Here is a 56,739-nt window from a genome sequence, read left to right as displayed (position 1 = left end):
ACCGACCTCGCTGCCGACGCCTCGCCCGCCACCGACACCGCGCCTCCTGCCCCCGTGCTCGTGGTGATCGACCGGGCCCGCGCCGGGGCCGTCGGCGAGGGCCCCGGCTGGCACGTCACCGACGCGTCCGAGCCCGTCGTCACGGCGGTCGACCTCGGCGTGACGCGCGGCGACGGCATCTTCGAGGCGTTCGGCGTGGTCGACGGTGCCGTGCAGGCGCTCGAGCCGCACCTGCGCCGCCTGGCCCGCTCGGCGGCCCTGCTCGACCTGCCCGCCCTCGACCTCGACGTGATCCGCGAGGCCGTGCTCGCCTCGGCCGCGGCCCACGCACCCGTGCCGTTCGCCCTGACCAAGCTGATCGTCACCCGCGGCCTCGAGGGCGTGCCCGACAGCGAGCCGACCGCCTGGGCGCGCACCGAGGCGTTCGAGGACCACGCGGCCGAACGTCGCGACGGCATCCGCGTGGTGTCGCTCGACCGTGGCTACCGGCACGACGTCGCGCAGACCTCGCCGTGGCTGCTGCAGGGGGCCAAGACCCTGTCGTACGCCGTGAACAAGAGCGTCCTGCGCGAGGCCGCCCGCCGCGGTGCCGACGACGTGCTCTTCGTCAGCAGCGACGGCTACGCCCTCGAAGGTCCGTCGGCCTCGCTCGTCGCCCGCTTCGGCGACCGGTTCGTCACGCCACGCACCGACCAGGGCATCCTCGAGGGCACGACGCAGCAGGCCCTGTTCGACGCCCTTGCCGCCCTCGGCCACGAGACCGCCTACGAACTCGTGCCGCTCGAGCGCGTCCGCGAGGCCGACGCCCTGTGGCTCGTGTCGAGCGGGCGGCAGATCGCCCCCGTGTCGACGCTCGACGGGCAGGCCGTCGCGATCGACCACGAGCTGACCCGGTCGCTGGTCGAGGCGCTCTGGGCCCGGCGCGACTGAGGCCGCGCCCGTGGGCCAGCCGGAGCCCGACACGCGTTCGAACAGATGTCCACCTTGCGAACGATGTCCCGGCCGATGGTGGCGATGCCTCGGCGACCTGCGAGAGTTCGGAATGCGTCGATTCACGGCGACGCGACCCGCACCACCCCGTTCCGCACGCGGTCGCAGGGCCGCAGAGATGAGCAGAACAAGATGAACATCGTCCACGCCTCCGGGCACCACCCCTTCGCGCACGACCTGGCTCCGACCGAGCCGATCGACATCAGCGCACTCCTCCTCGCCGAGGCCTCGGCATGAACGCCGCCGGCCTCGCCCGTCTCAGCCACGACCAGCTCGTGGCGCACGTCCGTCGCTCCGTCGACGTGACGAGCGGTCACCACTACGTGGCCGACCAGCGGGTGCCCGCCGCCCGCATCGAGGTCTACCCCAAGCGCCGACGCGACGGCCGGGCTCCCCGGTCGCACGCCGACCGTGGGCCCGTCGTCTGCGGCACCGTCGTCGACATCACGCCGGGCCCGTGCTACGCGGACTTCTTCGCCCCGGCGGCGCAGCAGCTCGCCACGGCCTGACCCCAGCTCGGCCTCGGCCGACGCGATCCGAGACCGCCGTCCCCTCGGGGCGGCGGTCTTTCGCGTGCCCGACGGACGCAGGAGGCGCGGTGCCGGTCCCGAGGACCCGCACCGCGCCTCCTGCGCTCGCGTCGTCGACGCCTAGGAGGCGCGGCTCCGCAGCAGCGTGAAGCTCGCGTCCCGCACGAGCAGCGTCGTCACGGCGCCCTCGACCTGCTGGCCGGGGTCACTCGACGCGGCGAGCTCCCACTCGCCGTGCGGCGCGTCGGGCACGTTGAACTCGACGACGCTGTCAGACCCGTTGACCAGGTAGGCGAACGCGTCGGCGTCCTTGTGGGTCAGCACGAAGGTGATCGCCTTGTTCTCGCCCTGCTGCCAGTCGCCGCTCGAGAACGAGTGGTCGTCGGCACGGCGCACCTGCACGTGGTCGTCGCTCTCGACCTCGGGCGCGTAACGGAACCAGTCGGGGCGCAGGGCCGGGTTCTCGCGGCGCAGCGTGATCAGTTCGGTCGTGAAGGCGAGCAGGTCGCGGTCGGCGCGCTCCCAGTCGAACCACGAGATCTCGCTGTCCTGGCAGTAGGCGTTGTTGTTGCCGCCCTGGCTGCGGGCGATCTCGTCACCACCGAGGATCATCGGCACGCCCGCGCTGATCAGCAGCGTGCCCAGGAAGTTGCGGCGCTGGCGGTCGCGGTACTCGTTGACCGCCGGGTCGTCGGTCGGGCCCTCGGCGCCACCGTTGAACGACTTGTTGTCGCTCTCGCCGTCCTGGCTGTCCTCGCCGTTCTCCTCGTTGTGCTTCTCGGCGTAGCTGGTGAGGTCGGCGAGGGTGAAGCCGTCGTGGGCGGTGACGAAGTTGACGCTCGACAGGGGCGAGCGACGGTCGGCCTCGTACACGTCGGGGCTGCCGAGCACGCGGTCGGAGAAGGTCGACAGCACGCCGGGCTCGCCGTTCCAGAACTCGCGGACGTCGTCGCGGAACTTGCCGTTCCACTCGGACCAGTCGGCGGGGAACCCACCCACCTGGTAGCCGGCGGTGTCCCAGGGCTCGGCGATCATCTTGACGCTCTGCAGCACGGGGTCCTGGTGGATCAGCGTGAGGAACGCGCTGTGCTCGCTGGCCTCGCCGCCCTGGCGGGTGAGGGTGGTGGCGAGGTCGAAGCGGAACCCGTCGACGTGCATCTCGGTGACCCAGTAGCGCAGGCTGTCCATGATCAGGCCGAGGGCCGCCGGGTGGCTGACGTTCAGGCTGTTGCCGGTGCCGGTGGTGTCGAAGTAGTTGCCCTCGTCGCCCTCGACCAGGCGGTAGTAGGCCGCGTTGTCGATGCCCTTGAACGAGATGGTCGGGCCCATGTGGTTGCCCTCGGCCGTGTGGTTGTAGACGACGTCCATCCACACCTCGAGGCCGGCGGCGTGGAGGTCCTTCACCATCTGCTTGAACTCGGCGACCTGGCCGCCGCGGGTGCCCGCGGCCTTCGAGGCGTACTCGTCGTGCGGGGCGAAGAAGCCGATCGAGTTGTAGCCCCAGTAGTTGCGCAGGCCCTTCTCCTCGAGGTGGCTGTCCTGCACGAACTGGTGCGTCGGCAGCAGCTCGACGGCGGTGACGCCCAGGTCGGTGAAGTGCTTGATCGCGGCGGGGTGGCCCATGCCGGCGTAGGTGCCCCGGATGTCCTCGGGCACGTCGGGGTGCGTCTGCGTGAAGCCCTTGACGTGCACCTCGTAGACGACGGTGTCCTCCATCGCCGTCAGCGGGCGCTCGTCGTCGCCCCAGTCGAAGTCGCGGTCGGCGATGACGTTGCGGGGCATGGCGTCGGCCGAGTCGGACTCGTCCATCGTCTCGGGCTCGTCCATGTCGTGGCCGAAGACGGCCTGACCCCAGTCGAAGCCACCGTCGAGGGCGGTCGCGTACGGGTCGAGCAGCAGCTTGTGCTCGTTGTGACGGAGGCCGGCGGCAGGGTCCCAGGGGCCCGCGACCCGCAGGCCGTAGCGGGAGCCGACCCGCGCCTCCTCGACCACGTCGTGGAACACGTGGCCGGTGCGGTTGGTCAGCTCGAAGCGGTGCTCGGCGCCGCCGTCGGCCTCGTCGTCGAACAGGCAGAACCAGACGTGGTCGGCGGTCTCGGAGTACACGGCGACGTGGGCGCCACCGTCGGGCAGGGGCGTCACGCCGAGGGGGTAGGGCAGGGAGCGGGAGTCGGTCATGCTCCCAGCAGTACAGGAGGCGCGGTGTCGGCGGCCAAGCTGAGCGCCGTACCCCGCCGAGCCGCACCGCTCGCCCGTGAACCCCGTTCACGAAGATGAACCACGTTTTCTCGTGGTTCATCTTCGTGAACGGGGTTCATCGCGCGGGGGCGGCAGGGCCTACGCCTCCTCCACACGCCGGCCGAGAGGACGCTCGCTCCACAGACGTGAGGGCACGGCACCGGTCACGGAGGCCATCGCGCCAGGCTCGCGTCATGTCCCTCCTCGAACCGCTCCCCTGCCCTCTGCTCTTCACCTCGACCCACGGGGCGACGACCCGTGAGGCGCGGCAGCTGCAACTCCGAGCCCGTCGGGGGGCGTTGGTCCGAGTGCATCAAGGGGTCTACGCGGATGCCCGGCGCTGGCGCGAACTCGACGCGCGAGAACGTCACGTCGTCCTGACCAGAGCGGTCGTCGCCGGTCTCGACCCGCAGTGCACGGTCTCGCATGCCTCCGCCGCGGCGTGCTGGGGGCTGCCTCGGGTCCACGACGACTACGGCGACGTCGTCACCGTCGTCGATCCGCGACGCACGACCGCCAGGCGCTCGACCCACCTCCTCCGACGACCCGGGTTCGTCCCGTCCGACGACAGGGCGGAACTCCACGGCCTCCGGCTGACCTCGCTGGAACGGACTGCTGTCGACGTGTCTCGAACGGCCTCGTTCGCGGACGCCGTGATGTGCCTGGATGCCGTCCTGCGTCGCCTCGTACTGCCCGACGGACACCGCACAGGCACCGCCGTCCAAGCCGAGTTCCGACGGGCCCGTGCTCGCATCGCCTCTCAGCTGGGTCCGGCTTCGAGTCCGGGCGGACGAACCGCTCGGCGCGTTCTCGAGTTCTCGTCCGCCTGGGCGGAGAACGGGGGTGAGAGTCTCTTGAGGGTCGTGCTCTTCGAACTGGGCCTGTCATCCGTCGAGTTGCAGAAGGCCTTCGAACTCGACGGACTGTTCGTCGGGCGCTGTGACGTCTTCCTGCGGGCCTTCGGCTTGGCCCTCGAGTTCGACGGTCACGTCAAGCTGACCGATCCGGAGATGCTGGCGGGGCGGACGCCGGCCGAGGTCGTCAGACAGCGGGGGCGGCGCGACCGACGCCTCCTGCGCCACCCCGACATCCGTCACGTCGTGCACTGTGAATACGCCGACCTGGTGTTCCCCGAGAGACTGGCCGAGTTGCTCCGGACGGCCGGTGTCGCGATCGATCCGCGTCGTGTGTCGGCTGCCGCCCGCATCGCGGGACGTCGCTTCTCGGGAGCGTCCGCATGAACCCCGTTCACGAAGATGAACCCCGATTCATCAGGGTTCATCTTCGTGAACGGGGTTCATGGCTGGGCGTGGGCAGGGCAGGCGGGGCAGGGCGGGCAGGGCGGGGCCCGGCCACCGGCTAGCTGACGTGCACGTCGGGGCGGCGGCCGCGCGCGGGCTCGGCCCGGCGCAGCACCTCGCGGGTCACCGGCGCGACCTCGCCCACCCCGGTCAAGAAGAAGCGCCCCATGTTCGACAGCGGGTTGCCCTCGGTCCACTCGAAGTAGATGTCGGGCACGATGCCGGTCTCGTCACGGATCGCCAGCAGCACGCTCGCCAGGGCGTTCGGCACGGCGCCGCTCGTGGTGCGCAGCACGCGGTAGCCGTGGACGGCGTGCCCGGTGACGACGAGGTCCTCCTCGAAGTTCGACGAGTCGCCCTTGTGCACCTCGACGAAGATCACCGGCGATCGTTGCGGGATGCCGCTGTACTTCCGCTCGGCCATCAACTTCTTCTTGTAGATCTCGGCGACCTCGCGCCCCGGTTCGTGGGCGATGACGCGGATCGTGCCGTACTCGTCGGCGTCCTCGCGCACGTACGACAGCGCGGCGTCGTCGAGCGTGACCGACGTCGCCCGCAGCTGGAACGACCGTTGCACGCGCGAGACGAGCGACACCGCGAGGATGCCGATGATGAAGATCGCGGCGATGCGCACGCCGTCCGGGCGCTCGACGACGTTGGTGATCGTCGTGTAGACGAACACCAGGGCGACGACGCCGAATCCGATCGTCCGCTTGCGCTGGCGGGCGCGTCGCGCCGACAGCGTCACGGCCACGGAGGCGCTGGTGATCAAGACGAGCACCCCCGTCGCGTAGGCACCGCCCTGGGCGTCCACGTCCGCCTCGAAGACGATGGTGATGACGAACGCGATGACCGTGAAGACGATCACGAGCGGACGGACCGCCCGGGCCCACTGCGGGGCCATGCCGTAGCGCGGCAGGTAGCGCGGCACGAGGTTGAGCAGCCCGGCCATGGCCGAGGCCCCGGCGAACCAGAGGATGCAGATCGTGCTGACGTCGTAGAGCGTGCCGAAGCCGTCGCCCAGGTACTGGTGCGCGAGGAAGGCCAGGGCGCGGCCGTTGGCCGACCCGCCGGCCTGGAACTCCTGCTGCGGGATCAGCAGGGTCGTGACGAAGCTCGACAGGATCAAGAACGAGCTCATGATGATCGCCGCCGTGGCGAGCAGCCGGCGGGCCCCACGGATGCGCCCGACGGGCTGGGCCGGGGTGTCGCTCGGGTCGCCGGTGATCTGCGGCATGACCGCCACGCCGGTCTCGAAGCCCGACAGGCCGAGCGCCAGCTTCGGGAAGACGATCAGCGCGATGCCGACCATGACGAACGGATTGCCGTGCTGCACGGTCAGGGCGTCCCACCAGTTGCCGATGACGACCGGGTTCTCGCCGATGTGGAACAGCGAGACGGCGATGACGACGAGGTTGAGCGTCAGGAAGATCGCGACGAGCACGACGGCGATGCCGATCGCCTCGCGGAACCCGCGGAGGAACACGGCGGCGAGCAGCGCGACGAGCACGAGCGTCAGCGGCACCTCGGCACCGTGGAACCACGCCGGGGCGAACGGGTTCTCGACCGCGTGCGCCGTGGCGTCCGCCGCCGACAGGGTGATGGTGATCATGAAGTCGGTGGCCGCGAAGCCCAGCAGCACGAGCACGAACAGCTTGCCGCCCCACCACGGCAGCAGGCGTTCGAGCATGGCGATCGAACCCTCGCCGCGTGGGCTCTCGCGGGCGACGCGGCGGTACACCGGCAGCGCCCCGAACAGCGTGAGCAGCACGAGCACGATGGTCGCGAGGGGCGAGAGCAGGCCGGCCGCGACGGCGGCGATGGCCGGCTGGTAGCCGAGCGTCGAGAAGTAGTCGACGCCGGTCAGGCACATCACCCGCCACCACGAGTGGGTCTTCTCGGGCACCTCGGCGTGCGGCCCCTGGTGCGTGCCCGCGGTCTCGGTGAGGCCGTGCAGCAGCCAGCTGCGCATGCGCCGCCTGGTCGCGTTCGGGGTCGAGGGTTCGACCCTGGCGGGTGACTCGGGGTGCGCGGTCACGGGTTCCTCTCGGAGGTGCGGAGGGCGCACCGGCGGGAGGCAGGCACGCGCCCTCTCACGTTAGGCCTCGCGCGCCTCCCGATGGCGACCCCGACCGTAGGGATTCCGTCAGGATTCTTGTCGACCGCCGCACGGGTCCGCGCAGAACGCGCCCAAGACGTCTCAGCCTCAGATGATTCGTCCTCTGGACGCATGAAGTCTGGGCCTCTAGGTTATTTGTGTATCAGTTACCAATGAGAAAGTCGAATATCAATGAAGATATCTCGAAGAACGACTGCAGCCCTGGCCACGCTCGGACTTGTCCTCTCCAGTGTCATCATGGCGTCGTCGCCCGCTCTTGCCGACCAGGAAAAGGACGCGCGCCGACCCTGCAACTTCATCTACCAAGGCCGGTGCGTCCAGTGGGCGACGACCGAGGCATCGTGCCGAGACATCTTCAACACGGGTGCTTCAGACACGAAGAAGAAGGCTTGCTCGATCTGGCGTGCGACGGGCACGGTCTTGGTGATCCACTGAGGCGACCGGCCGGACGGGGACGACGCGCGACGACGCTGACGGTGGTCGTGTCGGTGCCGCTCGTCCTCGTCACGGCCTGTGTCGATCCGGCACCGCGCATCGACCCCGTCCAGTGCCGGGGGATCGAACGCAGCTGGAACGAGTACGTCTCAGCCCGGGCCGACAGCGAGCTCGACCGAGCGGCAGCTCGTGCCGCACGCCTGACGCTGACGGACACCTGGGACGCCCTGTCGACCGCGCATCCGGGCTCGGTCGAGTTCGACGAGGTCGTCCGTACGGCAGAACGCAGCCTCCTGGACGCCTGGAACGGCCCGACTGAGGCCGACCACGCCACGGGACGGACGTCCTTCGTCAACGGGCTGGCAGCCATCGAGCTGTACTGCACCCGAGGCGGGCAGCCCATCACCCTGACCGTCGACGGGGTCCCACTCGAGGCTTCTCCGGCGGGACCCGCCGCACAGGGCGGGAACGGAACGGCAGGACTCGACTGACGTGTGCGTCACCACGACCAGGCACCGTGGCGGGGACGGCACGCCCACGTCGTTCGAGCATCGGGCGTCGACCGGTGCCGAAGTCGGTGCTAGGCCGGGGACTCCAGCCCCGACCCGCTCGCCGGGCCGCCGTCGGGCACGAAGCGGTAGCCCATGCCGAGCACGGTGACGAGGTGGCGGGGCGCGGCCGGCACGGGCTCGAGCTTCTTGCGCAGCTGGGCGAAGTAGAGCCGGAGGTAGCCGGTGTCCTTCGCGTGGAACGGGCCCCAGACCTCGGTCAGGATGGCCTCGCGGGTGATCAGCTTGTCGGGGCTGTGCAGCAGCAGTTCGAGGATCTTCCACTCGGTCGGCGTCAGCCGGACCGACTCGCCGCCGCCACCGGCACCCGCCCCGGCACCCGCATCGCCACGCGGCCGCCGCAGCACGGTCTTCGCCGACAGGTCGACCTGGACGTCGCCGAACGACACCACGGGTTGCTCGTCGTCGGCGCCCGACGGCAGGCGGCGGGTCTGGGCCCGGATGCGGGCGAGCAGCTCGTCCATCGAGAACGGCTTCGTGACGTAGTCGTCGGCCCCCGCGTCGAGCGCCTCGACCTTGTCGGCGGCGTCGGTGCGACCCGACACGACCAGGATCGGCACCGTCGACCAGCCCCGCAACCCCTGGATCACCTCGACGCCGTCGAGGTGCGGCATGCCGAGGTCGAGCATGACGAGGTCGGGGTGCCGCGACGCCGCCAGGTCGAGCGCCTCGCGCCCGTCGGCGGCCGTGACCACGTCGTAGCCGCGGGCGCCGAGCGTCACCTTGAGCGCCCGCAGGATCTGCGGGTCGTCGTCGGCGATCAGGATCTTCACGGCACTCACGAGGCCGACCGTACCCGATCGTCACCGACCGCCCCTCCGCCGGCAGCCCCGCCGCCGGTCGTCGCACCGCCGGTCGCCATGCTCGCGCCCACGGCCGTCAGCCCGACCACCATCGTCAGCCCGCCGCCAGGGGTGTCGTCGAGCGCCAGGCTGCCGCCCATCGCCTCGACGAAGCCCTTGCTGAGGGCCAGGCCGAGCCCGAGGCCCGTGCCGTTGTCGGTGTCGCCCAGCCGCTGGAACGCCACCATGATCTCGTCGCGCCGTTCGACCGGCACCCCGGGTCCACGGTCCACGACGCGCAGTTCGACGCGGTCGCCGAACGCGCTGGTCGAGATGCGCACCCCCGTGTCGGGCGGCGAGTGTCGCAGGGCGTTGTCGAGCAGGTTGACCACGACGCGTTGCAGCAGCACCGGGTCTGCCCGGACGGCCGGCACCGTGGCCCGCAGCGCCAGCTCGACGTCGGCGGGCCCGAGGCCGAGCTCGTCGAGGGCGCCGAGCACGACCTCGTCGAGGTCGACGTCGGCCGGGCTCACCGCGAGCGCCCCGGCCTGCACGCGGCTGACGTCGAGCAGGTCGGTGACGAGGGTCGAGAGCGAGTCGAGGCTCTCGTGCGCGGTCGAGAGCAGCTCGTCGCGGTCGGCGTCGCTCCAGGTGACGTCGGTCTGACGCAGCCCGCTGACGGCGGCCGTCGCGGCGGCCAGCGGACGACGCAGGTCGTGGCCGACGGCGGCCAGCAGGGCGCTGCGCATGCGGTCCACCTCGGCGAGCGGGGCGACCTGCCCCGCGGCACGGCTCAGTTCGGAGTGCTCGAGGGCCGCCTCGACCTGCGCCGCGACGACGTCCAGGAGGCGCCGGTCGGCCGCCTGCAGCTCGGGCCCGGTGAGTTCGAGGGTCGCGTCGGCGCCCGCGGCGATCGCGGTGGTGGTCTCGCCGGGGGCCCCGGGTGCCGCGCGTCCCTCGCCGGCGAGCCGCGCCTCCCCGATCTCGACGCCGCCCTGGACGACGCGGACGCGGGTCATGCCGAGCGCCTCGCGGGTGCGGCCGATCAGGGCCTGCAGGGCGTCCTGCCCGCGCAGCACGCTGCCCGCGACCGTGGCGAGCAGCTCGGTCTCGGCGAGCGCGCGCGCGGCGGCGCGACTGCGGCGGGCCGCCTGGTCGACGACGTAGCTGACGATCGCGGCGTTCAGCACGTAGAGCACGAGGGCCGCCAGATGCAGCGGTTCGGCGATGGTCAGCTGGTAGATCGGCGCGATGAAGAACAGGTCGAGCGTCACGCCCGACAGCAGCGCGGCGAACAGCGCCGGCCACAGGCCGCCGGTGACGGCCACGACCACGACGAGCAACTGGAAGACCAGCACGGTGCCGGCGATGCCGTCCTCCGACCGGTGCCCGGCCAGCAGCGCGGTGAGCGACGGCCCGGCCACGAGGGCGAGGACGAAGCCGGCCACCACGCGTCCCCGCGACAACGCCCCGCCGAGCCGCGGCAGCACCCGCTCGCGGCCGGCCGAGGCGTGGGTGACGATGTGCACGTCGATGCTGCCCGACTCGCGGATCACCGTCGCGCCGATGCCGGGCCCGGTCAACGCGGCGGCGAGGCGCCCCCGACGGCTCACGCCGATGACCAGTTGCGAGGCGTTGACCCCGCGGGCGAAGTCGACGAGCGCACGCGGAACGTCCTGGCCCACGACCTGGTGGTACGTGCCGCCGAGCTTCTCGACGAGGGCCCGCTGCGCGGCGAGGGCGCCCGGCGCCCCCTGGCGGAGGCCGTCCTGGCCGCTGACGTGCACCGCGACCAGCTCGCCGCCCGACGACCGGGCCGCGATGCGCGCCCCGCGACGGATGAGCGTCTCGCCCTCCGGCCCACCGGTGAGGGCGACCACGACGCGTTCCCGGGCTTCCCACGTGCTGTCGATGCCGTGCTCGTCGCGGTAGGCCTTGAGGGCGCTGTCGACCTCGTCGGCGAGCCAGAGCAGGGCGAGCTCGCGCAGGGCCGTGAGGTTGCCCAGGCGGAAGTAGTTCGACAGCGCCGCGTCGACCCGGTCGGCCGGGTACACCACGCCCTCGGCCAGCCGGTCGCGCAGGGCCTGGGGGGCGAGGTCGACGAGCTCGACCTGGTCGGCGGCGCGCAGCACGGCATCGGGCACCGTCTCGCGTTGGGCGGCGCCGGTGATGCGCTCGACGACGTCGGTGAGCGACTCCACGTGCTGCACGTTGACGGTCGAGACGACGTCGATGCCGGCGTCCAGCAGCGCCTCGACGTCCTGCCACCGCTTCTCGTGCGTCGAGCCCGGGGCGTTCGTGTGGGCGAGCTCGTCGACGAGCGCGAGTCGGGGTGCCCGTGCGAGCACGGCCTCGAGGTCGAGCTCGTCGAGGGTGACCCCGCGGTGGACGACCGTCCGCCGGGGCACCGTCTCGAGGTCGCCGACCCGCGCCGAGGTCGCCCGCCTGCCGTGCGTCTCGACGACGGCCACGACGACGTCGAGCCCCTCGTCGCGCAGCCGCGCGCCCTCTTCGAGCATCGTGTACGTCTTGCCCACGCCGGGCGCCGCCCCCAGCAACACCCGCAACCGACCTCGCCTCATGCGCTCAGCCTGTCACCCCCGAGGCGGATCGACGTGCACACCGGCATCGGCGACCGCACGGGAACGCCCCGTGACCGCGGGGGCCACGAGGCGTGTGTCTCGAGAGGACCAGGACCCCGCTCGTGGTTCAGCAGGAGGGTCGCACCCGACGCGACCCTTCGCGATCTCACGGAGGTCTTGTGCCCGGTGTCTCTCGAGGCCGTCCGACCCGAATCGGACACCCTCAGGGTACGCGATCCTGGCGCGCCGTTGCCCATTGGGCATGGAAATTCTCAGGAACTCGCGGCACCATGGTCGGATGCAGCAGACCTCGGCACGCGGCGGCCCGCCCCGATTCGCGACCGAGGCCGTCGGCGGGCGTGACGAGAAGCGTCGCGCGACCAGTCGCGGCCTGGCGGACGCAGCCTTCCGACTGGCGACCGAGAAGGGCTTCGACGGCTTCGTCGTCGAAGACGTGACCGCCCTCGCCGGTTACTCGAGGCGGACGTTCGCCAACCACTACTCGTGCAAAGAAGACGCCGTCGCCTCGGTGCTGCTCAACAAGGCGGGCGCCGCCGTCGACGCGTCCGACCTCTCGGCCCTGGCGTCGTTCGAGGGCACCGACATCGACCTGCTCGAACTGCTGCTTCTCTCGGCGGTCGACACGCAGTTGTGCGAGTACATGATCAGCCTGCGCCACCTGCTGCGGACGCACGAACCCCTGCTGCCCTACGTGCTCGCGGTCGGCGTCCCCATGACCGAGCGGGTCGGCGACGTCATCGCCCTCGCCGTCGGGCCGTCGCGCGACCCCCTGACGACCTCGCTGCTCATCCACTCCACCTGGGGCGCGGTGATCGCCGTGCTCCGCGGCGTGTACGACCCGTGGGCCGACGCCACCACCGACGACGAACGCGTCGAGGCGCTGCGGGCCTACTGGGTGACGACCTTCGACCGGTTCCGCACGGGCTTCGGCCCGGTCGCCTGAGCCGTGGTCGCCGCGTCCGACGGCCGCCGGGCGGGTGACCTGCCCGCGGGCGACCTGCCTGCGGGCGACCTGCCTGCCGACGACCTGCCTCCGGGCGAGGTCCTGGCCGGGGGGAACATGAACGCCGTCGTCCGCCAGGGCGACACCGTCCTGCGCGTGGCCGGCCCCTGGACGCCCACCGTCCACCGCCACCTCGCGTACCTGGCGCGTGCGGGCGTCAGGGGCATCCCCCGACCGCTCGGCATCGAGGGCGGCCGCGAACGCCTGAGCTTCGTCGACGCCGAAGTGCCGGTCTACCCACTGCCCGACCACGTCTTCACCGACGAGGCCCTGGTCGAGGGAGCCCGCCTGCTGCGGCGGCTGCACGACGCGAGCATCGGCTTCGGCCTCGACGGCGCCGTCTGGCAGGCACCGGCGAAGGTGCCGTCCGAGGTCATCTGCCACAACGACTTCTCACCCCACAACCTCGCCTACGACGCCGCGGGCCACGTCGTCGGCGTGATCGACTTCGACTTCGCCTCGCCCGGCCCCCGCCTCTGGGACCTCGCCTACTACGCCACCCGCGCCGTCCCCCTCACCGACCGCACTCCCCCGAACGCACCTGGCATGGCCGACGCCGAGCGCCGCGTGCAGCTGGTGCTCGACGCCTACGGCAGCGAGGCGACCTGGGCCGACGTGCTGCGGGTCGCGATCGTCCGGTTGCACGACCTGGCCGAGATGAGCCGCGACAAGGCGGTCGAGCTGGGCAAGGCCGAGCTCGCCGCCGATGCGGACGGGTACGAGCGCGAGGCCGCGTACCTGGCGACGCTGCGCGACTGAGCCGCGCGCGCCTCCCGGGGTCGCCCGCGGCCACGCCGACGCGGCGGTGGCACCGTCAGGAGGCGCGGGTCGGCCCCGTCAGGCGAGCAGGTCGACGGCGAGGTAGCCCGCGTAACCGCCCGAGGTGCGTCCGTCGCGCCGACCCGAGGTCAGCACCTCGCCGACGTCCGAGGCGACGAGCGTCGCACCCGCGGCGCGCAGCCGGTCGACGAGGTCGTTGTCCTCGTGCAGGTCGACGGGGGCGAACCCCCCGACGGCCGTGTACGACGAGGCCCGCACGCCGAGGTTGGCGCCGTGCACGTGACCGTTCGGTCGGCCCGGCGTGTGCCGACCCGTCCACGCCGCGATCTGGCGGGGCGAGAGGTCGGCGAAGTCGGGGCGCACGGTGCCGATCACGACGTCGGCTCCGGCGGCGGCGCGGTCGAGCTGGTCGTCGATCCAGCCGACCGGGACGACCGAGTCGGCGTCCGTGCAGGCGAGCCAGACGGCGTCGAGGGGCAGGGCGTCAGCCGGCAGCTCGTCTCCGGGCAGGGCGTCTCGAGGCAGGGCGTCTTGGGGCAGGGCGTCCGCCTGCGGCGCGCCGGACTCCACCCCGAGGGCGGCCAGGGCTGCGTCGACCCCGACGGCCCGGGCGACGCCGACGCCGCGGGCGTCGATCTCGACGACGCTCACGCCGGCGTGCGCCCGGGCGGCCGCGACCGTGCCGTCGGTGCAGGCGTCGGCCACGAGGACGACGACGACCCGCGCCTCCGGATGCGTCCGGGCCGTGTGTCGACGGGCGCGCTCGACGCCGTCGAGGGCGCGCGAGACGAGCTCCTCCTCGTCGTGCGCGGGCACGACGACCGCGACGGCGCGGACGGGCACGGCACCGCCGGGCGTGTCGCTCATCGCAGCCCCGTCCGCTGGGCGACGGACCGCGGGTCGCGCGAGAACACGTCGAGCACGAAGTCGTCCTCGACGTGGTGCGAGACCCGGTGGAGGCGCGGGTCGGCCCCCAGCCGGGCGTGGACGTCGTCCGCGCTCTGGCGGAAGTCCCCCTCGGGCTGCAGCCAGTGGCAGGCCACGACGTCGCCGCCGTCGGCGAGCCCGTCGACGATCGAGTCGACCAGTCGTCCGAACGCGTCGGGGCCCAGGTAGTAGCCCACCTCGCTGAGGACGACGAGGTCGAAGGCTCCCGCCGGGTAGTCCACGGCGGCGTCGGCCTGCTCCACCGCGACGTGCGGCAGGTTCGCGAGTCGTTCGCGGGCGGCCTGGACGGCGACCGACGACACGTCGAGGGCCAGCAGGCGGTCGGCGGCCGGGGCCAGGTCGCCGGTCAGCACGCCGATCGAGCAACCGACCTCGAGCACGCGACCGTAGCGTTCTCGCGGCAGCGACGCGATGGTCAGGGCGCGCTTGCGTCGTTCGTACCAGCGTGTGGTGACGCGCCAGGGGTCCGCCCGGCGGGCGTGCGTCCGGTCGAAGGTGGCCTCGGTCGCGGCCGTCGGCCCGGACGGGCCCGCAGACCCCGGCTCGTCGACGACGAACACCTCGCGCCCGCGGGCGAAGTGCCGCTCGAACACCGGGTGCAGCACCGCCGCGTCCTCGGGCGCGGCCGACAGGGGGCGGCGTTGCGAGGCGTAGGCCGCGAGGGCCGACCGCTTCGCCGCGTCGGCGGCGGCGTCGAGCGGCAGGAGCCTCATCGACGCCCAGGGCACGTCCGGGTGGTCCGGCGAACCCCAGTGCCAGAGCCAGATCGGGTACTGCAGCAGCCGGGGCGCGGCGGCGCCGGCCTCGGCGACCAGCTCGCCGACGAGTTCTTCGGCGATCTCGCCGAGCACCCGGTGGTCGCGGTGGCCGTCGCCGCTCCAGGGGGCGACGAGCACGCCGCCCGGCCCGGGCAGCAGGGGCCGCAGCCGCTCGGTGATCTCGGCGCGGGCCTCGCGCACGGCCCCGTCGGGCACGGCCCACCGGACCAGCTCGACGTCGTGACCCAGCAGGCCGACCGCCACCCGCGCCTCCTCGGCCCGCGTCGCGACGAGGCTCTCGGCACCGGTGGTCGACCCGGGGTGCGAGGCGGCGCCGTCGGTGACGACGACGACGGTCACCGGCAGCCCGCGTGCCGCCGCGTCGGCGATGAGGCCGCCCGCGCCGAGCGTCTCGTCGTCGGGGTGGGCGGCCAGCACGACCAGTCGCGACACCGTGGCCGGGTCGACGGCGCCGTCGAGCGGCGGCAGGGCGAGGAGGCGCGGGTCGGCCTCCCAGGTCTCGACCGGGGTGCCCGGCGCGCGACCGTCGAAGGTCACCACGCGGGGCGCCCGTCCGTCATGGCGTCCCGCAGCACCGTCTGGCCGAGTGACGCGTCGTCCCGTTCGCCGTGGTGCTGGCGCAGGTACAGCTCGAGGTCGGCGACGCGCTTGGCGTGGGCCGCGTCGGTGGCGAGCGGCGCGGGGCCCAGGGCGCGCGACGCCCGGGCGAGCACCTCGTCGCAGGCGTGGGCGACGGTGCCGCGGACGCGCTTCGCGAGCAGGCGCCCCGCGTCGCCGGTCGCCTCGCCGGCGTCGACGAGGTCGGCCGCCTCGACCAGCGCGCGACGAGCGTCGGCCAGCCGCGTGTCGACGAGGCCGAGGGCCTGCAGGAGGTGCGGGTCGGCCGGGCGCCCCGACGTGCGACCCGAGGCGGTCACCGCCGCGGCGAGCAGCGTGCGGGCCACTCCGACCGCGCCGCCGTACCAGCACGCGGCGACGCCGATGCCGCCCCACGAGAACCCGGGCCGCTCGAGGTACCAGCCCGGCGCACCGACCTCGAGCGCCTCGACGTCGTCGAACGAGACCGGGCCGGACGGGATCTCGACCAGGCCCCTGGCGTGCCAGGCGTCGGACTCGACGACGACCCGGGGCTGGCGGAGGTCGACCGAGAAGAGGCGACGGTCGTCGCCGACCCAGGCGGTGACCAGGGCGCCGTCGACGGTGCCCGCGAGCGAGCACCAGGGCTTCGTGCCCGAGAGGGACCAGGCGGGGGCGGCGCCGTCGGGCTCGGAGCCCGTGCCCGGCCGGGGCTCGGCGGCGAGACGGACGCCGGGCCCCTCGGCGGCGAACACTCCCCACGTGAAGGAGTCCTCGGCGCGGGCCCGCGAGGGGAGGGGCGAGTGGACGCCGCCGCCGTCACTGGTCGCTGTGGTCTCTGCCGGGGCGTCCCCGGCGTGCTGGTCGAGGATGGCGAGCGCGTCGAGGTGCGGCTCCGCGGCCCGGGCGGCGCCGAGGTCGTGGGCCGCGAGGGTGGCGAGGGCCTGCCAGAGGTCGGCGGTCGACCCGAGTCCGGGCAACGCACCGTGCCGGCCGAGCTCGACCGCGAGGTCGAGCGCGTCGGTCACCGACGGTGCCGGGCGCGTTCGCAACCGGTCGACGACGAGGGCGGTGGCCGTCCCGACCACCGGGCCGGCGCCTCCCAGGGTGACCGGGACCACGGGCTCGGTCGGGTCGGGAGGCGCGGTGGGGGTCATCGTGCCGACGCTAGTCGGTCCGGCCCCACTCGGCGGGCCCTTGACAAGGGTCTCGACGACAGGTGTCGCCTCGCGACACGCGGACGACGCCTGTCGGCGATCAGAACCCGTCGTCGATCAGAACTCGTCGTCGATCAGAACTCGTCGGAGTCGAGGGGGATGCCGTCGGCGGGATCGCCGGACTGCGGCTCGGCGCCCCGCAGGCGTTGGATGCGTGCCTCGATGTCGTCGACCAGGCCGGCATCGTCGATCTCGGCCTCGTCGGTCTGCTCTTCGGAGACGAGCATCTGGCTGGCCGGGCCGAGCAGGATCTGGAACCTCTGGTGCACGCCGGTGCGGTCCATGCCCGGCAGGTCGACCATGTCGGACTTGTTCTTCATCGCCAGCGCTCGCGCGTACTCGACGACGGCCGCCGCGATCGTGTCGCCGGTGACCATGTACTCGTCGGTGTAGTGGATGCGTTTCACCCGGGGTCCTCCTGCGCTCGTGACGACTCGTCGTCGCGGATCACGCTACGCCGCAGGCGTCTGGGAGAGCACCACACCGGGGGACGTCGGTGCGCCCGCGGGAGGGCAGAAGAAAAGCCACCCCGGAACATCTCTGGCGAGAGAGAGGACCGACGTGGCTTTCCGCGGAGCCGGTGGGATTTGAACCCACGGTTCCCACAAAGGGAACTCCACCTTAGCAGGGTGGTGCACTAGGCCGAACTATGCGACGGCTCCATGCGGCTCGCGAGCGAACGCGCAGGTAAGAGCATAGCGGCCCTCGGGCCAGATGCCGAACCGAGGCGGGCGGCGACAGAACCACCCTCGCCCCACCCGCCCCGAGGGGTGCGATCGGGTTGTCGGCATTTGTGCCGACACGTAGAGTACCCCTGACGCCGACGACGGCCGAGGGGCCGGGGCCTGACAGCACGGGCCCGTTCACCCTTGCCGAACACGCCCTCCGACGGTCGCCGCGTCACGTGCCCCACGATCGAACGCCGCACCCGAACGGTGGCGTCCGAGGGGCTCGTCGCCGGCATCGTCGCCGGCCTCCACACCCCCCTCGGTGCCGAACCCCTGATCCCGGCACTGCGGGGTTCTCATGCGTGCGCGTTCGGGCCGCCGCTTGAGGTCACCGGTCGTCCCGGCGAGCTGGTTACTCGCCGGGGCGACTCCCCCAACGGGGGCCTACTTCGAGCCGAACGCCACCGAGCAGGTCTGGTCGGCGGCCGTCTGGCCGGTCAGCCCCTCGATCACCTCGGTCGTGGGGGCAGAGGTCTGCGCCCCGGTGCCCGGATCGGTCGGAGCCGCCGTGTCGGCCGGAGCCGCCGTGTCGGTCGGAGCACTCGGGTCGTCCGTGGCGGGCGGCGTCGTCGCCGACGGCGCCTCGGTCGCGGCCGGGGCCGTGCTCTCGGAGCCGATGCCGGTGCTGCCCTCGGGGATCGAGAACGGCACGTCGTTGGCGATGGCGTCGAACAGCTGGTTCGCGACGGCCGTGTCGGGCTGCACCTTGCCGGCGTAGACGCCCGTCCCGTCCGTCGTGCCGGGGTACTGCACGAAGTTGACGTCGTCGAGCGGCAGGTCGCGCAACGCGAGGCCGATCTGCACCATCGTGTCGATCTTGGTGAGGCGGTCGGAGAGGGTCATGTTGCTCGCCGCCGCGCGGGCCAACGAGTACAGCTTCGTCGGGTTGCTCAGGGTGTCGGCGCTCTTGACCGTCCGCAGCAACGACGAGAGGTAGACCTGCTGGCTGCTGATGCGGCCGAGGTCGGAGCCGTCGCCGACGCCGTGCCGGGTGCGGAGGAAGGCCAGGGCGTCGGCCCCCGAGAGGACCGACTCCCCGGCGGGGATGTCGAGGCCCGTGTAGCGGTCGGTGATGGGGGTGGCCGCACAGACCGGGACGCCGCCGATGGCGTTCGACATCTCGATGACGCCGTTGAACGAGATCATCCCGGCGAACGGGATGTCGAGGCCGGTCAGGGACGACACGGTCGAGACGACGCAGCTCAGGCCGCCGTACGAGTACGCCTCGTTGATGGGCCGGGCCGCCATGGCCGAGTAGTACCCCGAGCCGTCCTCCTTCGCGCACGAGGGGATCGGCACGACCATGTCGCGCGGGATGCTGACGGCGGTCGCGTTGCTGTGGTCGGCCGAGACGTGCAGCAGGATGTTGACGTCGTTGAGGGTGGCGTCGCGCGTGCCGAAGGCACCCTGGTCTTGGTCGGCGTCGTTGTCGGTGCCGACGACGAGGATGTTGAACCCGCCCTCGTACTCGCTGATCGACGGGGGTGCGGGCTTGGTGGTCTCACCCTGGGCCGCCTGCAGCTCGACACCCGTTCCGAGGTCGCTGCGCACCTGGTACGCCGCGATGGCTCCGACCGAGGCGCCGCTCACGAGCAGGACGGCCACCGACGCCGCGACCACCTTCGTGACCGCCCGCACCGCCCCTCCGCGCTGGAGTCGCCCGTGACGGGCGACGCCCGTCGTCGAGGGGGCGGGTCGACGCCGGAACGAGGCCTCGACGGGCCTGGCGGCTCGGCGGCCGCGGCCGGATCGGTCGCGAAGGTCGCTCACGCGGTGTCCTCTCGGTCATCGAGGGCGCCGGGCACCCACCCTGATCGACGGGACTGACTGGGTCTCGAGGATCGAGTGGGCAGGACGGCGCCGTTCGGTGTACGGGCAGACAAGGATTCTACGCAGACGGTCCTGGACCGCCGCCGTGGCTCAACCCGCGGCACGGTTGGCGACGAGCTGGACGGCGTAGGACGCGAACCACTTGCCCGCCGCCGGGCCTCCGTTGCACTGACCGTCGCTCGCCCCGGGCGTCTTGATCCAGAGCAGGGCGTCGAGCCTGGTCGTGCCGCTCTGCACCGACGGGGCCACCCCCAGGCCGGCCCCGGGCGCGTTGCACCAGGTGCCCTTCCAGCCGCGACCGTTGCGTGACGTGTCGATCACGTAGCGTGCGCCTCCCGTGGCCTGCGACACCTTCTCGGCGTAGGCGCGCTCGGCCTCGACGGGGTAGTAGTTCGAGACGTTGGTCGCGAAGCCCCGCGCCCGGTCGACGCCGGCGGCCTTGAGCCGGGCGGCCATGGTCTGCGGCGGCACCCAGTTCGAGTTGCCCGCGTCGATGTACGCCGGCACCCCGGCGTCGGCCAGGGTCGCGACGGCGGAGGCGATCGTGGCCTCGCGGCCGCCGGTCTGCTCGGGGCAGTTGCTGATGAGCGACAGGGCGTCGGGCTCGACCACGACGGCGACACGGTGCCCGGCCAGGCGGGAGGCGACGAGGGCGTTCCACCGGAGGTAGCCCGCGTTGTCGGCCGATCCGCCCGCCGAGTGGCTGCCGCAGTCGCGGTTGGGGATGTTGTACGTGACGAAGACCGGCGTCTTGCCGACCTTCTCGGCGGTGGCGATCGTGCCGTCGATCTTCTTGACCAGTTGGGCGTCGTCGAGCCAGCTGCCGAGCCAGGTGGCGACCGGCTGTTGCGCGATGGTGCGGGCAGCCGCGGCCTCGGCGGTCCGGCCCTGCGACGACAACGTGGTCGCGGTGCGCGCCGCCTCGCCGGCGGGGTCGACCGAGAGGCCGCCCGCGAAGAGCTTCGTGGTGGGCGTCGTCCGGATGGTCTGCGGCGTCACGGCGGGGGCTGCCGACGACGCGGGGTCGGGCGAGCGGGTCGCGCCCAGCGAGACGAACGTGGCGATCGCGCGCTCGGCGGACTTGGGCGAGCGGGCGGTCGCGCCGGACGTGGCCGGGGCCGGGGCCGGGGCCACGGGCGCGGGCGACGTCGCGACCGAGTTCGCGTGCGGGTCGACCGGGGCGGCACGGGCAGGCGACGGGGCGGCCGCGAGGCCGGCCGTCAGGGCGACGGCGACGCCGATGACGACGGCGGCGCGGGTCGTCGGGGTCATGTGGGTCATGGGTGTCGGTCCTGGAGTCGAGGGCCCGGGCGGTGTTCGGCCCGCCCGGGGTGCCGGCCGGTGCGAGGCCGCATCGGAAGGCTCGAACAGTGCAACACGAGGCCGCGACCGCGTTCAGTCCCTGTTCGGGGGGACGGAGCGTTCCCCTTCGGGGGGCACGCGCGGCCCTCGCGGCGACCGACCTGGGACACTGGACCGGCGGTCGCGGACGCTCCCGCACGCACCGGCCCCCGGAGGACCACATGAACGGCGAGACCAACCGAGACGCGTGGCGGGACTCGGTCGAGACCTGGCTCAAGGGCGACGAACGCAACGACGTCTTCGACGCCTACCTCGACTGGTACCGCTCCCCCGTCATCGGCGACACCGACGACTGGACCCGCGACTTCTTCGTCCTGCCCGCCGTCGGCTCGGACGTGCTGCACAAGCACGCCGGCTTCGTCGACGGCGACTCCCCCGTCTCGGTCGACGACACCACCTGGCGCGAGCTCAGCACGCTGATCGGCGAGGCCTTCTCGACCTACGCCGCCGCCAAGGCCTGACGGCCCCACCCCGGGAGGCGCGGCGCAGGCCCCCGGCCTCACCTCGCCGCGCCGAGGGCGCGGCCCGTCCGGCGGAGGGCGTGGGATTCGAACCCACGAGACATCTCTGCCCACTTGTTTTCAAGACAAGCTCCATCGGCCGCTCGGACAGCCCTCCCGGTGGCCTGGCGAGCTACGCCGCCACGATGTGGGCAACGCGCCACGTTTAAGCGTGGCGTCGTGTCCATCCCGTGGCGGGGTGCGTGCACCCGACAACCGGGGCCGAGCCTAGCAACTCGGCAGCACCGGCCGCTCAGAGCGTGGCGAGCACCTCGGCGAGACCGTCGTCGAGGTCGCTCGCCGTCTTCTCGCCGGCCGCGGCCACGACGTCGTCGGGTGCCTGCCCCATGGCCACGCCGCGCCCCTCGGCGGCGGCCCAGCGCAGCATGTCGATGTCGTTGCGCCCGTCGCCCGCGGCCAGCACCTGCGAACGCGGCACGTCGAGCCATTGCCGCACGCGCTCGAGCGCCGTCGCCTTGGTGACGCCGTCGGGGGCGATGTCGAGCCACGCCGTCCAGCCGACGTTGTAGTTGACGTGTTGCAGCCCCATGCGCTCGACGACCGAGAGGAAGTCCTCGGTGTCGTGGTCGGGCGAGACCACGACCACCCGGGTGGCGGGGCGCCCGACGAGGTCGTCGAACTCGACCTGCTCGGCGTTCAGGGCCGCCGCCGCGGCCGGGAACGTGCCACAGTAGCGCAGCAGCCCTTCTTGGTCCTCGACGGCGTAGCCGGCACCGGCGTCGGCCAGGGCCTCGCGGATCGTCGACAGCACCTGGGTCGGGTCGAACTCCTCGACGTGCACGCGGCGGTAGCCGGACGGCGCCGACTCGTCGCGCCCCAGGGTGATGGCGCCGTTCGCGCAGACGACGTAGTCGGACACGAGGCCGAGGCGCTCCATGACGGGCAGCGTCATCGACACCGACCGCCCGGTCGCGATCATGACCTGGTGGCCCTCGTCGTGCAGGCGCGTGATCTCACCGAGCACGCCCTCGGAGATCGACCCGTCTTCGGGCATGATCGTGCCGTCGACGTCGAGTGCGACGAGCCACCGGTCGGCGGCCGACACGGGCTCGCCGTCGGGCTGGGTGGCGGCGGCCTGGCTCATGCGACCGGCTCGATGACCTCGAGGCCGCCGAGGTGGCCTCGCAGCGCCTCGGGCACGACGACCGAGCCGTCGGCCCGCTGGTGCGTCTCGAGGATCGCGACGAGCCAGCGCGTCGTGGCCAGGGTGCCGTTCAGGGTGGCGACGGGGGCGGTCTTGCCGCTCTCGGTGCGGTAGCGGGTGTCGAGGCGGCGGGCCTGGTACGTGGTGCAGTTCGACGTGCTGCTCAGCTCGCGGTAGGTGCCCTGCGTCGGCACCCAGGCCTCGATGTCGAACTTGCGGGCGGCACTCGAGCCGAGGTCGCCGGCCGCGACGTCGATGACGCGGTAGCTGAGGCCGAGCGCCTGCATCATGGTCTCTTGGAACCCGACGAGCGCGTCGTGCTCGGCCTCGGCCTGGTCGGGGTGCACGTAGCTGAACATCTCGAGCTTGTTGAACTGGTGCACCCGCAGGATGCCCCGGTTGTCCTTGCCGGCGGCCCCGGCCTCGCGGCGGTAGCAGGTCGACCAGCCGGCGTAGCGGATCGGGCCGGCCTCGACGTCGAGGATCTCGTCGGAGTGGTACCCGGCGAGCGCGACCTCGCTCGTGCCCGTGAGGTAGAGGTCGTCGGCGGGCAGGTGGTAGACCTCGTCAGCGTGCGACCCCAAGAACCCCGTGCCCGCCATGACCTCGGGTCGCACCAGCGTCGGGGTGATCAGGGGCGTGAAGTCGTTCGCCAGCGCGAGGTCGAGCGCCATGTTCATCAGGCCGAGCTCGAGGCGGGCGCCGATGCCGCGCAAGAAGTAGAAGCGTGAGCCCGACACCTTGGTGCCGCGCTTGATGTCGATCGCGCCGAGCTTCTCGCCGAGGTCGGCGTGGTCGAGCGGCTCGAAATCGAAGGAGGGGCGGGTGCCGTGCTCGCGGAGCGTCACGAAGTCCGCTTCGCCACCGGCCGGCACGCCGTCGACGATGACGTTGCCGATGCCGCGCGCGGCCGTGTCGAAAGCCGCATCGGCCTCGTTCGAGGCGACCTGCGCCTCCTTCACGCGGGCGGCGAGCTGCTGCGCCTGCGCGACGAGCGCCTTCTTCTCGTCTTTCGGCGCCTTCGCGACGGTCTTGCCGAAGGCGTTCTGCTCGGCCCGCAGCTCCTCGAACGAGGCGATGGCGGCCCGGCGGGCCTGGTCGGCCGCCACGGCGTCGTCGACGAGCGACTCGGAGTCGCCCCGGGCCCGTTGGCTCTGCTTGACGAGGTCGGGGGATTCACGAAGCAACTGGGGATCGATCACCCGCCCATCCTAGGCAACGGCACCCGCCCGGCCGACGTTCTGCACAGAGCCTTCGCCATCCCGTTACCTCGCCGGGTCGCGTCCAATACGCTCGCCCCATGACCGCCACCTCCCCTGCCCCCGCCGAGCGCGCCTCGGCGCCCGAGCCCGAGACGGCTCGCCAGACCGCCGCGGTCGTCTACAACCCGATCAAGGTCGACCTCGACGCGATCAAGACGGCCGTCGAGCGCCACGAGTTCTCGAACGACTGGGCCCCCACCAAGTACTACGAGACCAGCAAAGAAGACCCGGGCGGCGAGGTCACGAAGCAGGCCCTGGCCGACGGTGCCGACATGGTCATCGCGGCCGGCGGCGACGGCACCGTCCGCGCGGTGGCCGAGGCCCTGCAGGGCACCGACGCGTCGCTGGCCCTGCTGCCCTCGGGCACCGGCAACCTGCTGGCGCGCAACCTCGAGCTGTCGCTCGACAACCTCGACGACTCGATCGCGACGGCCTTCAGCGGTCGCGACCGCGACATCGACCTCGGCGTCGTCGACATCGAGCGTGAAGACGGTTCGCGCGAGACCAAGGCGTTCGTCGTCATGGCCGGCGTCGGCCTCGACGCCAAGATGCTCGCGAACACCAACGACGACCTCAAGAAGCGGGTCGGCTGGCTCGCCTACGTCGACGCCATCGCCCGCGCCCTGCGCGACGACAACAAGATCGACGTCCGCTACGAGCTCGACGACCAGGGCCGCAAGTCGATGCGCGCCCACACGATCATCGTCGGCAACTGCGGGCTCTTGCCGGCGAACATCATGCTGCTGCCCGACGCCGCGGTCGACGACGGCATCTTCGACATCGTCGCCCTGCGCCCCGAGGGCTTCTTCGGCTGGGTGCAGATCTGGGTCAAGATCGTGTGGGAGAACGGCATCCTGCGCCGCACCCAGGTCGGCCGTCGCATCCTCGCCGCCAACAGCCGTGAGGTGCGCACCCTGCGCTACAACAAGGGCAAGAAGCTCGTCCTGCGCCTCGACTCCCCCCAGGACTTCGAGATCGACGGTGACTCGGTCGGCAAGGCCGTCGCCCTGCGCGCGGTGGTCGACCCGGGTGGGCTGACCGTCCGCGTGCCGGCCGACTCCTGACCCACCTGGGTCACCCCACGACGCCCCCCTTCCGTCGATCCGCCGTGCGGGTCGCGGGAGGGGGGCGTCCGTGCGTCAGCGCAGCCCGCTGATCAGTCCCCGCAGCCAGTCGCGGGCGTCGACGAACGCCTCGTCGTCGTACCGGGGCGAGACCTCGACCGGGGTGCCGTCGGCGCGGGGGTACGAGCCCAAGAAGGTCACGGCCGGGCTGAACCGCTTGAGCCCGAGCAGCGCGTCGGCGACGCGCTCGTCGAGCACGTGCCCCTCGAGGTCGATGACGAACCGGTACCTGCCGAGGGCGTCGCCGATCGGTCGCGACTGGATCAGGCTCAGGTTGATGCCGCGCGTCGCGAACTGCTCGAGCATGTCGACCAGCGCGCCCGAGCCGTCGGTCGGCAGCTCGACGATCAGGCTGGTCTTGTCGGCCCCGGTCGCCGGCGGCACGGGCACGGTGCGACTGACGAGCACGAAGCGCGTCACGGCCTGGTCGTTGTCGCCGATCTCGCGGGCGAGCACCTCGAGGTCGTGGTGGTCGGTGATGCCGGGAGGCGCGACCGCGGCGTCCGCGGAGCCCCCGGCCCCGCCCGCCTCGAGCAGCGACGCGGCGGCGGCGACGTTCGACGAGGCCGGCAGGTGCCCGTGACCCGGCAGGGCGCGTTCGAGCCAGCGGTGGGTCTGCGCGTAGGCGACCGGGTGCGCGTTCACGAGCCGCACCTCCTCGAGGCGCGTCCCGGGTCGGGCGACGAGCACGAAGTTCACGCGGACCAGGTACTCGCCCACGATGCGCAGGCCCGGCACCGTGGCGAGGGCGTCCTGCGTGGCGCTGACGCCGCCCTCGACGCTGTTCTCGATGGCGATCATGGCCGCCGTGCTGACGCCCGAGACGACGTCGGCGAGCGCCTCTCCGACGTTGTTGACGCTCTTCCAGGTGGCGCCGACGGCCTCGGGGACCTGCTTCAGCGCGGCCTCGGTGAAGGTGCCCGCGGGCCCCAGGTAGCTGTAGGTCGTCGAGGAGGCGCGGGTCGGCATGTCGAGGAGCCTACTGAGAGCCGTCGGGGCACCGCGACGAAGGTCGGCGGCTGGTGCCAGGATGTCCCCATGACCGACCGTGCCGGAACCCCCGCAGAAGCCAGCGACCTGATCGACCCCGAAGCGGTCTCGGCCGCGTACTACGACCTCGTCCCCGACGTGACGAAGATCGAGCAGAAGGTCGTCTTCGGCACCTCGGGCCACCGCGGCTCGTCGCTCGACGCCGCGTTCAACGAGACCCACATCGCCGCCATCACACAGGCGATCGTCGAGTACCGCGCCGGGCAGGGCATCACCGGCCCGCTGTTCATCGGCCGCGACACCCACATCTTGAGCGGCCCGGCCGAGCGCACGGCGGTCGAGGTGCTGACCGGCAACGACGTCAGGGTGCTGGCCGACGCCGAGGGCGGCTACGTGCCGACGCCGGCCCTCAGCCACGCGATCCTGGTGTACAACAACGACCCGGCGAACACCGACAAGGCCGACGGCATCGTCGTCACCCCGAGCCACAACCCGCCCCGTGACGGCGGTTTCAAGTACAACCCGCCGCACGGCGGCCCGGCCGACAGCGACGCCACCACGTGGATCGCGAACCGGGCGAACGACATCATCGCCGCCGGCAACGTCGACGTGAAGCGCGGCGTCGGCACCCCCGGTCGTCACGACTTCCTGCGCGGCTACGTGGGCGACCTCGTCAACATCATCGACATCGACGCCATCAAGGCGGCCGGCGTGAAGATCGGCGCCGACCCGCTCGGCGGCGCGAGCGTCGAGTACTGGGGCGCCATCCGCGACGTCTACGGCCTCGACCTGACCGTCACGAACCCCGGCGTCGACCCGACCTGGCGCTTCATGACGCTCGACTGGGACGAGAAGATCCGCATGGACCCGTCGAGCCCCTCGGCCATGGCCAGCGTCGTGCACCGCAAGGACGAGTTCGACGTGCTGACCGGCAACGACGCCGACGCCGACCGCCACGGCATCGTCACGCCCGACGGCGGCCTGATGAACCCCAACCACTACCTCGCCGTGGCCATCGACTACCTCTACACGCACCGCCCCGAGTGGCGCGACGACGCGGCGATCGGCAAGACCCTCGTCTCGTCGAGCATCATCGACAAGGTCGCCGAGTCGCACGGGCGTCGCCTGTGGGAGGTCCCGGTCGGGTTCAAGTGGTTCGTCCCCGGTCTCGTCGACGGCTCGGTCGCCTTCGGTGGCGAAGAGAGCGCCGGCGCGTCCTTCCTGCGCAAGGACGGCACCGTCTGGACGACCGACAAGGACGGCATCCTGCTGGCCCTGCTCGCGAGCGAGATCATCGCCGTCACGGGCAAGACCCCCTCGCAGCTGTACACCGAGCTGGTCGAGAAGTTCGGCGACCCGGTGTACCAGCGGGTCGACGCAGCCGCCACCAAAGAGCAGAAGACCCGCCTCGGCAAGCTCGACGGCGACGCCATCGAGGCGACCGAGCTGGCGGGCGACCGCATCACGGCCAAGCTGAGCAAGGCTCCCGGCAACGACGCGGCCGTCGGCGGCGTCAAGGTCGTCACCGACAAGGCCTGGTTCGCCGCGCGCCCGAGCGGCACCGAGGACGTCTACAAGATCTACGCCGAGTCGTTCGAGGGCCCCGAGCACCTGGCCCGCGTGCAGGCCGAGGCCAAGACGATCGTCGACGCGGCGTTGGGCGCCTGACCCGGGAGCCCACACCCCAGGCAGTCGCCGAGACCCCCACGCGCGAGCGAGGGTCTCGGCGACTTCTTGTGGTCTCGGTGGGTCAGCCGGCGTGGTCGGGGGCGGCCGGCGACCTCGGTCGTCGACCGGTCTCGTTCGGGCGGGTCAGACGTCGTCCGGTCGTGCCCGCATGCGGTGGACCGCGTCACGTGCGAGCCGGCCGATGCCCCAAACGATCGACACGATCCCGACCGGGACGCCGAACAGGGCGAAGCCTTCGATCTTGCCTCGCCAGTCCCAGTAGCTGAACGCCAAGAACGCTCCGACACCGAGCGCGATGAAGACGAGTCCGATCACGATCAACTGCCAGCCCGTGGCGGGCTCATCGTCCTCAGGCGCCCTTTGGCTGTACACGACAGACCTCAGCCGGCGTAGTCGGGGGCGGCGGGCAGGCCGAAGAACTCCTCGAGCGTGGTCACGCCGGTGTCGTGCATCTCAGTCGCGAGCGGCACGCCGACGTAGCGGAAGTGCCAGGGCTCGTAGGTGAAGCCGGTCACGGCGACCTTGTCGGCCGGGTACCGCAGCAAGAAGCCGAAGCGCCACGCGTTCGCCGCCAGCCACCGCCCCTGGGTCGTGTCACCGAAGCACGCCTGCAGCGCGCAGCTCAGCGGCACCGGGCTGATGTCGAGGGCGAGCCCGGTCTGGTGCTCGCTGAAGCCCGGGCGGGCGCTCTGGGCGTCGGCCTGGGCCTGGCCGAGGCGCTGCACCCAGCCGGCGTAGACGCTGACCTGGGTGTCGTACGAGCGGTAGGCGCTCTGCACCTGGAACGACCCGGCCCCCTCGGCCTCGCCGGCCTGGAACATCGCCACCACGGCGGCGGCGGGCTCGGCCCGCAGCGTGGGCGGGTTCTGGTGGACGACGTCGGGCGTGACGAGGTCGGTGGGTGCGTAGTCGACCGGCTCGAGCGGACGCAGCTTGTCGCTGACGACCCAGAGGCTGGCGGGGTCGTCGACCGACAGGGCCGTCTTGTCGAACGCGGGTGTCGTGGGGGACGTGGGAGGCGCCTCCTCGGTCGGGGTCGGGGTCTCGGTGGCTGTGGGCGTCGCGGTCGCGGCCGACGTGCTCGGGGCGGGGCTCGAGCTCGGCTCGGGCGCGCCGCCCGAGCAGGCGGCGAGCAGGCCCGTCGTGAGGACGACGGCCAGGACGGTCGTCGCGGGGCGCGGCAGGGAGGGGCGTCGAGACATCGCGTCGAGCCTAGTCACGGGTGGCGGCAGGGTCGGCGCGCGAGAGCGGAACGGACGATCCCTCTTCTTGTCGAATTCTTGCCCGTGAAGTAACTTTGCGTACCGCGCAATGTCGAGTCGCGCCCCTCCTCACCAGACCGGAAGACACCATGTCGAGCGCTGTCCCCGCCCCCACGACCACGGCCCCCGCCGAACGCGAGGGCCTCATGACCCACCGTCAGATCCTCTACGTCATCTTCGGCCTGATGGCCGGCATGTTCCTCTCGGCCCTCGACCAGACGATCGTCGGCACCTCGATGCGGACGATCGCCGACGACCTCGACGGGCTCAGCCTGCAGGCGTGGGTGACCACCGCCTACCTGATCGTGTCGACCATCTCGACGCCGATCTACGGCAAGCTCAGCGACATCTTCGGCCGCCGACCGCTGTTCTTGATCGCCATCTCGATCTTCTTGCTCGGTTCGGTCGCCGCCGGCTTCTCGGAGAGCATGTATCAGCTCGCGATCTTCCGGGCGATCCAGGGCATGGGCGCCGGCGGCCTCATGGCGCTGCCGCTGACGATCATGGGCGACATCCTGGCCCCGCGTGAACGCGCCAAGTACCAGGGGTACTTCCTGGCCGTGTTCGGCATCTCGAGCGTCATCGGGCCGCTCGTCGGTGGGCTGTTCGCCGGCGCCGACCAGATCCTCTTCGTCACCGGCTGGCGCTGGGTGTTCCTGATCAACGTGCCGATCGGCATCGTGGCCCTGTTCATCGTCGTGCGGTTCTTGCACATCCCCGGCCAGAAGCGCCGCGAGAACGTCCGCATCGACTGGTTCGGGGCCGCCGCCGTCATCGTGGCCGCCGTGCCGTTGCTGCTCGTGGCCGAACAGGGCCGCACCTGGGGTTGGAGCTCGCCCGGGGCCTTCGCCTGCTACGTGATCGGGGCCGTCGGCATCGTCGCGTTCGTGGTGATCGAGCGCTCGATGGGCGACGACGCCCTGATCCCGCTGAAGCTCTTCCGCAACGCGACCTTCTCGATGGCCACCGTGCTCGGCGTGCTCGTCGGCTTCGGCATGTTCGGCGCGCTGCTCACGGTGCCGCTGTACCTGCAGCTCGTGAACGGTGCCACGCCGACCGAGAGCGGCTTCCAGATGCTGCCGATGATCGCGGGCCTGATGATCTCGTCGATCGTCGCCGGCCAGCTGATCTCACGCACCGGCAAGTACAAGATCTTCCCGATCACGGGCACCGCGTTCATGGTCGCCGGGTTCTTCTGGTTCACGAACCTCTCGTTCGACAAGCCCTACTGGTTCATGATGGTCGGCATGCTGCTCGTCGGCCTGGGGCTCGGCCAGCTGATGCAGACGCTGACCATCGCCTCGCAGAACTCGGTCGGTGCACGCGACATCGGCGTCGCGACCTCGGCGTCGACGTTCTTCCGACAGATCGGCGGAACGCTCGGCACCGCGGTGCTCTTCTCGGTGCTCTTCAGCCGCATCCCGCAGACGATCGCGGCGGCCTTCGCCGACTCGAGCCTGCAGGCCCGCGCCCAGGCGGCCCTCGCCGACCAGTCGGTGCTGTCCGACCCGGCCAACGCGGCGATCCTCAAGCTGTACCAGGCGGCGGGCAGCGGCGACACGTCGCAGGTGAGCGGGGCCCTCGACGGCAACACGTCGTTCCTCAACACGGCCGACCGGCGACTGGCCGCACCGTTCCTCGACGGCTTCGCGAACGCGGCCGTCACGGTGTTCTGGGTGGCCCTCGCCGTCGTCCTGGTCGCCTTCGTGCTGAGCTTCTTCCTCAAGGCCACGCCGCTGCGGCAGAAGTCGGCCATCGACGAGGCGGCCGACGACGCACGTGCCGCCGTCGCCGCCGTCGCCGCCGACGCCGCCCTCTCGGCCCAGGCGGCCGCCGCCCGGACCGGCTCGCACGTCGCACCCGACACGGGGTCGATCGACGTCGTGCCGGCCGGCGAACGCCGCGACGAGGCAGCACCGGGGCGCTGAGCCGGGCACCGACGGGGTCCGCGCGCCGGTCGCCGGCGGTCACCGCAGGTCGCCGCCGGTCGCCGGCCGACGACGGATGCGCGCGAGCTGGTGTCGCGAGGCGGCAGGTGTCGGGTAGCGTTCTCCCGGCGGTGCTTCGGCACCGAACGGATCGTCTCGCGTCCGGCGTTCCCTGCCCGTGAAGCTCACGCGGGAGGCGAGACGACCGAAGGCCGCATGCCCACCGGGCGTGCGGCCTTTTCTCGTCACGGGACGCCCCACCGAATCGATCCCTGCGTGAAGCTCCGTTCGACACGGCGGGACGCCTCTGCCCACGCGAGGCGGACGCTCTGAGCCTAGAACTCGGCCCCGCCTGCGGACAGGGGTTGACAGATCGAGAAATGCCCGATCAGCCCCTGGATTCTAGCTAGACGACCTAGCGACATGGGCTACACTCGGCCCATGCCCGATCAGCACGCCACCGCCGCGCCCTTCGATGCGTCCGGTTACTGGTACAGCAGCAGCTCCGAAGAACGCGGCGTCACCGTGCTGAACACCCTGCGTGCCTACCGTGCCGCCGAGGTCGCCATGCGGGCCCGCACCCGCAAGTCGATGAAGATGAACGACACCGACCTCGCCGCGTTGCGGTTCTTGTTGAGGGCCCAACGTCGGGGTGAGAGCGTCAGTGCGAAAGAACTGGCGACGCAGCTGAAGATCACCTCCGCCTCGACCTCGGTGCTGATCAACCGGCTCGAGGCGAGCGGGCACGTGCTGCGCCATCCGCACCCGACCGACAAGCGAGGCGTGCTGCTGACCGCCACCGGTGAGTCGAACTCCGAGGTGCGCGACACGATGGCCGCGATGCACGCCCGCATGATCTCGACCGCCGAGTCGCTCGACCCCGACCAGGCCGCCGTCGTCGTGGGCTTCCTGCAGCGCATGACGGCCGCGATCGAGATCGACGACCACCACGTCGACGGCGAGGGCGAGCCGGCCACGATCACCGCGGCGGGCGACGCGACCTCCTGACCCGCGCCTCCCGGGGGCCTCGCGGGCTGCCGCTAGCCGCTGTGCGAACAGCTGGTGAACTCACTAGATCGGCTAGACGTCGCGTGACAGGCTGACCGCACGACGCCGGTTCACGGCGGCGTCGTGACCGTCAGAAGCACCACCACCGTTCAGCCAGGCACCGCAGGGGTGCCGGAGACGAGCCGGACATGACCACGATCGACGTCGCTCGCAGCGACCGCCCGTCCACGCGCAGCACCTTCTCGGAGGTGCGCGACACCGCCCGCCAGCGGACGCTCGCCGTCATCGCGACGGCCGCGACCGGGGCCAGCGTCAGCCTGGTCGCCGCCCTGCTGCTCGCCCTCGGGGTGGTCCGATGAGCAGCGCCGCGGCGGGCCTCTCGGCCCAGCAGATGCAGGGCCTCACGCACGAGCAGCTCGTGTCGTTCGTCCGTGGCTCGGTCACGACCGTCGTTTCGGCCGCCGGCCTGCACGCCGTCAGATCGACTCGACCCGCGCCGACGGCAACCGCCTGCGCATGACGTCCACTGCCTCGTCGTTGCTGTCGACGAGCAGGTAGCGCCGCCCCAGCGCCTCGGCCACGGCTCCGGTCGTGCCGCTGCCGGCGAAGAAGTCGAGCACCCAGTCGCCCTCGCGACTGGACGCCTGCACGATGCGTCGCAGCACCCCCTCGGGCTTCTGGGTCGGGTAACCGGTCTTCTCGCGGCCCGTCGGCGAGACGATCGTGTGCCACCACACGTCGGTCGGCAGCTTGCCCCGGGCGACCTTCTCGGGCGTCACGAGGCCCGGCGCCATGTAGGGCTCGCGGTCGACGCTCGTGGAGTCGAAGTGGTACCTCTTCGGGTCTTTGACGTAGACCAGGATCGTGTCGTGCTTGGTCGGCCAGCGGTTGCGACTCTTCGCGCCGTAGTCGTAGGCCCAGATGATCTCGTTCAAGAAGCAGTCGCGCCCGAACAGGGCATCGAGCAGCACCTTCGCGTAGTGGGCCTCGCGGTAGTCGAGGTGCAGGTAGAGCGTGCCGTCGGCCGCGAGCAGCCGCCACGCCTCGGCCAGGCGCGGCTCGAGGAACGACCAGTAGTCCTCGAACCGGTCGTCGTAGCCCATCAGGTCGCCGCGGATGCGCTCGTACTGCACGCCCTTGAAGCCCGTCACCGAGGTGACGGAGTCCTCGGCGCTGCGCACCGACGTCGTAGACCGGCGCCGTTGCTGCCGCCCGGTGTTGAACGGAGGGTCGAGGTAGACGATCGTGAACCCGCCGTCGGGCAGCCGGGCCGTCACGTCGAGGTTGTCGCCGTGGACCACGAGGCTCGGGGAGGCGCTGGTCCAGTCGAGGGGCATCCGTCCATTCTGCTGCCTGCCGGGCACCGACACGTGCCCGATTCGCGACCGGGGGCGCGTAGCGTGTCGGGATGACCACCGAGGTAGAGAACCGTCCCACCCAGAACCAGTACGCCCTCGTCGAGGACGGCGAGACCGTCGGCTTCGCGGCCTACGACGTCGTCGGCCACGAGATTCGCTTCACCCACACCGAGATCGAGCCCAGCCGCCGGTCGGCCGGCCTCGGCGCGCAGCTCGTGCAAGGCGCCCTCGACGACGTCCGCGCGAACACCGACCTGAGGGTCGTGCCGCTCTGCCCGTTCGTGGTCGACTTCGTCGAGGACCACGTCGACTACCGCGAGCTGCTCGACCGCTGAGCGCGGCCCGGCCGCCCACCACGGCCTGGCCGCCGAGGAGGCGCGGGTCGCCTCGTCGGCGAGCGTCTCGCCCTCAGGGCACGCGCGCCAGCCACTCGGGCGTGGCGAACTTCGAGGTGACGAGCTGCTCGGCCTTCTCGAGCTCGGCCTCGGTGACGTGGCCCTCGGTCGCCCCGTAGAGCCCGGTAAAGGTCTGCTTCAGGCGCTCGATGATCTCGGCGCGGGGCAAGCCCGTCTGGCTGCGCAGCGGGTCGACGCGCTTGGCCGCGCTGGTCGTGCCCTTGTCGCTCATCTTCTCGCGCCCGATGCGCAGCACCTGCACCATCTTGTCGCCGTCCATGTCGTACGACATCGTGGCGTGGTGCAACAGGGCGCCGTTGCCGAGCCGCTTCTGCGCGGCCCCGCCGATCTTGCCCTTGGCGCTCGTGATGTCGTTGAGCGGCTGGTAGAACGCGTCGATGCCGAGCGACTTGAGGGCGGTGATGACCCACTCGTCGAGGTAGGCGTACGAGTCGGCGAAGCTCATGCCCTGGACGAGCTCGCCCGGGGCGTAGAGCGAGTAGGTGACGATCGACTGGGCATCCATGAACATGGCGCCGCCACCGCTGATGCGCCGGACGACCTCGAAGCCGTGCGCCGAAGCGGCGTCGAGGTCGACCTCGTTCTTCAGCGACTGGAAGCTGCCGATCACGACGGCGGGCTGGTCCCACTCCCAGAAGCGCAACGTCGGTCCACGCCGACCGGCGCCGACCTCTTCGGTGAGCACCTGGTCGAGGGCGAGGTGGAGGTTGGGCGAGACGGGGGCGTCGTGCACGATCTGCCAGTCGTAGTCGCGCCAGTCGGTGGCCTTCGAGAGGCTGCGGCGGACGGCCACGGCGATGGCCTCGGGCGTGAAGCCGAGCAGGACGGCGTCGCTCGGCAGGCCCTGCCTGATCGCCGCGGTGATGGTGGCGGCGTCGGACTCGACCGGCAGGCCGTTGACCGCCCGGTCGATGGCGTCGAGCGCCGTGTCGGGCTCGAGGAAGAAGTCGCCCGCGAGCCGGAACCCGGCGATGCGGCCCTCTCTCACGTCGAGGTCGACGACCACGAGCTTTCCGCCTGGGACCTTGTACTCACCGTGCATGGGGGCAGCCTATGCCCGCTGCCCGACGCGCTCGTCGAGCCATCGCACCAGGTCGGCCACCACCTCGTCGCGGTTGGTCTCGTTGAAGACCTCGTGTCGGGCACCGTCGTAGACGATCAGCTCGACCTCGCTCAGCCGGCTGCGGTTCACGTAGGCGTCGGCGAGCTTGCGGGCGCTCTGCTCGCCGCCGAGGGTGTCGTCGCTGCCGACCAGGATCAACACGGGCGGGTCGGCGTCGAGCGACCGCGACGGTCGACCGAACAGGCGCAGGGCGTCGCGGTAGCCGAACAGGTCGACGACCGTCGCGACGGTCATCAGGGGGTCGGCCTCGGCGCGCGCGACCACGTCGCGGTCGCGGCTGAGCCACTCGTACCCGGTGCCGCCTTCGTGGGCGTGCCTCTTGTTGAGGTCGCCGCCGTTCATGCTGCCGGGCACCCGGTACGCGGTGCCGCTCAACACGACGGCGTCGAAGAGCGACGCCCGGCGGTCGACGATCTTCTGCACCATGAGCGAGCCCCACGAGTGCCCCAGCCCGACGAGCGGCAGGCCCGGGTTCTCGGCGCGGGCGATGCCCGCGAGCTGGACGACCTCGGCGATCGTGCCGCGGAGGCCCGACGGCCCGAGCCGCCCGAGCTTCGCGTGGTCGCCGTCCCACTGGCCGAGGCCGGTCTCGCCGTGCCCCAGGTGGTCGTCGGCGTAGACCGTGTAGCCGGCCCGCACGAGGTCGTTCGCCAGCCGCTCGTAGCGCAGCGCGTGCTCGGCGACGCCGTGCGCGAGCTGGACGACGCCCCGCGCCGACGCGGCACGCCAGACGTAGTAGTGGACCGTGACGCCGCCGGCGTCGACGAAGGTGAAGTCGCCTCGGGCGGCGGAGAAGGTGGGCATGGGTCGAGTCTTCCACCCGGCCGGGGGGTTCTCCCCCACGACGCCGGGACGGGCCGCCCCCTCGCGGGTGGCGGCCCGTCGTGACGCCGGGTCGGTCGGGGGTCGGCTCAGTGGTCGTCGTCGCGGCCGTGGTCGTCGTCGTCGTCATCGTGGTCGCGGCCGTGGTCGTCCGCCACGGGGGTCGGCGTCGCCGCCGAGCCGAACGCGTCGTCGACCGCCACGGGCGTGGGCGTCGATCCGGCCGAGTCGTCGCCGACCACGGGCGTCGGGGTCGCCGACGGGCCGGACGAGTCGTCGTCCGACGACGAGCCGTCGTCCGACCCGTGGGCCGGCGTCGTCACCGACCGCGACGAGTCGTCGTCGACGCGGCTCGACGTGACGCCGTAGTCCCCGTCGAGCAGCACCTTCGCCTCGCGGCCGTCGGGCAGCACGACCTCGACCTCGTAGCCGACGAGCCCGTCGTCCAGGGTGTCGACCTCGGTGACGGTGCCTCCGCCGGTCTCGGCGAGCGCCGCCTCCTGCGCCCGGTCGCGGGTCTGCGTCGACACGCGGTCGTCGTCGAGGCCCGAGGCCACGGCCACGCCACCGCCGCCGAGGACGAGCACGCCGGCGATGCCTCCGGCGATCAGCAGGGACTTCTTCGTGGTGAGGGCGTTCTTCAGCATGGTTCGCTCCGTTCGTGGGGCCGCGGGGCGGCCGGTCGAGTGCTCTGTCGAGCTGGTGACCACACCCTCTCGACCGGGCCCTGAAGCCGTGCTGAAGCCACCTGAAGAACCGTTCAGGAGGCGCGGGTCGGCCCGGTCGCGCGCCCCCGACCCGGCACACCGCCTTTCGTGCACCGCACCGCGTCTCGACCCGGTGCCGTGCACGAAACGCGGTGCTCGGCGGGGCGGGGCAGGGCTGGGCCGGGCCGGGCGGGGCGTGGCCGGGCGGGGCGGGGCGCCCCGTCAGGCTGCGCCGCGCGGCAGCGTCACCACGAAGCGGGCACCACCGAGGGGCGAGGCCGTGACCGACACCGCGCCTCCGTGGACGCGGACGATCTCGCGCACGATGGCGAGCCCGAGCCCGCTGCCGCCCGAGTCGCGGGCACGCGCCTCGTCGAGCCGCACGAAGCGCTCGAACACCCGCTCGCGGTCGACCTCGGCGACGCCCGCGCCGTCGTCGTCGACGATCAGCTCGACGCGTCCGTCGCGCTCGGCCAGGGCGACCGCGACCCGGGACTCGGCGTGGCGGGCGGCGTTGGCCACGAGGTTGTGCACGACCTGGCCGAGCAGGCCCTCGTCGCCGTCGACCCGGGCGGGGCCCACGGCGGTCGCGTCCACGCCGAGCGGGCCGCGGCCGGCGACCGGTGGGGCATCGCGCAGCCGGGCCGTCTCGGCGAGCACGAGGTCGTCGAGGTCGACCGGCCGTCGGGTCACGCCGAGGGCCCCCTCGTCGGCCCGCGCGAGGACCAACAGGCCCTGCACGAGCGCCGTCAGCCGCGCCTCCTCACCGAGGACGGTGCCGGCCAGCGCGACGCCGTCGATGCTGCCGGGGTGCCGCAGGGCGACCTCGGCGTGCTGGCGGATCGTCGCGAGCGGGGTCTTCAGTTCGTGCGAGGCATCGCCGACGAAGCGCCGCTGGGCCGTCGCCGACGAGTCCAGCCGGTCCAGCATGCCGTTCAGGGTGTGGGCGAGGCGGGCGATCTCGTCGCTGCCGCCGGGGTCGGGCAACCGGTGCGACAGGCTCTGCGCCGTGACGGAGTCGACCTCGCGCCGCATCGACTCGACCGGGCGGAGGGCCCGGCCGACGACCAGCCACGTGGTGACCCCGAGCACCAGCAGTGCCACGGGGATCGCGATGCCGAGTGTGACGAGGCTGGCCGAGGAGGCGGCGCTCGCCTCACCGAGGGAGCGCGCGGCCACGACGGCGTACTCGGTCGTGACCGTCTCGACGGGCGCGGTGGACGCCTGTGGGCTCGCCGACGCGTCGTCGGAGGCCGAGCCGCCGTCGGAGTCGCCACCGGAGTCGTCGCCCGAGTCGCCACCGGAGTCGTCGTCCGAGCCTGAGCCGCCGTCGGAGTCGTCGTCGGTCGCCTCGGACGGAGTCGGCGTCGGGGTCGTCTCGGGCACGACGGGGGTCGGCGTCGACGTGCTCTCGACGCCGACGTCCTGACGCTCGACCACGAACTCGTCGCCGTCGAGGCTCACGCGCTCGCCCGAGGCGGCCGACCCGATCGACGAGGCGAGGCCCGTGAGGTCGTCGTCGCCGCCCGAGGCGAGCACCCGTCCGGACGCGTCGGTCACGACGACCAGGGACCCGTCGGCCTCGCCCACGACGGCGACGGCCGGGGACGAGCCGATGGCGAGGGCCGACACGGCCCGGTCCACGTCGGCCGAGGCGGCCTGGCGCGGGGCGTCGGCGAGGACGGCCTGCTGCACGAGCGCGAAGACGAGGGTGAACGCCCCGAGGGTCAGGGCGACGGCGAGCACGGCCGCGCCCGTGATGCGGGACCGCAGCGACGCCCGTCGCGCCCGGCCCGGCCTGCCGCCGACGGTCGGGGCAGGGCCGGTGACGCGGTCGCGGACGGCTCGCTCAGCCACCCCGCGCCTCCAGACGGTAGCCCGCCCCGCGCAGCGTGACGATGGCCTCACGGCCGAAGGGCCGGTCGACCTTGTTGCGCAGGTGCCGGACGTAGACCTCGACGATGTTGGGGTCGCCCTCGAAGTCGTCGTTCCAGACGCCGTCGAGCACCTCGCGCTTCGTGACCACGCTGCCCGCGTGCCTCATGAGGAACTCGAGGACGGCGAACTCGCGGCTGGTCAGCTCGACCTCGACGTCGCCACGGTGGACGCTGCGCGAGGCGGGGTCGACGCGCAGGTCGCCGGCCTCGAGCACGACCGGGCGTTCACGGGCGCCGCGGCGGACCAGGGCGCGCAGCCGCGCGAGCAGCACGGCGAACGAGAACGGCTTGGTCAGGTAGTCGTCGGCACCGGTGTCGAGGGCCTCGACCTGATCCCACTCGCCGTCCTTGGCGGTCAGCATGATGACGGGCGTCCAGTCGCCGCCCTCGCGCATCGCCCGGCAGACGGCGTAACCGCTCAGGCCGGGCAGCATGATGTCGAGGACGACCACGTCGTAGCTGCCCTCGCGCGTCCGCCAGAGCCCGTCGGTGCCGGTCGCCGCGACGTCGACCGCGATGCCCTCGGCCTCGAGCCCGAGCCGCAACCCCTCGGCCAGGGTCGCCTGGTCCTCGACGACGAGCACGCGCACGGTGGCCCTCCCTCAGCCGCGCGGGGTGCGCGTCGTGCCCATCATGGCGGGCGAGCGCTGAAGCGGGGCTGAAGCGGGCGGGCAACGGGGCTGGGGCCGGCAGGAGGCGCGGTGCGGGGATGCCCGCACCGCGCCTCCTCGGGTCGTCGCGTCAGCGCGCCGAGTAGCCGCCGTCGACGAGGTGGTAGCTGCCCGTGACGAACGACGCGTCGTCGCTCAGCAGGAACAGGACGAGGGCCGAGACCTCGGCGTCGGTGCCCAGGCGGCCGGTGGCGTGCTGCGACTCGAGGTACGAGAGGGCGTCGCCGTCGAGGGACGCGCGCACGAGGGGGGTGTCGATGAAGCCGGGGCCGACGGCGTTGGTGCGGACGCCCCGCGCCGAGTACTCGAGCGCCGCGACCTTGGTCAGGCCGACCAGGGCGTGCTTGCTCGCGACGTAGGCCGCGTTCTGGGCGATGCCCACCGAGCCGAGCACCGAGCTCATGTTGACGATCGCGCCGCCGCCGGCCTCGACCATCGCGGGCAGCTGGTAGCGCAGGCCGTAGAAGACGCCGTCGAGGTCGACCGAGCGGACCCGGTCCCAGGCGGCGATGTCGTAGTCGCCGATGTCGGCGGCCGGGGCACCGATGCCGGCGTTGTTGACGGCGAGGTGCAGCGCGCCGTACGTGGTCTTGGCGAACTCGACGGCCGCCTCGGACTGATCGGGCTTCGCGGTGTTCTGCTCGAAGGCCACGGCCGTGCCGCCCGCGGCGACGATCTGGTCGACGACGCCCTGCGCCGCGTCGAGCTTGATGTCGGTGACGACGACCGAGGCGCCCTCGGCCGCCAGGGAGCGCGAGATCGCGGCGCCGATGCCGCTGCCTCCGCCGGTGACGAGTGCCGTCTTGTCGCTGAACCGTGCCATGATGCGTGCCTTCCTCGATCGGGGCCGACCGTCGGGGCCGGTCGGGCTCGTCGACGAGCCCGCCTGCGAACATACGCCCGCATGCACTTGCGGGCAACACGTGTCGTTTTTGTCGGGAGCCGCCCCGCGCGCGGTTCAGGCCGCGGCGCCGCCGATGTTGACCATCCAGTGCTGGCCGTACCGGTCGTCGACCATGCCGAACGAGTCGCCCCACGGCGCCTGGGCCAGGGGCTCGTGCACGGTGCCGCCCTCGGCGAGCGCCGCGAACCAGCCGGTCAGCTCGTCCGCGTCGTCGGGACCGCCGAAGAGCGACAGCGACAGACTGCTCGCCTCCTCGAGCGGGACCGAGTCGGGTCGGTCGGCCCCCATCACGAGCAGGCCCGACGGTGTCTGCAGCTGAGCGTGCATGACCTTCTCGGCCTCGGCGGGCGTGCCGACGCCGAACTCGCCGTAGGTGCTGAAGGTCGGGCTGCCGCCGAACACCGACGCGTAGAAGTCGAAGGCCTCGCGCGTCTGGTCGCGGAACGCCAGGTACGGGGTGAGTTGCACGGTCACGGTGTCCTCCTCGGGTCGCGGCGCCGGTCGACGTCGAGCCCAGGGTGGCACCGCGACGCCCGGCGCACCACCCCCTGTCGACCGCAGGAGGCGCGGGTCGCGTCGGCGGGCCACGGTCGCCGGGGTCCGGTGGCCGGGCTCAGGTCGCGGGGCTGCCGCCTCGCGACGACGCCCACGCCTGCACGGCGAGCCCGGCGGCGATGAAGCCGAGCATCAGCGCGCCCATGACGACGGCGGTGCCGCCGAGCGCTCCGGCGAGCGGGGTCGCCGCCCCGCCGAGCCCGAACTGCAGGCCGCCGGCGAGCGCGGCGGCGGTGCCGGGCGCCCGGTGGCCGAGGGCCTGCGTCAGCGTGATCGACCCGGGGATGACCCACCCCCAGCCCGCCGTCACGAGCGCCAGCGCCGGCCAGATCAGCGCCGGTCCGAGACCGGTCAGCGCCCCGACGAGCACGAGGGCCGAGCCGACCGTGCAGGTGACGAGCCCGGCGGTGAAGAGGTGGTCTTCGGCGAAGCGCCCCACGAGCCGACGGAACACGAGGGTCGAGGCGATCATGCACGACGCGTTCGAGGCGAAGACGAGCGTGTAGAGACCCTCGCCGAAGCCGTACTGCTCTTGGAAGACGAACGACGACGTCGCGATGTACGAGAAGAACCCGATGGTCGCCGCGCAGCCCGTCACGAGGTACCAGCGGAACCTCGGCATCGCCAGCAGGGTGCCCATCCGACGCAGCGAGGCGAGCAGCGAGCCCGCACCCGGCTCGGGGTCGACGAGCGTCTCGGGCAGGCGACGTGCGGCGGCCCAGGTCAACCCCGCCCCGAGCACGGCCAGGACGACGAACGTCGCCCGCCAGGTCGACACCGACAGCACGACGCCGCCGACGAGCGGGGCGACCACCGGCCCGACGGCGTTGATCGCCGCGAGCGTCGCGAAGAGCCGGCTGCGCACCAGACCCGTCGTCGAGTCCCCCACCATGGCGCGGGCCGCCACCGAGCCCGCCGCACCGCCGAGCCCCTGCGCGACGCGCGCGACCACGAGGGTTGCCGCGTCGGGGGCCACGGCGCAGGCGATCGAGGCGAGGGCGAACAGCAGCGTCCCGCCCAGCAGGACGCGCCTCCTGCCCCGTCCGTCGCTGACCGGGCCGATCACGATCTGACCGACGGCGAACGCGACCAGGAAGGCCGTGAGGCTGAGCTGCACCTCGGCCGTCGTGGCGCCGAGGTCGCGCGCGATCGCCGGCAGGGCGGGGATGTACATGTCGGTCGCGAACGGCGAGATGCCCACGATGAGCGCCACCGTCAGCACGGACCCCCGCCCGGACAGCCAGGAGGGGCGGCTCGGCTCGGTCGGGACGTCGTCGTCGCTCATCGGCCCGAGCCTAGGCGCACGCCGCCCGCCCGCCCGCCCGGTCGACCAGACGTTTACTTAGCCGAACTAAACGAGTATCGTGGCCCGCGATGACCGACTCCGCCCCTCCCGCCTCCCGGGCCCTCCCCCACGCCCAGCTCGCCACCGACGTCCGCGGGGCCGTGCTGCGCCTCGCCCGTCGCCTGCGGCAGCAGAAGGCCGACGCCGACGTCACGGACGCGCAGATGGCCGCACTCGGCTACGTCGTGCAGAACCAACCGCTGACGATCGGGGCGCTGACGGCGCACGAGGGCGTGACTCCCCCGTCGATGAACCGCACCGTCGGCAAGCTCGTCGACGCCGGCCTGCTGCGCCGCACCGTGGACGACGACGACAAGCGGAGGGTGCTGCTCGAGACCACCGAGGCCGGGGCCGCGTTCGTCTTCGAGACGCGCCGACGACGCGACGAGTGGCTGCTGCCCCGCCTCTCGGCCCTGACCGCCGACGAACGCCGCACCCTGGCCGAGGCCACCGACATCTTGCGGAAGCTGACCCGCTCGTGACCGCGATGTTCCGCAGCCTGTCGCTGTTCAACTACCGCCTCTGGTTCGCCGGTGCCCTCGTCTCGAACGTCGGCACCTGGATGCAGCGCACGGCGCAGGACTGGCTCGTCCTCACCGACCTGACCGACAACGACGCCACGGCCCTCGGCATCACGATGGCCCTGCAGTTCGCCCCGCCGATCCTGATGGTGCCGATCACCGGGCTGATCGCCGACCGCTTCGACCGTCGACGCCTGCTGATGGTCACGCAGCTGAGCATGGGCCTGCTCGGGCTCGGCCTGGGCCTGCTCGTGCTGACCGACAGCGTGCAGCTCTGGATGGTCTACCTCTTCGCACTGCTGCTCGGCGTGGCCGCCGCGATCGACGCCCCCGTGCGGCAGAGCTTCGTGTCCGAGCTCGTCCCTCCGGGGCACCTCACCAACGCCGTCAGCCTCAACTCGGCCTCGTTCAACGGTGCGCGCCTGGTGGGCCCCGCGGTCGCCGGCGTCCTGATCGCGACGATCGGCACCGGGTGGGTCTTCGTCATCAACGCCGGGTCGTTCGCCGCCGTGCTGCTGTCGCTGCGCTTCATCCGCGTCGCCCAGCTCGAACTGAAGCCGGCCGTGTCGCGGGCGAAGGGGCAGATCCGCGAGGGGTTCCGCTACGTGCGGTCACGGCCCGACCTGGTCGTCGTGTTCGTCATGGTCTTCGTCATCGGCACCTTCGGCCTCAACTTCGCGATCTTCACCTCGACCATGGCGAGCGTCGAGTTCGGCGTGGACGCCAGCGGGTTCGGCCTGCTGTCGTCGTCGATCGCGGTGGGCTCGCTGGTCGGCGCCCTGCTCTCGGCCCGACGTGAGAAGCCCCGCTGGCGGATGCTCGTCACGGCCGCCCTCGCCTTCGGCGTGACCTGCCTCGTCGCGGCGATCATGCCGACGTACTGGAGCTTCGCAGCCGTCCTGGTCACCGTGGGGCTCGCGTCCATCACGCTGATGACGACCGCCAACGCCACCGTGCAGCTCACGACGGCACCGCGCATGCGCGGCCGCGTCATGGCGCTCTACATGGCGGTCTTCACCGGCGGCACCCCGCTCGGCGCCCCGGTGGTCGGCTGGGTCGCGAACGTCGCCGGCCCACGCTGGGCGATCGGGGTCGCGGCGGCGTCGGGCTTCGTGGCCGCCGGGGTCGCGATCGCGTGGCTCGTGCGCGGGCAGCACCTGCGCGTCCGACGCGTCCACGACGGCGAGCCCGACCCCGTGACCGGTGCCCTGCCGCTGCTCGGCGCCGGCCGGTTCCACTACCGCCTGCAGCACGACGGCGACGGAGCGGCCGCGCGGGTCCGCGACGCCGCGGCGGTCGCCCGCGAGCGGGACGAGGCCGCAACCGAGCTCGCCGTCGACGAGGGCACCGCGACCCGCCCCTCCTGACGGCACGGACGCGAGGCGGGCGAAGCCGTCGTGCACGGGCGTCCGCGACGGACCGCCCCGCACGAACACGCCAGCGTCCGGTCGCCCAGGAGGCGCGGCGCGGGGCCCCGACGCCCGTCGCGTCGGTCAGACCCGCGTGTAGACCAGCAGCGACGCGAGCAGCACCACGAACGGTGCGACGAAGAGCAGGTTGAGCAGCTTGTGCTCGACCATGACGGCGACCCACTCGCGCAGGAAGGCGCTCGGCACGTAGTACGCGGCCGTCGGCGACCCGACGACGTCGGCGCTGCTGCCCGTGTCGCGGGCGAGCAGCGCAGCCCGCAGCACGTGGTAGTTGTTCGTCACGACGAGGGTCGGTCCGGTGCGACCGGCGTCGGTGAGCACCCGGCCCGACAGCACGAGGTTCTCACGGGTCGAGCGCGACTCGGTCTCGGGGTGCACGTCGGCCGGGTCGGCCCCCTGGGCGATCAGGTACTCGGCCATGGCCGCGCCCTCGGGCCGCGGTTCGTCGGCCCCCTGCCCGCCCGAGGGCACGAGCACCGGACGACGCACCCCGTCGGGGGTGGCCCGGTAGATCGCGAGGGCCCGGTCGAGGCGGCTGCGCAGCAGCGGCGGCACCTCGCCCCGGATCAACCCGGACCCGAGCACGATCAAGGCGTCGGGCTGCTCACGCACCCGGGGCCGCGCGTAGACCAGCGACCAGAGCGTGAACGCGGCGAAGGTGAGGGCGGCGTACCCGGTCACGAAGACGACGACGACGCCCAGCCCGAAGGTGACGTCCTGCAGCGCGGGCACGCTCGAGCGTCGACCCGTCTCGACGAGCACGACGACCACGAACGGCACGCCGATCAGCGCGACCCCGACGAGCAACGAGAGGAGGTTGCCGAGGCTGCGCCCCTCGGACCGCAGCATCGTCACGCCGTTGGCGATCGCGAAGACGGCCAGTGCGAGCACCAGGACGGGGACGAGCACCGCGGCGACCACGAACACGAACACGAGGGGCGGGAAGGCCGCGACGAGCAACCCTGACAGGGCCACGACCGCGAAGCCGCCGGCCATCAAGAGGAACACGCCGTTGCGGAACCGCCGGGCGTCGCGTCGCCGGGACGCCACGAAGAGCAGGAAGAAGACGAGGGCGATGCCGGCCGAGATCGCGGTCATGGCCCGAGGCTACCGTCGCGAGGCCTCCGTCGTCGCGAGCCCGCGGTCGTCGCGAGCCCCCTGCTGTCGCGAGGCCCCTGCCGCGGTCAGACCCCAGGAAGCCGCTCGGACCCCCGTGCGCGCGGTGGGGTCTCGGCGACATCGTGGGGTCTCACGACGTGAGCCGCGCGGTCAGCGGTCGAAGAGGTTGCCGAGGCCGGGGATCTGGAACCCCTCGCCGAGGCTGCCGAGCTGGTCGCCCAGCCCGCCGACCTGATCGCCCAGCCCGCCGACCTGGTCGCCCAGCCCGCCGAGGTACTCCTCGCCGCCGGCGGTGAGGCCGTCGAGCCCCTCGAAGCCGAACCCGTTCGTCAGCTGGTCGAAGTCGATGCCCGAGGCCACCGCGTCACCCAGCAGGGGCAGGGCGACGCTGCTGACGGCGGCCGCACCGGCCACGGCCACGGCGAGGCCTGCGACGCCGGCCACGCCCGCACCGACCGCGGCACCCGCCGCGACCTTGCCGCCGGTGCTGCCGAGCACGCGCTTCATCAGCCCGGGGTGGGTGGTCTCGCCCCGGGTCGCCGCCCGCGCGAGGTCGGCGGGTTCGCTCGACGCCGGTCGCTCGCCCGCGGGCACCTCGGCACTCAGCCGGGCGAGCACCTGCTGTCGCTGCTCGGGCGTGAGCCGCTCGAACGCGTCACGGTGCACCTGCTCGAGCTGCTGCGGCGGCGCCGTCTGCAGCAGGTAGTCGTACTTGGCCAGGGCGGCACGGTCGGCCGCCGACCCCTGCGGAGCGTGGCCACCGGTGGCCGGACGCCCGGCATCTCGCTGCGGGGAGCCGTACCCGCCCTGCGGGGCCTGCTGCCCACCCTGCCGGTCGTCGCCGGTCACCTTGTCGGAGACCTTGCGCACCATGTCGCGCCAGTCGGTCGATCCGCCGGACGCGCCACCGCGGCCGGACGAAGAAGAAGAAGAGTTGCCGAGCGCACGCGCGGCGGCACCCAGGAGACGGTCGAAATTGGCCATGACCCGATCCTCCCGGCCCGACATCCGAAGAGCCCCCGCAGAAGCCGAGCATCGCCCGGGAGCGGCGCGTCCTGCACCACGGGTTACGGTCGAGCCGCCGTCGGGGTTACATTCGCAGGGGACACACGCCCGGATCGACCGTCGGCGAGCCGTCCCCCGCCAGGAGGTGTCGCATGGGCAAGGCAGCAGTCACGGGCTGGATCGCGCTGGCCATGCTGGTCTCCGGCGCCGCCCTCGTCATGGCCGCGACCTTCCGGTTGGCGAGCGTGGGGCTGTTCTCTGGCGGGTTCATGCCGCTCGGCGAACTCGACTTCGTCACGGTCGGCATCTGCCTGCTCGGCGCCGCCCTCGCCGTCGGCGGCATCGCCGTCGCCCTCGTCGGCCTGGCCGACCGCGTCCTCGGAGCCCTCCCCCAGGACGAACCCGAACGGGCCCCGGCCGTCGAGCGCCCTGCGCCCGCGACGACCGCATCGACCCCCCGGGAGGCGCGGGTCACGCCCGCAGGACGCCCCGCGGTCACCGCGGCGCTCGCGTCCGCCCCCGCGGTCGCCGTCGCCGCCGCGCCGACCCGCACCCTCCCGACCTCGGCCCTTCCGACCTCCGCCGTCCCGGCCTCCGCGACCGTGGCGGCTCCCGCGCACGGGCCCGATGAGACCACCACGACCGCTGCCGTCGATCCCGCTCCGGCCGGGCCCACTCTCGGCGAGCGACTGCGGCCCGCCCTGTCGACCGCCGCCGCCCACGTCGTCGCCGCGGCCCACGCCGTCGGCGACGCCCTCACCCGTGCCGGCCGGGCCACCGCCCGCGCCGTCCGACGTGCCTCGCGGGCGACCGTGGCCTGGGTCCGTCGCACCGCCCCCGTCGTCGCCGCCTGGTTCCGCACGACCGGCGGCACGGTCGCGACCCACGCCCGACCGGCCGCCCGCTCGACCTGGGACGGCGTGCGCCACGGCGGTCGGGCCACCGCGGCCGGAGCCGTCGTCGCCGCCCGGGCCACGGGCGCGACCGCACGCCGCGCCTCGTCGGCCGCCGCCGCGCGGGCACGCGAGAACGCCCGCACGCTCGCCGCCTCGCGCGCCGCCGCGCGGCAGGCCGAGCTCGACCGAGAGTCGGCTCGCGAGGCCGCCCGCCTCGACTTCCTGACCTCGCGCCGGACGCCGGTCACGACGCCCACGACGCCCACCGAGGCCGCCGCCGCCCTGGCCGGCCCGGTCGACGCCGCCGTCGGCGAGCGCGAGGCCGCCCCGCTCACGCACTCCGCCTGACGTCGAGGCCGCTCTCCCGTCGCGGGCCCGCCCCCGGGCTCGCCTAGGCTCGCGGCATGCGCGCACCCCTCGGACTCGTCGGCCTCGTCGTCCTGGGCCTGGCCCTGACGGGGTGCACGGCCGACGGGGCCAGGGCCGGTGGACCGGCCGCGCGCGCCTCCTCGTCGTCGCCCTCGACGGCCGACGGCGTCGAGCTGCCGCCCGAGGGCGCCCGCTTCGACTACCAGCTGGGAGGCGCGTCACCCGTCCCCGACGGAGCCACCGTCGTCGCCCGCGACAGCACCGACGACCCCGCCGCCGGTGCGTACGACATCTGCTACGTGAACGGGTTCCAGACCCAGCCGGGCGTCGAGTGGCCGGACGACCTGCTCGTGCGGACGGCCGACGGCGAGCCGCTGGTCGACCCGGGCTGGCCCGACGAGCACCTGTTCGACCTGTCGACCGACGCGGTCCGGCAGGCCGTCGCCGAACGGCAGGCGTCGACGATCGACGACTGCGCCGAATCGGGCTACCGGGCGGTCGAGTTCGACAACCTCGACTCGTGGACGCGGTCCGACGGCGCCTTCGGTGAGGACGACGCGGTCGCCTTCGCCACCCTGCTCGTCGCCCGGGCGCACGCCGCCGGGCTGGCCACGGCGCAGAAGAACACCGCCGACCTCGGCACCCGGGGGCGTGACGAGATCGGCTACGACTTCGCGGTCACCGAGGAGTGCGACCGCTACGACGAGTGCGCCGCCTACACCGACGTCTACGGCGGCCTCGTGTTCGACGTCGAGTACACCGACGACCTGCGCGGCTCGGCCGCGACGGTCTGCGCTCGGGTCGACGCCCTCGACCCGGCACCCTCGACGATCGTGCGCGACCGCGACCTGGTGCCGGCCGACGACCCGGCCCACACCTACACGGCCTGCTGACCCGCGCCTCCTGCGCCGTGAATCGAGACGGTGGCGGTTTTGCTGGTCAGCCAGGCGAATGCCCCCCTGCGTCTCTCACGTCGAAGACAGCCTCCACGTCGACGTCGAGCGCATCAGCGATGGCGAACGCCAGGACAAGTCCAGGCGTGTGCCGTCCCTTCTCGATTGAATGGATGGTCTGACGCGACACCCCAACCAGCGAAGCCAGATCTGCCTGCGTCAGACCAGCCCTCGCTCGGAGACGTGCCACGTCGTTCTTCACGCTGCGAGCCGTGCGGACAGCAGGTAGCGCGCCCAGAAGTCCGTGATTCCGACGACGGTGACCCAGAGCACTGCCAGCGAGGCCGGCATCCAGCTCCCTGACGACAGCAAGAGCAGACCCGACGCGGGAAGGACGACCAGGAGGTCGGCGAAGGTGCGGGTCGCGGCTCTCTGCACCAAGTGAGCCTCCAGCCCGGATGGGGCGTTCGTCCGAGATCGATTCCTGGCTCGTCGCGCGACGAGGCCTACGGAGATGATCGCGAGGAAGAGCATGCCGAAAGCCGTCACCCTTCCGACCTGGGACCAGATTCCTGGCCCTGAGGCGCTGACGCCGAAAGCCAGGACCATGGCGAGGATCGCTGCGGCGGGAATCGAATAGGGGATGTGAGTTCGCATGACCGTCTCCTTGACCGTCGAGTGCCGGATCCCTGCGGCACGACCATTCGACCGCATTCGATCAAGGCATGTCAAGCTTGCTTGTCATGCTGACCCGCAGCACCCGCTGCACCCGCGCTCTCGGCACCGCGTTTCGTGCACCACACCGCGACGAGACACGGTGCGCTGCACGACACGCGGTGCGGCGGCGCGCAGGTCGGCGCGCAGGCCGGCGCGGCCCTACGCCTCGCGGGTGATCTCGACCGTGACGAACAGCTCGCTGTTCGACGAGCCGGCGTAGACCCCGCGCAGCGGCGGCACGTCGCGGTAGTCGCGGCCCTGGCCGACGACGACGTGCCGTTCGCCGATGTCGATCAGGTTGGTCGGGTCGTAGCCGTGCCAGGTGCCGCAGAAGAACTCGACCCAGGCGTGCGACTCGCCCGTGACCGTCTCGCGCAGCTCGGCCGACGGCTTCGGGTGCAGGTAGCCGCTGACGTAGCGTGCGGGGATGCCGGCCGCGCGCAGCGCGCCCACGGTGACGTGGGCGATGTCCTGGCAGACGCCGGCCCGGGCGGCCCACGACTCGGCGGCCGTGGTCTTCACGTTGGTGACGCCCGGCAGGTACCGCACCGCGCCTCCCACGGTCTCGCAGATCGCCATCGCGGCGGCGCACGGGTCGGCGTGCGCCGCGCGGGCGTCGGTGCCGACCATCGCGAGGTCGGCGGGAGGCGCGGTGAGGGGCGTCTGCTCGAGGTGCTCGACGAACGAGGTGCTGGCCCCCGCCACCGCCGTCAGGTCGGCCCACGAGATCGTCTCGGACGGGTGGGCCTGCGGACGCACCTCGACGAGCGAGGTCGCGGTCAGCGAGAGCTGCCGGTGCGGCAGCAGCACCTCGAACGACGACACCCGGGTGCCCCAGTAGTCGACGTACTCGTGCGAGGCGGCGACCGGCTCGATGCGCAGGTGCGACGAGAGGACGAACTGGCCCTCGGTGTGCGCGGGCAGCATGCGCGCCTCGTTGTAGCTCGCGACGGCCTCGCCCTGGTACGAGAACCCGGTGACGTGGCGGATGCGCAGCCGGCTCACGACCGCTCCCCCACCCACGTCGGCGCCGCGCTCGTCGGGAAGTACCTTTGGCGGATCGCCTCGGACGCGGCGCTCGTGGCGGCCTGCACGGTGTCCATCTGGCCCGGCAGGTCGTCGAGGATGTCGCCGATCGGCCGGAACTCGAGCTCGCTGCGCATCTGCCCGAGGATGCGCACGCCGCTGTCGGACGCGGCCACCCGGTGCGTCGTCGGCTCGACCTCGCGCAGGCACGATTCGGCCCGGCTGATCGCGAAGAGCACGCTGCGGGGGAAGAGCCGGTCGAGCAGCAGGAACTCGGCGGCGTTGCGGGCGCTCGGCACGCCCCGGTAGGTGCGCAGGTAGGCCTCGTAGGCGCCGCACGAGCGCAGGATCGTCGTCCACGACGGCCCCGACGCCTCGGTCAGCGTGCGGGTCGCCAGCAGCCGGGCGGTCATGTCGGCCCGCTCGATCGACCGGCCGAGGGTGAAGAACTGCCACACCTCGTCACGGCTCGTCGCGCTCTCGATGATGCCGACGGCGAGCGCGCTGCGTTCGCGCACCCAGGCGAAGAACTCGTGCACCTTGTCGTCGGCGACCTTGCGGGGCATGCGGGCCCGCGTCGTGTTGAGGCACTCCCACAGCTCGGTCGAGACGATCTCGCGGGCCCGGCGCGCGTTCTCGCGGGCGGCACCCAACGAGTAGGCGATCGAGGCCGGGTTGTGCCGGTCGACGGCCAGCATCGACAGCACGTCGCCCCGGGCCAGGTCGCCCTCGGGGGCGTCGCTGCCCATCACGGCGAGCAGGCTGCGGCAGGCGACGTCCTCTTCGATCCACGGGTCCTCGAGCAGCAGCTGCAGGTGGACGTCGAGGATGCGCGCCGTGCCGTCCGACCGCTCGATGTACCGGCCGATCCAGAACAGGCTCTCGGCGATGCGGCTCAGCATGATGGCCCTTCGGTCGGGGTGGCTCCGTGATCGTCGACCCGGGACGCAGGAGGCGCGGGTCGGCCTCGTGCCCCCGGCCGCACCTCCTGCGTCTGTTGCTGTTGTGCCTGCTGGTCGTTGCGCGGGTCGTCCTGGGGCGCGTGGTCGGGGCTGTGGTCGGCCGCGGCCGCCGCGGCCTGGGCGGCCTGCTCGGGCGTGATCACCGGGATCGACTCGGTCGGGGTGGTCTGCTCGGCGATGAGCGCGCTGACGTCGTGGCCGGCCCAGGCGTTGACGTCGCCGCCGACGATCCAGGTGTCTTTCGAGCCGCCGCCCTGGCTGCTGTTCACCACGAGCTGCCCCTCGGGCAGCGCGACCCGGGTGAGGCCGCCGGGCAGCACCCACACGTCGTCGCCGTCGTGCACAGCGAAGGGGCGGAGGTCGGCGTGCCGCGGGCGGAGGCCGTCGTGGACCAGGGTCGGGATCGTGCTGAGCTGCACGACGGGCTGGGCGATCCAGCCGCGGGGGTCGCGCTGCAGCTGCGTGCGCAGGTCGTCGAGCTCGCGTCGGCTGGCGGCGGGCCCGACGACGAGGCCCTTGCCGCCCGAGCCGTCGACCGGCTTGACCACGAGCTCGTCGAGCCGGTCGAGCACCTCGTCGAGGGCGCCGGGGTCCTCGAGCCGCCAGGTGTGGACGTTCGGCAGCAGCGCCTCCTCGCCCAGGTAGTAGCGGATCAGCTCGGGCAGGTACGTGTAGACGAGCTTGTCGTCGGCGACGCCGTTGCCGACCGCGTTCGCGATCGTGACCGTGCCGAGGCGGGCGGCCATCAGCAGGCCGGGCGAGCCGAGCACCGAGTCGGCGCGGAACTGCAGCGGGTCGAGGAACTCGTCGTCGACCCGGCGGTAGATCACGTCGACGCGTTCGGGCCCGCCGGTGGTCCGCATGAAGACGCGGCCGCCCGAGCAGTAGAGGTCGCGGCCCTCGACCAGCTCGACGCCCATCAGGCGGGCCAGCAGGGTGTGCTCGTAGTACGCCGAGTTGAAGACGCCCGGCGTCAGCACCACGACGGTCGGCTCGTCGACGCCCGACGGCGCGCTCTTCTTCAGCGCGGCGAGCAGGCGGTTCGGGTAGTCGCCCACCGGGCGCACCCGCATCGAGACGAACAGCTCGGGCAGCGTCTGCGCCATGACCCGACGGTTCGAGATGACGTAGCTGACGCCGCTCGGGACGCGGACGTTGTCCTCGAGCACCCGCCAGGCACCCGCCTCGTCGCGGATCAGGTCGATGCCGCTCACCTGGATGCGCACGCCGTTGGCCGGGTCGATGCCGCTCGCCTGACGGTGGAAGTGGCTCGAGCTCGTGATCAGGCTCGCGGGGATGACCCCGTCGGCGATCGCGGTCTGCGGGCCGTAGACGTCGGCGAGGAACGCCTCGAGCGCTTTGACCCGCTGCTTCACGCCGCGTTCGACGGTGGTCCACTCGGCGTGCTCGACGACGCGGGGCACGGCGTCGAGCGGGAAGGGACGTTCTTCTCCGGCGAAGTCGAAGGTGACGCCCTGCGCCAGGTACGAGTCGGCCAGGGCGGCGGTCCGGCCGCGCAGGTCGTCCTGCGTCATGCCCTCGAGGGTGGCGTGGATGTCGTGGTAGGCCCGGCGGGGCGTGCCGTCGGGCTCGAACATCTCGTCCCACGCCGCAGCGGCCGCCCGTGCCCCGGCCGGCCGGGTCGCACCACCCGTGGTGGTCGCGTATCCCTCGAAGAGCTCACCCATGGCTCGACGCTAGCCAGGAGGTGTTGCCGGGGTGTTTCGGTCGTGCGGCCGGGGCGTGACGACGACCCCGTTGACAGGACAGATGCGAACAACGACACCGCAAGACCAATCCGATTTGTAACAGAGAACTCCCAGGAGGAATAGCGTCACCGGCGAACGACAAGAACGTCCCACCGGGAGGACCACCACATGCGCTTCAAGTACCTCGTCATCGCCGTCATCGCGTTCCTCGCGTACACCTACGGCGCCAAGGCCGGAAAGGGCCGCTACAAGGAGATCAGCAACTTCTTCGGCTCGTTCTGGAACGACCCCAAGGTCAAGAAGGCACGTGCCCAGGCCAAGAAGGACGTCACCAAGGCTCGCAAGGCCGCGGTGAAGAAGGCCCGCAAGGCCGCGCACTAGCCCACTCCCGCCACGAGGCCCGAGAGGACGACCTTCTCGCGGGCCCCACGCATGCGGCCGTGATCACAGACCCCGCTGGCACGCACCCGACCGTCTCAGCAGCAACCGCGCAACCCGCGCACCCAACGAAAAGGAACACATCATGGGCTTCCTCGCCTTCATCCTCCTCGGCCTCATCGCCGGCGCCATCGCCAAGCTCATCCTCCCCGGCCGTCAGGGCGGCGGCTGGATCGCCACCCTCGTCCTCGGTGTCATCGGCGCCCTCCTCGGCGGCTGGATCGGCGGCGCCGTGTTCAACGTCGGCTACGACGGCTTCTTCAGCATCCAGAGCTGGATCATCGCGATCCTCGGCGCGCTCGTCGTCCTCGTGATCTACGGCTTCATCGTCGGCCGCAAGGGCAGCCGCGCGTAAGCAGCTCCCCGCACGCAGGACGGGTCGCCCCCTCGGGGGCGGCCCGTTCCGTCGTTCCTGGGGCGGGGCGTTCCGTCGTTCGCGGGGCGGGGCCTTGCGGCGACGGGGCGGGTCGCTCAGGCGACGGCGACGGGTGCGGGTGCGAGACTCGGGTCATGTGGACGCAGAACCGGCCCGACCCCGACCTCGAGGTGCCGGAGGCGGTGGTCGCGGCCGCGGGCGGTGACACGATCACCGCGGTGTGGCGGAACGACGCCGGCGGCACCACGTACCGCCTCGGCGACGGGCCGACCCGACGCTTCGCGAAGTGGGCTCCGCACGGCAGCGGACTCGACCTGCACGGTGAAGAGATGCGGCTGCGCTGGGTGGTCGAGTTCACCCCGGCCCCACGTGTGCTCGAGATCGGTGGGGACGACGCGGGCGAATGCCTCGTGACGGCGGGCGTCCCGGGGCGCAGCGCCGTCGACCTGCTCTGGGCGGCTGACCCGGCGACCGCCGTGCGAGAGGCGGGACGGGGGCTGAGGCGACTGCACGACGCGTTGCCGGTCGACGAGTGCCCCTTCAGCTGGTCGGTCGACGACCGGATCGCGACCAGCGCGAAGGCCCGCACCGCGCCTCCCGGGCTGGGTGACCCTCCGCCGATCGACCGGCTGGTCGTCTGCCACGGCGACCCGTGCGTGCCCAACACCCTGATCGGCGACGACGGGCTGTGGTCGGGGCACGTCGACTTCGACGCCCTCGGCGTCGCCGACCGCTGGGCCGATCTGGCCGTCGCCACGATGAGCCTCGGCTGGAACTACGGGCCCGGCCACGAGCAGGCCTTCCTCGACGCGTACGGCGTCGCCGACGACCCCGTCCGCACCGAGTACTACCGGGCGCTCTGGGCCGCGACGTGAGTCGCGACGGGCCGCACCAGCCACCCCGAACCGATCACCACGCCACGATGTGGACACCGCGCCACGATTAAACGTGGCGTGGTGCCCACAACGTGGCGTCATACATCGCCCGGGTCGTCCAAGATGGTGCGGTGACCGACATCGACACCACACGACGACACGACGGCAGCCGCGACGACATCAGCGGCGCCGTCGACGGAAGCCTGCGTCAGGACGTCAGCTACCTCGGCAGCCTGCTCGGCCGGGTGCTGCGCGAGTCCGGCGGCGACGAGCTCTTCCGGGCCGTCGAGGACGTCCGCGCGGCCGTCATCGCCGCCTACGAGGGGGCCGACGGCGCGAGCCTCGACGACGCCCAGCGGCTCGTCGACGCGCTCGACCAGGGCACGGCCGAGCAGGTCGCCCGCGCCTTCACCTGCTACTTCCACCTCAGCAACCTCGCGGAAGAGCACCACCGGGTGCGCGTGCTGCGCCGCCGCGGCAGCGAGGCCAGCAGCGCGGGCGACTCGGTCTCGGCGACGCTTCGCCAATTGACCGACGAGGTCGGCGCGGACGAGGCCTCGAAGAGACTCGACGCGCTGCGCTTCCACCCCGTGCTCACGGCCCACCCGACCGAGGCCCGCCGTCGTGCGGTCGCGTCGAGCATCCGCCGCATCAGCGACCTGATGACCGACCGCGACCGGCTCGAGAACGACGTCGCCGTGGCCGAGGCCGAGCGCCGGCTGCTCGAGGAGGTCGACACGCTCTGGCGCACCTCGCCGATCCGCACCACGCGCCCGACCCCGCTCGACGAGGTGCGGACGGCGATGAGCATCTTCGACCAGACGCTGTTCGAGATCGTGCCGCAGGTCTACCGCCTGCTCGACGACCGGCTGCTCGGCGAGGCCGCCGGCCGTGAACCCGCCGTCGCGCCCGCCTTCATGCGCCTCGGCACCTGGATCGGCGGCGACCGCGACGGCAACCCGCACGTCACCGCCGAGGTCACGCGCGCCGCCGCCGACATCGCCGCCGAGCACGTGCTGCTCGGCCTGCACCGGGCCACCACGCGCATCGGCGGCACCCTCACGCTCGACGAGGCCGAGACGCCGGCCTCCGACGAGCTGGTGGCCCTCGCGGAGGCGCAGCGCGGGATGGACGCGGACGTCGCGTCGCGCATCGGCGTGCGCTCACCCCACGAGCTGCACCGCCGCGTGCTGATGTTCGTCGCCGCCCGCATCGACGCCACCCGCCGGGAGGGCGCCGCGCTCGCCTACGGCCACCCCGACGAGCTGCTCGCCGACCTGCGGGTCGTGCAGCAGTCGCTCCGCGCCGCCGGTGCCCACCGCAGCGCGAACGGCGACCTGCAGGGCCTGGTCTGGCAGGTCGAGACCTTCGGCTTCCACCTCGCCGAACTCGAGGTGCGCCAGCACTCGCAGGTGCACCGCACGGCCCTCGCTGAGCTGCGCGCGGCCGACCCGGTCGCGGGTGCGGCGGAGGCGACCGGCGGGGCGCAGACGACCGACGGTGACGTCGAGGCCGACGCCGCGCCTCCTGCCCGCGCCGAGATGACCGACGAGGTGCTCGCGGTGTTCCGCACCATCGCCGACCTGCAGAAGCGCTACGGCGTGCGGGCCGCGTCGCGCTACATCGTGTCGTTCACGCAGTCGTCGGCCGACCTCGCCAACGTCTACGAGCTCGCCGAGCGGGCGATGGGCGACGAGTCGGCCCCCGTGCTCGACGTGATCCCGCTGTTCGAGACGTTCGCCGACCTCGAGGCCAGCACGCGCATCCTCGACGAGGCGCTGCAGACCGAGGCCGTCCAGAAGCGGCTCGCGGCGACCGGCCGTCGCCTCGAGGTGATGCTCGGCTACTCGGACTCGTCGAAGGACGTCGGGCCGGTCTCGGCCACCTTCGCCCTCTACGCCGCCCAGGCGCGCATCGCCGACTGGGCCGCCGAGAACGACATCGAGCTGACCCTCTTCCACGGTCGCGGCGGGGCCCTCGGGCGCGGCGGCGGACCGGCGAACGAGGCCGTGCTGGCCCAGCCGCCGGCGTCGGTCGACGGCCGCTTCAAGATCACCGAGCAGGGCGAGGTCATCTTCGCCCAGTACGGCAACAAGACCATCGCCGCCCGGCACGTCGAGCAGATGGCCGCCGCGACGCTGCTGGCGTCGAGCCCGTCGAACGAGCAGGCCAACGCGACCGCCGCGGACCGGTTCGCCGACGTCGCCGAGACCATGGACGCCGCGTCGCGCGAGGCGTTCTTCGGCCTGGTGAAGGCCGACGGCTTCGCCTCGTGGTTCGCCGCCGTCACCCCGATGGAGGAGGTCGGCCTGCTCGCGCTCGGCTCGCGCCCCGCCCGCCGTGGCCTGTCGGTCGAGTCGCTCGAAGACCTCAGGGCGATCCCGTGGGTCTTCGCCTGGACCCAGGCCCGCATCAACCTCGCCGGCTGGTACGGCCTCGGCTCGGCCCTCGAGGCGGTCGGCGACCTCGACCGGCTGCGTGAGGCGTACGCCACCTGGCCGCTGTTCTCGGCGATGATCAAGAACGTCGAGATGTCGCTCGCCAAGACCGACGAGCACATCGCCCGCGAGTACCTGGCCCTGGCCGACCGCGACGACCTCGCCGGCCGCGTGCTCGACGAGATGGCCCGCACCCGGTCGTGGGTGCTCGCCGTCAGCGGCCACGGCGAGGTGCTCGACGGGCGCCCGGTGCTCAGCCGTGCCGTCCGGCTGCGCTCGCCCTACGTCGACGCCCTCTCGCTGCTGCAGCTGCGCGCCCTCCGCGCCATCCGCGTCGCGGGCGGCGGCGACCCGGCGGACGCCGACCACCGCCTCCTGCTGCTCAGCGTCAACGGGATCGCCGCAGGGC

51 protein-coding genes, 2 tRNA genes and 1 pseudogene (1 of these 54 running past the window's edge) are annotated in these 56,739 nt (G+C 72.5%); 21 read left to right on the top strand and 33 right to left on the bottom strand.

Going from position 1 to position 56,739, the window contains the following annotated elements:
* Window positions 1–930, top strand: partial view of an aminodeoxychorismate lyase gene (locus ASG05_RS12255; protein WP_235491504.1) — the 3' portion only. Its footprint begins 3 nt before the window's first position; the window shows 930 of its 933 coding nt (coding positions 4–933); its start codon lies beyond the left edge, outside the window; the stop codon is at window positions 928–930.
* Between the two features lie 293 nt (window positions 931–1,223).
* Entirely contained in the window at window positions 1,224–1,499 is a 276-nt protein-coding gene (locus ASG05_RS12250) for a hypothetical protein (RefSeq protein ID WP_056261182.1), read from the top strand.
* A gap of 141 nt (window positions 1,500–1,640) precedes the next feature.
* Here ASG05_RS12250 and glgX read toward each other — a convergent pair whose 3' ends face one another.
* Window positions 1,641–3,698, bottom strand: coding sequence for a glycogen debranching protein GlgX (gene glgX / locus ASG05_RS12245; RefSeq protein ID WP_056261178.1), 2,058 nt, complete (start codon window positions 3,696–3,698; stop codon window positions 1,641–1,643).
* A gap of 923 nt (window positions 3,699–4,621) precedes the next feature.
* On the opposite strand from glgX, the gene ASG05_RS16425 reads away from it, so the two are divergent.
* Window positions 4,622–4,999: a hypothetical protein gene (locus ASG05_RS16425; RefSeq protein WP_157490222.1), complete on the top strand. Its 378-nt coding sequence runs from the start codon at window positions 4,622–4,624 to the stop codon at window positions 4,997–4,999.
* A gap of 118 nt (window positions 5,000–5,117) precedes the next feature.
* Here the strand turns inward: ASG05_RS16425 and ASG05_RS12235 are convergent, their stop codons facing one another.
* Window positions 5,118–7,097 carry an amino acid transporter gene (locus ASG05_RS12235; protein ID WP_369814055.1) on the bottom strand — a complete coding sequence of 660 codons (1,980 nt, stop codon included), beginning with the start codon at window positions 7,095–7,097 and terminating at the stop codon, window positions 5,118–5,120.
* Window positions 7,098–7,660: 563 nt separating this feature from the next.
* Between ASG05_RS12235 and ASG05_RS12230 the strand changes: the two genes are divergently transcribed.
* Entirely contained in the window at window positions 7,661–8,104 is a 444-nt protein-coding gene (locus ASG05_RS12230; RefSeq protein ID WP_157490221.1) for a hypothetical protein, read from the top strand.
* 89 nt (window positions 8,105–8,193) lie between these two features.
* Here ASG05_RS12230 and ASG05_RS12225 read toward each other — a convergent pair whose 3' ends face one another.
* Complete coding sequence (locus ASG05_RS12225; RefSeq protein WP_056261661.1) at window positions 8,194–8,955, bottom strand: response regulator; 762 nt, start codon at window positions 8,953–8,955, stop codon at window positions 8,194–8,196.
* A 5-nt stretch (window positions 8,956–8,960) separates the two neighbouring features.
* Window positions 8,961–11,546 carry an ATP-binding protein gene (locus ASG05_RS12220; protein WP_082486751.1) on the bottom strand — a complete coding sequence of 862 codons (2,586 nt, stop codon included), beginning with the start codon at window positions 11,544–11,546 and terminating at the stop codon, window positions 8,961–8,963.
* A 298-nt stretch (window positions 11,547–11,844) separates the two neighbouring features.
* Between ASG05_RS12220 and ASG05_RS12215 the strand changes: the two genes are divergently transcribed.
* Complete coding sequence (locus ASG05_RS12215) at window positions 11,845–12,510, top strand: TetR family transcriptional regulator (RefSeq protein ID WP_056261164.1); 666 nt, start codon at window positions 11,845–11,847, stop codon at window positions 12,508–12,510.
* 3 nt (window positions 12,511–12,513) lie between these two features.
* Entirely contained in the window at window positions 12,514–13,329 is an 816-nt protein-coding gene (locus ASG05_RS12210) for a phosphotransferase (protein WP_235491503.1), read from the top strand.
* 78 nt (window positions 13,330–13,407) lie between these two features.
* Here ASG05_RS12210 and ASG05_RS12205 read toward each other — a convergent pair whose 3' ends face one another.
* The 7 genes from ASG05_RS12205 to ASG05_RS12175 form a co-directional block, all read right to left on the bottom strand.
* Window positions 13,408–14,217, bottom strand: a complete 810-nt coding sequence (locus ASG05_RS12205) for a glycosyltransferase family 2 protein (RefSeq protein WP_056261161.1) — start codon at window positions 14,215–14,217, stop codon at window positions 13,408–13,410.
* Complete coding sequence (locus ASG05_RS16625; protein ID WP_056261159.1) at window positions 14,214–15,617, bottom strand: bifunctional PIG-L family deacetylase/class I SAM-dependent methyltransferase; 1,404 nt, start codon at window positions 15,615–15,617, stop codon at window positions 14,214–14,216. Before ASG05_RS16625 ends, ASG05_RS12205 begins: the two co-directional genes overlap by 4 nt.
* Complete coding sequence (locus tag ASG05_RS16620; RefSeq protein ID WP_056261155.1) at window positions 15,611–16,810, bottom strand: acyl-CoA dehydrogenase family protein; 1,200 nt, start codon at window positions 16,808–16,810, stop codon at window positions 15,611–15,613. The genes ASG05_RS16625 and ASG05_RS16620 overlap by 7 nt, the downstream gene beginning before the upstream one ends.
* 134 nt (window positions 16,811–16,944) lie before the next feature.
* Entirely contained in the window at window positions 16,945–17,277 is a 333-nt protein-coding gene (locus ASG05_RS12190; protein ID WP_056261151.1) for a hypothetical protein, read from the bottom strand.
* 165 nt (window positions 17,278–17,442) lie between these two features.
* A tRNA-Ser gene (locus ASG05_RS12185) sits at window positions 17,443–17,532 on the bottom strand.
* Between the two features lie 450 nt (window positions 17,533–17,982).
* Window positions 17,983–19,368 carry an LCP family protein gene (locus ASG05_RS12180; RefSeq protein WP_056261149.1) on the bottom strand — a complete coding sequence of 462 codons (1,386 nt, stop codon included), beginning with the start codon at window positions 19,366–19,368 and terminating at the stop codon, window positions 17,983–17,985.
* A 150-nt stretch (window positions 19,369–19,518) separates the two neighbouring features.
* Window positions 19,519–20,709, bottom strand: coding sequence for a glycoside hydrolase family 6 protein (locus ASG05_RS12175; protein WP_056261146.1), 1,191 nt, complete (start codon window positions 20,707–20,709; stop codon window positions 19,519–19,521).
* A 242-nt stretch (window positions 20,710–20,951) separates the two neighbouring features.
* On the opposite strand from ASG05_RS12175, the gene ASG05_RS12170 reads away from it, so the two are divergent.
* Window positions 20,952–21,251, top strand: a complete 300-nt coding sequence (locus ASG05_RS12170; protein ID WP_056261143.1) for a hypothetical protein — start codon at window positions 20,952–20,954, stop codon at window positions 21,249–21,251.
* A gap of 72 nt (window positions 21,252–21,323) precedes the next feature.
* On the opposite strand, the gene ASG05_RS12165 is transcribed toward ASG05_RS12170, so the two are convergent.
* The 3 genes from ASG05_RS12165 to serS all read right to left on the bottom strand — a co-directional run bounded on the left by ASG05_RS12165 (window position 21,324) and on the right by serS (window position 23,657).
* Window positions 21,324–21,408, bottom strand: a tRNA-Ser gene (locus tag ASG05_RS12165).
* 135 nt (window positions 21,409–21,543) lie between these two features.
* On the bottom strand, window positions 21,544–22,395 hold the full coding sequence (locus tag ASG05_RS12160) for an HAD family hydrolase (RefSeq protein ID WP_200936843.1): 852 nt from the start codon (window positions 22,393–22,395) through the stop codon (window positions 21,544–21,546).
* Complete coding sequence (gene serS, locus ASG05_RS12155; RefSeq protein ID WP_056261140.1) at window positions 22,392–23,657, bottom strand: serine--tRNA ligase; 1,266 nt, start codon at window positions 23,655–23,657, stop codon at window positions 22,392–22,394. Before serS ends, ASG05_RS12160 begins: the two co-directional genes overlap by 4 nt.
* 98 nt (window positions 23,658–23,755) lie before the next feature.
* Here serS and ASG05_RS12150 point away from each other — a divergent pair, with 98 nt between their 5' ends.
* On the top strand, window positions 23,756–24,781 hold the full coding sequence (locus tag ASG05_RS12150; protein WP_056261136.1) for a diacylglycerol kinase family protein: 1,026 nt from the start codon (window positions 23,756–23,758) through the stop codon (window positions 24,779–24,781).
* Between the two features lie 75 nt (window positions 24,782–24,856).
* On the opposite strand, the gene pheA is transcribed toward ASG05_RS12150, so the two are convergent.
* Window positions 24,857–25,810, bottom strand: a complete 954-nt coding sequence (pheA, locus tag ASG05_RS12145; RefSeq protein WP_056261133.1) for a prephenate dehydratase — start codon at window positions 25,808–25,810, stop codon at window positions 24,857–24,859.
* A 69-nt stretch (window positions 25,811–25,879) separates the two neighbouring features.
* On the opposite strand from pheA, the gene pgm reads away from it, so the two are divergent.
* Window positions 25,880–27,499, top strand: coding sequence for a phosphoglucomutase (alpha-D-glucose-1,6-bisphosphate-dependent) (gene pgm / locus ASG05_RS12140; protein ID WP_056261129.1), 1,620 nt, complete (start codon window positions 25,880–25,882; stop codon window positions 27,497–27,499).
* Between the two features lie 144 nt (window positions 27,500–27,643).
* Here the strand turns inward: pgm and ASG05_RS12135 are convergent, their stop codons facing one another.
* A complete protein-coding gene (locus tag ASG05_RS12135; RefSeq protein WP_157490219.1) occupies window positions 27,644–27,892 on the bottom strand; it encodes a hypothetical protein in 249 nt (82 codons plus the stop codon).
* A gap of 92 nt (window positions 27,893–27,984) precedes the next feature.
* Window positions 27,985–28,341: pseudogene (locus ASG05_RS17055) on the bottom strand (M15 family metallopeptidase); the annotation flags it as partial.
* A gap of 530 nt (window positions 28,342–28,871) precedes the next feature.
* On the opposite strand from ASG05_RS17055, the gene ASG05_RS12125 reads away from it, so the two are divergent.
* The 3 genes from ASG05_RS12125 (at window position 28,872) to ASG05_RS16420 (ending at window position 32,077) form a co-directional block, all read left to right on the top strand.
* Window positions 28,872–30,710 carry an MDR family MFS transporter gene (locus ASG05_RS12125; protein ID WP_157490218.1) on the top strand — a complete coding sequence of 613 codons (1,839 nt, stop codon included), beginning with the start codon at window positions 28,872–28,874 and terminating at the stop codon, window positions 30,708–30,710.
* A 441-nt stretch (window positions 30,711–31,151) separates the two neighbouring features.
* A complete protein-coding gene (locus tag ASG05_RS12120; protein WP_056261120.1) occupies window positions 31,152–31,718 on the top strand; it encodes a MarR family winged helix-turn-helix transcriptional regulator in 567 nt (188 codons plus the stop codon).
* A 188-nt stretch (window positions 31,719–31,906) separates the two neighbouring features.
* Entirely contained in the window at window positions 31,907–32,077 is a 171-nt protein-coding gene (locus ASG05_RS16420) for a hypothetical protein (protein WP_157490217.1), read from the top strand.
* Between the two features lie 117 nt (window positions 32,078–32,194).
* Here ASG05_RS16420 and ASG05_RS12115 read toward each other — a convergent pair whose 3' ends face one another.
* Window positions 32,195–33,055 (bottom strand): site-specific DNA-methyltransferase, encoded by an 861-nt coding sequence (locus ASG05_RS12115; protein WP_056261116.1) that lies wholly within the window; start codon window positions 33,053–33,055, stop codon window positions 32,195–32,197.
* A 71-nt stretch (window positions 33,056–33,126) separates the two neighbouring features.
* Here ASG05_RS12115 and ASG05_RS12110 point away from each other — a divergent pair, with 71 nt between their 5' ends.
* A complete protein-coding gene (locus ASG05_RS12110; RefSeq protein ID WP_056261111.1) occupies window positions 33,127–33,411 on the top strand; it encodes a GNAT family N-acetyltransferase in 285 nt (94 codons plus the stop codon).
* A gap of 73 nt (window positions 33,412–33,484) precedes the next feature.
* Here the strand turns inward: ASG05_RS12110 and ASG05_RS12105 are convergent, their stop codons facing one another.
* The 8 genes from ASG05_RS12105 to ASG05_RS12070 all read right to left on the bottom strand — a co-directional run bounded on the left by ASG05_RS12105 (window position 33,485) and on the right by ASG05_RS12070 (window position 41,496).
* Window positions 33,485–34,534 carry a biotin/lipoate A/B protein ligase family protein gene (locus ASG05_RS12105; RefSeq protein ID WP_056261106.1) on the bottom strand — a complete coding sequence of 350 codons (1,050 nt, stop codon included), beginning with the start codon at window positions 34,532–34,534 and terminating at the stop codon, window positions 33,485–33,487.
* A 9-nt stretch (window positions 34,535–34,543) separates the two neighbouring features.
* Entirely contained in the window at window positions 34,544–35,419 is an 876-nt protein-coding gene (locus ASG05_RS12100; protein WP_056261103.1) for an alpha/beta hydrolase, read from the bottom strand.
* A gap of 107 nt (window positions 35,420–35,526) precedes the next feature.
* The gene (locus tag ASG05_RS12095) at window positions 35,527–36,084 is read right to left on the bottom strand and encodes a PepSY domain-containing protein (RefSeq protein ID WP_056261099.1); all 558 of its coding nucleotides are present in this window, start codon (window positions 36,082–36,084) and stop codon (window positions 35,527–35,529) included.
* Between the two features lie 282 nt (window positions 36,085–36,366).
* Window positions 36,367–38,001 (bottom strand): HAMP domain-containing sensor histidine kinase, encoded by a 1,635-nt coding sequence (locus tag ASG05_RS12090; RefSeq protein ID WP_056261096.1) that lies wholly within the window; start codon window positions 37,999–38,001, stop codon window positions 36,367–36,369.
* Entirely contained in the window at window positions 37,994–38,671 is a 678-nt protein-coding gene (locus ASG05_RS12085; protein ID WP_056261090.1) for a response regulator transcription factor, read from the bottom strand. Before ASG05_RS12085 ends, ASG05_RS12090 begins: the two co-directional genes overlap by 8 nt.
* 151 nt (window positions 38,672–38,822) lie before the next feature.
* Entirely contained in the window at window positions 38,823–39,575 is a 753-nt protein-coding gene (locus ASG05_RS12080; RefSeq protein ID WP_056261087.1) for an SDR family NAD(P)-dependent oxidoreductase, read from the bottom strand.
* A gap of 135 nt (window positions 39,576–39,710) precedes the next feature.
* Window positions 39,711–40,130: a VOC family protein gene (locus tag ASG05_RS12075; protein ID WP_056261082.1), complete on the bottom strand. Its 420-nt coding sequence runs from the start codon at window positions 40,128–40,130 to the stop codon at window positions 39,711–39,713.
* A gap of 139 nt (window positions 40,131–40,269) precedes the next feature.
* The gene (locus tag ASG05_RS12070) at window positions 40,270–41,496 is read right to left on the bottom strand and encodes a multidrug effflux MFS transporter (RefSeq protein ID WP_056261077.1); all 1,227 of its coding nucleotides are present in this window, start codon (window positions 41,494–41,496) and stop codon (window positions 40,270–40,272) included.
* An 89-nt stretch (window positions 41,497–41,585) separates the two neighbouring features.
* Between ASG05_RS12070 and ASG05_RS12065 the strand changes: the two genes are divergently transcribed.
* Together ASG05_RS12065 and ASG05_RS12060 are read left to right on the top strand one after the other, a co-directional pair.
* Window positions 41,586–42,038, top strand: a complete 453-nt coding sequence (locus tag ASG05_RS12065; RefSeq protein WP_056261074.1) for a MarR family winged helix-turn-helix transcriptional regulator — start codon at window positions 41,586–41,588, stop codon at window positions 42,036–42,038.
* Window positions 42,035–43,444 carry an MFS transporter gene (locus tag ASG05_RS12060; RefSeq protein ID WP_082486747.1) on the top strand — a complete coding sequence of 470 codons (1,410 nt, stop codon included), beginning with the start codon at window positions 42,035–42,037 and terminating at the stop codon, window positions 43,442–43,444. Before ASG05_RS12065 ends, ASG05_RS12060 begins: the two co-directional genes overlap by 4 nt.
* A 126-nt stretch (window positions 43,445–43,570) precedes the next feature.
* On the opposite strand, the gene ASG05_RS12055 is transcribed toward ASG05_RS12060, so the two are convergent.
* Window positions 43,571–44,605, bottom strand: coding sequence for a YdcF family protein (locus ASG05_RS12055; protein WP_056261069.1), 1,035 nt, complete (start codon window positions 44,603–44,605; stop codon window positions 43,571–43,573).
* 171 nt (window positions 44,606–44,776) lie between these two features.
* Window positions 44,777–45,610 carry a hypothetical protein gene (locus ASG05_RS12050; protein ID WP_082486746.1) on the bottom strand — a complete coding sequence of 278 codons (834 nt, stop codon included), beginning with the start codon at window positions 45,608–45,610 and terminating at the stop codon, window positions 44,777–44,779.
* Window positions 45,611–45,783: 173 nt separating this feature from the next.
* On the opposite strand from ASG05_RS12050, the gene ASG05_RS12045 reads away from it, so the two are divergent.
* Window positions 45,784–46,875 carry a hypothetical protein gene (locus tag ASG05_RS12045; RefSeq protein WP_056261064.1) on the top strand — a complete coding sequence of 364 codons (1,092 nt, stop codon included), beginning with the start codon at window positions 45,784–45,786 and terminating at the stop codon, window positions 46,873–46,875.
* Window positions 46,876–46,931: 56 nt separating this feature from the next.
* A complete protein-coding gene (locus ASG05_RS12040; protein ID WP_056261062.1) occupies window positions 46,932–47,789 on the top strand; it encodes an endo alpha-1,4 polygalactosaminidase in 858 nt (285 codons plus the stop codon).
* 46 nt (window positions 47,790–47,835) lie between these two features.
* On the opposite strand, the gene ASG05_RS15990 is transcribed toward ASG05_RS12040, so the two are convergent.
* The 5 genes from ASG05_RS15990 to ASG05_RS12020 form a co-directional block, all read right to left on the bottom strand.
* Window positions 47,836–48,039 (bottom strand): helix-turn-helix transcriptional regulator, encoded by a 204-nt coding sequence (locus ASG05_RS15990; RefSeq protein ID WP_369814058.1) that lies wholly within the window; start codon window positions 48,037–48,039, stop codon window positions 47,836–47,838.
* An 8-nt stretch (window positions 48,040–48,047) separates the two neighbouring features.
* Entirely contained in the window at window positions 48,048–48,446 is a 399-nt protein-coding gene (locus tag ASG05_RS12035) for a hypothetical protein (RefSeq protein ID WP_056261060.1), read from the bottom strand.
* A 219-nt stretch (window positions 48,447–48,665) separates the two neighbouring features.
* Window positions 48,666–49,511 (bottom strand): transglutaminase family protein, encoded by an 846-nt coding sequence (locus ASG05_RS12030; RefSeq protein ID WP_056261647.1) that lies wholly within the window; start codon window positions 49,509–49,511, stop codon window positions 48,666–48,668.
* Window positions 49,508–50,434: an alpha-E domain-containing protein gene (locus ASG05_RS12025; RefSeq protein ID WP_056261059.1), complete on the bottom strand. Its 927-nt coding sequence runs from the start codon at window positions 50,432–50,434 to the stop codon at window positions 49,508–49,510. The genes ASG05_RS12030 and ASG05_RS12025 overlap by 4 nt, the downstream gene beginning before the upstream one ends.
* Complete coding sequence (locus ASG05_RS12020) at window positions 50,428–52,182, bottom strand: circularly permuted type 2 ATP-grasp protein (RefSeq protein ID WP_082486744.1); 1,755 nt, start codon at window positions 52,180–52,182, stop codon at window positions 50,428–50,430. Before ASG05_RS12020 ends, ASG05_RS12025 begins: the two co-directional genes overlap by 7 nt.
* A gap of 189 nt (window positions 52,183–52,371) precedes the next feature.
* Between ASG05_RS12020 and ASG05_RS12015 the strand changes: the two genes are divergently transcribed.
* The 4 genes from ASG05_RS12015 to ASG05_RS12000 form a co-directional block, all read left to right on the top strand.
* Complete coding sequence (locus tag ASG05_RS12015) at window positions 52,372–52,584, top strand: hypothetical protein (RefSeq protein ID WP_056261057.1); 213 nt, start codon at window positions 52,372–52,374, stop codon at window positions 52,582–52,584.
* A 142-nt stretch (window positions 52,585–52,726) separates the two neighbouring features.
* Complete coding sequence (locus ASG05_RS12010; RefSeq protein WP_056261055.1) at window positions 52,727–52,996, top strand: GlsB/YeaQ/YmgE family stress response membrane protein; 270 nt, start codon at window positions 52,727–52,729, stop codon at window positions 52,994–52,996.
* 155 nt (window positions 52,997–53,151) lie between these two features.
* Window positions 53,152–53,892 carry an aminoglycoside 3'-phosphotransferase gene (locus ASG05_RS12005; RefSeq protein WP_056261053.1) on the top strand — a complete coding sequence of 247 codons (741 nt, stop codon included), beginning with the start codon at window positions 53,152–53,154 and terminating at the stop codon, window positions 53,890–53,892.
* Window positions 53,893–54,023: 131 nt separating this feature from the next.
* Window positions 54,024–56,739: phosphoenolpyruvate carboxylase (locus ASG05_RS12000; RefSeq protein WP_056261644.1), on the top strand; the 2,716-nt coding region annotated here is incomplete at its 3' end.

The sequence above is a fragment of the Frigoribacterium sp. Leaf186 genome, from assembly GCF_001423905.1.
Taxonomy (GTDB): domain Bacteria; phylum Actinomycetota; class Actinomycetes; order Actinomycetales; family Microbacteriaceae; genus Frigoribacterium.
The sequence above is the reverse complement of the archived record's forward strand: the minus strand, read 5'-3'. Positions and strand labels throughout refer to the sequence as shown.

Bases quoted from the DNA above. Each gene is read 5' to 3' on its own strand.
- ASG05_RS12250 (WP_056261182.1), top strand. From the start codon at position 1,224: ATGAACGCCGCCGGCCTCGCCCGTCTCAGCCACGACCAGCTCGTGGCG.
- glgX (WP_056261178.1), bottom strand. From the start codon at position 3,698: ATGACCGACTCCCGCTCCCTGCCCTACCCCCTCGGCGTGACGCCCCTG.
- ASG05_RS12220 (WP_082486751.1), bottom strand. From the start codon at position 11,546: ATGAGGCGAGGTCGGTTGCGGGTGTTGCTGGGGGCGGCGCCCGGCGTG.
- ASG05_RS12215 (WP_056261164.1), top strand. From the start codon at position 11,845: ATGCAGCAGACCTCGGCACGCGGCGGCCCGCCCCGATTCGCGACCGAG.
- ASG05_RS12205 (WP_056261161.1), bottom strand. From the start codon at position 14,217: ATGAGCGACACGCCCGGCGGTGCCGTGCCCGTCCGCGCCGTCGCGGTC.
- ASG05_RS16620 (WP_056261155.1), bottom strand. From the start codon at position 16,810: ATGACCCCCACCGCGCCTCCCGACCCGACCGAGCCCGTGGTCCCGGTC.
- ASG05_RS12175 (WP_056261146.1), bottom strand. From the start codon at position 20,709: ATGACCCACATGACCCCGACGACCCGCGCCGCCGTCGTCATCGGCGTC.
- ASG05_RS12170 (WP_056261143.1), top strand. From the start codon at position 20,952: ATGAACGGCGAGACCAACCGAGACGCGTGGCGGGACTCGGTCGAGACC.
- ASG05_RS12160 (WP_200936843.1), bottom strand. From the start codon at position 22,395: ATGAGCCAGGCCGCCGCCACCCAGCCCGACGGCGAGCCCGTGTCGGCC.
- ASG05_RS12150 (WP_056261136.1), top strand. From the start codon at position 23,756: ATGACCGCCACCTCCCCTGCCCCCGCCGAGCGCGCCTCGGCGCCCGAG.
- pheA (WP_056261133.1), bottom strand. From the start codon at position 25,810: ATGCCGACCCGCGCCTCCTCGACGACCTACAGCTACCTGGGGCCCGCG.
- pgm (WP_056261129.1), top strand. From the start codon at position 25,880: ATGACCGACCGTGCCGGAACCCCCGCAGAAGCCAGCGACCTGATCGAC.
- ASG05_RS12125 (WP_157490218.1), top strand. From the start codon at position 28,872: ATGTCGAGCGCTGTCCCCGCCCCCACGACCACGGCCCCCGCCGAACGC.
- ASG05_RS12120 (WP_056261120.1), top strand. From the start codon at position 31,152: ATGCCCGATCAGCACGCCACCGCCGCGCCCTTCGATGCGTCCGGTTAC.
- ASG05_RS16420 (WP_157490217.1), top strand. From the start codon at position 31,907: ATGACCACGATCGACGTCGCTCGCAGCGACCGCCCGTCCACGCGCAGC.
- ASG05_RS12115 (WP_056261116.1), bottom strand. From the start codon at position 33,055: ATGCCCCTCGACTGGACCAGCGCCTCCCCGAGCCTCGTGGTCCACGGC.
- ASG05_RS12110 (WP_056261111.1), top strand. From the start codon at position 33,127: ATGACCACCGAGGTAGAGAACCGTCCCACCCAGAACCAGTACGCCCTC.
- ASG05_RS12105 (WP_056261106.1), bottom strand. From the start codon at position 34,534: ATGCACGGTGAGTACAAGGTCCCAGGCGGAAAGCTCGTGGTCGTCGAC.
- ASG05_RS12100 (WP_056261103.1), bottom strand. From the start codon at position 35,419: ATGCCCACCTTCTCCGCCGCCCGAGGCGACTTCACCTTCGTCGACGCC.
- ASG05_RS12095 (WP_056261099.1), bottom strand. From the start codon at position 36,084: ATGCTGAAGAACGCCCTCACCACGAAGAAGTCCCTGCTGATCGCCGGA.
- ASG05_RS12080 (WP_056261087.1), bottom strand. From the start codon at position 39,575: ATGGCACGGTTCAGCGACAAGACGGCACTCGTCACCGGCGGAGGCAGC.
- ASG05_RS12070 (WP_056261077.1), bottom strand. From the start codon at position 41,496: ATGAGCGACGACGACGTCCCGACCGAGCCGAGCCGCCCCTCCTGGCTG.
- ASG05_RS12065 (WP_056261074.1), top strand. From the start codon at position 41,586: ATGACCGACTCCGCCCCTCCCGCCTCCCGGGCCCTCCCCCACGCCCAG.
- ASG05_RS12055 (WP_056261069.1), bottom strand. From the start codon at position 44,605: ATGACCGCGATCTCGGCCGGCATCGCCCTCGTCTTCTTCCTGCTCTTC.
- ASG05_RS12050 (WP_082486746.1), bottom strand. From the start codon at position 45,610: ATGGCCAATTTCGACCGTCTCCTGGGTGCCGCCGCGCGTGCGCTCGGC.
- ASG05_RS12045 (WP_056261064.1), top strand. From the start codon at position 45,784: ATGGGCAAGGCAGCAGTCACGGGCTGGATCGCGCTGGCCATGCTGGTC.
- ASG05_RS12040 (WP_056261062.1), top strand. From the start codon at position 46,932: ATGCGCGCACCCCTCGGACTCGTCGGCCTCGTCGTCCTGGGCCTGGCC.
- ASG05_RS12035 (WP_056261060.1), bottom strand. From the start codon at position 48,446: ATGCGAACTCACATCCCCTATTCGATTCCCGCCGCAGCGATCCTCGCC.
- ASG05_RS12025 (WP_056261059.1), bottom strand. From the start codon at position 50,434: ATGCTGAGCCGCATCGCCGAGAGCCTGTTCTGGATCGGCCGGTACATC.
- ASG05_RS12020 (WP_082486744.1), bottom strand. From the start codon at position 52,182: ATGGGTGAGCTCTTCGAGGGATACGCGACCACCACGGGTGGTGCGACC.
- ASG05_RS12015 (WP_056261057.1), top strand. From the start codon at position 52,372: ATGCGCTTCAAGTACCTCGTCATCGCCGTCATCGCGTTCCTCGCGTAC.
- ASG05_RS12010 (WP_056261055.1), top strand. From the start codon at position 52,727: ATGGGCTTCCTCGCCTTCATCCTCCTCGGCCTCATCGCCGGCGCCATC.
- ASG05_RS12005 (WP_056261053.1), top strand. From the start codon at position 53,152: ATGTGGACGCAGAACCGGCCCGACCCCGACCTCGAGGTGCCGGAGGCG.